The 54,864-nt window shown below is 63.3% G+C and carries 57 protein-coding genes; 34 read left to right on the top strand and 23 right to left on the bottom strand.

Translation table 11 applies throughout. The features are described from left to right. Nucleotides 1–88: 88 nt before the first annotated feature. Both ugpQ and ACP7BV_RS00515 read right to left on the bottom strand, forming a co-directional pair. Nucleotides 89–841 carry a glycerophosphodiester phosphodiesterase gene (ugpQ, locus tag ACP7BV_RS00520; RefSeq protein WP_426100404.1) on the bottom strand — a complete coding sequence of 251 codons (753 nt, stop codon included), beginning with the start codon at nt 839–841 and terminating at the stop codon, nt 89–91. Between the two features lie 15 nt (nt 842–856). Next, nucleotides 857–1,855 (bottom strand): GlxA family transcriptional regulator, encoded by a 999-nt coding sequence (locus ACP7BV_RS00515; RefSeq protein WP_426100402.1) that lies wholly within the window; start codon nt 1,853–1,855, stop codon nt 857–859. Nucleotides 1,856–1,948: 93 nt separating this feature from the next. Between ACP7BV_RS00515 and ACP7BV_RS00510 the strand changes: the two genes are divergently transcribed. Next, the gene (locus ACP7BV_RS00510; RefSeq protein WP_426100400.1) at nt 1,949–2,623 is read left to right on the top strand and encodes a DJ-1/PfpI family protein; all 675 of its coding nucleotides are present in this window, start codon (nt 1,949–1,951) and stop codon (nt 2,621–2,623) included. Then, nucleotides 2,620–3,402 carry an MBL fold metallo-hydrolase gene (locus ACP7BV_RS00505; protein ID WP_426100398.1) on the top strand — a complete coding sequence of 261 codons (783 nt, stop codon included), beginning with the start codon at nt 2,620–2,622 and terminating at the stop codon, nt 3,400–3,402. The genes ACP7BV_RS00510 and ACP7BV_RS00505 overlap by 4 nt, the downstream gene beginning before the upstream one ends. On the opposite strand, the gene ACP7BV_RS00500 is transcribed toward ACP7BV_RS00505, so the two are convergent. Then, the gene (locus tag ACP7BV_RS00500) at nt 3,403–3,753 is read right to left on the bottom strand and encodes a DUF1294 domain-containing protein (protein ID WP_426100396.1); all 351 of its coding nucleotides are present in this window, start codon (nt 3,751–3,753) and stop codon (nt 3,403–3,405) included. Nucleotides 3,754–3,993: 240 nt separating this feature from the next. Between ACP7BV_RS00500 and ACP7BV_RS00495 the strand changes: the two genes are divergently transcribed. Further along, nucleotides 3,994–4,512 (top strand): hypothetical protein, encoded by a 519-nt coding sequence (locus ACP7BV_RS00495; RefSeq protein WP_426100394.1) that lies wholly within the window; start codon nt 3,994–3,996, stop codon nt 4,510–4,512. Between the two features lie 80 nt (nt 4,513–4,592). Beyond that, nucleotides 4,593–4,982 (top strand): DUF3597 domain-containing protein, encoded by a 390-nt coding sequence (locus ACP7BV_RS00490; protein ID WP_426100392.1) that lies wholly within the window; start codon nt 4,593–4,595, stop codon nt 4,980–4,982. A gap of 3 nt (nt 4,983–4,985) precedes the next feature. On the opposite strand, the gene ACP7BV_RS00485 is transcribed toward ACP7BV_RS00490, so the two are convergent. Continuing rightward, nucleotides 4,986–6,035, bottom strand: coding sequence for a serine endopeptidase (locus tag ACP7BV_RS00485; RefSeq protein ID WP_426100390.1), 1,050 nt, complete (start codon nt 6,033–6,035; stop codon nt 4,986–4,988). 265 nt (nt 6,036–6,300) lie between these two features. Further along, nucleotides 6,301–8,007: a 30S ribosomal protein S12 methylthiotransferase accessory factor YcaO gene (ycaO, locus tag ACP7BV_RS00480; protein ID WP_426100388.1), complete on the bottom strand. Its 1,707-nt coding sequence runs from the start codon at nt 8,005–8,007 to the stop codon at nt 6,301–6,303. A 208-nt stretch (nt 8,008–8,215) separates the two neighbouring features. Here ycaO and ACP7BV_RS00475 point away from each other — a divergent pair, with 208 nt between their 5' ends. The 4 genes from ACP7BV_RS00475 (at nt 8,216) to ACP7BV_RS00460 (ending at nt 14,344) form a co-directional block, all read left to right on the top strand. Next, on the top strand, nt 8,216–10,498 hold the full coding sequence (locus tag ACP7BV_RS00475; protein WP_426100386.1) for a family 1 glycosylhydrolase: 2,283 nt from the start codon (nt 8,216–8,218) through the stop codon (nt 10,496–10,498). Between the two features lie 264 nt (nt 10,499–10,762). After that, entirely contained in the window at nt 10,763–11,728 is a 966-nt protein-coding gene (locus tag ACP7BV_RS00470; protein WP_426100384.1) for a hypothetical protein, read from the top strand. A 63-nt stretch (nt 11,729–11,791) separates the two neighbouring features. Beyond that, complete coding sequence (locus ACP7BV_RS00465) at nt 11,792–13,549, top strand: cation:proton antiporter (protein ID WP_426100382.1); 1,758 nt, start codon at nt 11,792–11,794, stop codon at nt 13,547–13,549. A 12-nt stretch (nt 13,550–13,561) separates the two neighbouring features. Beyond that, the gene (locus ACP7BV_RS00460) at nt 13,562–14,344 is read left to right on the top strand and encodes a substrate-binding periplasmic protein (protein ID WP_426100380.1); all 783 of its coding nucleotides are present in this window, start codon (nt 13,562–13,564) and stop codon (nt 14,342–14,344) included. 66 nt (nt 14,345–14,410) lie between these two features. On the opposite strand, the gene ACP7BV_RS00455 is transcribed toward ACP7BV_RS00460, so the two are convergent. After that, entirely contained in the window at nt 14,411–16,018 is a 1,608-nt protein-coding gene (locus ACP7BV_RS00455; RefSeq protein ID WP_426100378.1) for an NAD(P)-binding protein, read from the bottom strand. After that, nucleotides 16,018–17,529, bottom strand: a complete 1,512-nt coding sequence (locus ACP7BV_RS00450) for a polyamine aminopropyltransferase (protein WP_426100376.1) — start codon at nt 17,527–17,529, stop codon at nt 16,018–16,020. The genes ACP7BV_RS00455 and ACP7BV_RS00450 overlap by 1 nt, the downstream gene beginning before the upstream one ends. 66 nt (nt 17,530–17,595) lie before the next feature. On the opposite strand from ACP7BV_RS00450, the gene ACP7BV_RS00445 reads away from it, so the two are divergent. The 7 genes from ACP7BV_RS00445 (at nt 17,596) to ACP7BV_RS00415 (ending at nt 22,853) form a co-directional block, all read left to right on the top strand. Next, entirely contained in the window at nt 17,596–17,982 is a 387-nt protein-coding gene (locus ACP7BV_RS00445; RefSeq protein WP_426100374.1) for a DUF350 domain-containing protein, read from the top strand. A gap of 53 nt (nt 17,983–18,035) precedes the next feature. After that, nucleotides 18,036–19,064 carry an SPFH domain-containing protein gene (locus tag ACP7BV_RS00440; protein WP_426100372.1) on the top strand — a complete coding sequence of 343 codons (1,029 nt, stop codon included), beginning with the start codon at nt 18,036–18,038 and terminating at the stop codon, nt 19,062–19,064. 10 nt (nt 19,065–19,074) lie between these two features. Further along, nucleotides 19,075–20,535 (top strand): DUF4178 domain-containing protein, encoded by a 1,461-nt coding sequence (locus ACP7BV_RS00435; RefSeq protein ID WP_426100370.1) that lies wholly within the window; start codon nt 19,075–19,077, stop codon nt 20,533–20,535. Then, complete coding sequence (locus ACP7BV_RS00430; RefSeq protein WP_426100368.1) at nt 20,532–20,705, top strand: hypothetical protein; 174 nt, start codon at nt 20,532–20,534, stop codon at nt 20,703–20,705. The genes ACP7BV_RS00435 and ACP7BV_RS00430 overlap by 4 nt, the downstream gene beginning before the upstream one ends. Continuing rightward, entirely contained in the window at nt 20,702–21,073 is a 372-nt protein-coding gene (speD, locus tag ACP7BV_RS00425; protein WP_426100366.1) for an adenosylmethionine decarboxylase, read from the top strand. The genes ACP7BV_RS00430 and speD overlap by 4 nt, the downstream gene beginning before the upstream one ends. Before the next feature lie 34 nt (nt 21,074–21,107). Beyond that, nucleotides 21,108–22,352, top strand: coding sequence for a CaiB/BaiF CoA transferase family protein (locus ACP7BV_RS00420; RefSeq protein WP_426100364.1), 1,245 nt, complete (start codon nt 21,108–21,110; stop codon nt 22,350–22,352). A gap of 66 nt (nt 22,353–22,418) precedes the next feature. Further along, nucleotides 22,419–22,853, top strand: a complete 435-nt coding sequence (locus ACP7BV_RS00415) for a DoxX family protein (protein ID WP_426100362.1) — start codon at nt 22,419–22,421, stop codon at nt 22,851–22,853. Here ACP7BV_RS00415 and ACP7BV_RS00410 read toward each other — a convergent pair. Further along, nucleotides 22,850–25,720 carry an ATP-binding protein gene (locus tag ACP7BV_RS00410; protein WP_426100360.1) on the bottom strand — a complete coding sequence of 957 codons (2,871 nt, stop codon included), beginning with the start codon at nt 25,718–25,720 and terminating at the stop codon, nt 22,850–22,852. The genes ACP7BV_RS00415 and ACP7BV_RS00410 overlap by 4 nt on opposite strands. Before the next feature lie 65 nt (nt 25,721–25,785). Continuing rightward, nucleotides 25,786–26,976: an MFS transporter gene (locus tag ACP7BV_RS00405; protein ID WP_426100358.1), complete on the bottom strand. Its 1,191-nt coding sequence runs from the start codon at nt 26,974–26,976 to the stop codon at nt 25,786–25,788. Between the two features lie 101 nt (nt 26,977–27,077). On the opposite strand from ACP7BV_RS00405, the gene ACP7BV_RS00400 reads away from it, so the two are divergent. Next, entirely contained in the window at nt 27,078–27,971 is an 894-nt protein-coding gene (locus tag ACP7BV_RS00400) for a LysR substrate-binding domain-containing protein (protein ID WP_426100356.1), read from the top strand. 168 nt (nt 27,972–28,139) lie between these two features. Here ACP7BV_RS00400 and ACP7BV_RS00395 read toward each other — a convergent pair whose 3' ends face one another. The 4 genes from ACP7BV_RS00395 to ACP7BV_RS00380 are packed head-to-tail and all read right to left on the bottom strand — an operon-like array spanning nt 28,140 to nt 30,698. Then, complete coding sequence (locus ACP7BV_RS00395; RefSeq protein WP_426100354.1) at nt 28,140–29,039, bottom strand: hypothetical protein; 900 nt, start codon at nt 29,037–29,039, stop codon at nt 28,140–28,142. Further along, nucleotides 29,039–29,842: a hypothetical protein gene (locus ACP7BV_RS00390; RefSeq protein WP_426100352.1), complete on the bottom strand. Its 804-nt coding sequence runs from the start codon at nt 29,840–29,842 to the stop codon at nt 29,039–29,041. The genes ACP7BV_RS00395 and ACP7BV_RS00390 overlap by 1 nt, the downstream gene beginning before the upstream one ends. Beyond that, on the bottom strand, nt 29,843–30,349 hold the full coding sequence (locus ACP7BV_RS00385) for a hypothetical protein (protein ID WP_426100350.1): 507 nt from the start codon (nt 30,347–30,349) through the stop codon (nt 29,843–29,845). Between the two features lie 58 nt (nt 30,350–30,407). Beyond that, the gene (locus ACP7BV_RS00380) at nt 30,408–30,698 is read right to left on the bottom strand and encodes a DnaJ domain-containing protein (RefSeq protein ID WP_426100348.1); all 291 of its coding nucleotides are present in this window, start codon (nt 30,696–30,698) and stop codon (nt 30,408–30,410) included. 181 nt (nt 30,699–30,879) lie between these two features. Here ACP7BV_RS00380 and ACP7BV_RS00375 point away from each other — a divergent pair, with 181 nt between their 5' ends. The 3 genes from ACP7BV_RS00375 to ACP7BV_RS00365 all read left to right on the top strand — a co-directional run bounded on the left by ACP7BV_RS00375 (nt 30,880) and on the right by ACP7BV_RS00365 (nt 35,611). Then, nucleotides 30,880–32,640: a glutamine--tRNA ligase/YqeY domain fusion protein gene (locus ACP7BV_RS00375; RefSeq protein WP_426100346.1), complete on the top strand. Its 1,761-nt coding sequence runs from the start codon at nt 30,880–30,882 to the stop codon at nt 32,638–32,640. Nucleotides 32,641–32,897: 257 nt separating this feature from the next. After that, nucleotides 32,898–34,736 (top strand): CHASE domain-containing protein, encoded by a 1,839-nt coding sequence (locus tag ACP7BV_RS00370; protein ID WP_426100344.1) that lies wholly within the window; start codon nt 32,898–32,900, stop codon nt 34,734–34,736. A gap of 278 nt (nt 34,737–35,014) precedes the next feature. Further along, entirely contained in the window at nt 35,015–35,611 is a 597-nt protein-coding gene (locus ACP7BV_RS00365) for a glycine-rich domain-containing protein (protein WP_426100342.1), read from the top strand. A 131-nt stretch (nt 35,612–35,742) separates the two neighbouring features. Here ACP7BV_RS00365 and ACP7BV_RS00360 read toward each other — a convergent pair whose 3' ends face one another. From ACP7BV_RS00360 to ACP7BV_RS00345, 4 genes are all read right to left on the bottom strand, one after another. Further along, nucleotides 35,743–36,012: a hypothetical protein gene (locus ACP7BV_RS00360; protein ID WP_426100340.1), complete on the bottom strand. Its 270-nt coding sequence runs from the start codon at nt 36,010–36,012 to the stop codon at nt 35,743–35,745. Nucleotides 36,013–36,194: 182 nt separating this feature from the next. Then, complete coding sequence (locus ACP7BV_RS00355) at nt 36,195–36,464, bottom strand: hypothetical protein (protein ID WP_426100338.1); 270 nt, start codon at nt 36,462–36,464, stop codon at nt 36,195–36,197. A 152-nt stretch (nt 36,465–36,616) separates the two neighbouring features. Then, nucleotides 36,617–36,820, bottom strand: coding sequence for a hypothetical protein (locus tag ACP7BV_RS00350; protein WP_426100336.1), 204 nt, complete (start codon nt 36,818–36,820; stop codon nt 36,617–36,619). Nucleotides 36,821–36,848: 28 nt separating this feature from the next. Next, on the bottom strand, nt 36,849–37,751 hold the full coding sequence (locus ACP7BV_RS00345) for an SDR family oxidoreductase (protein WP_426100334.1): 903 nt from the start codon (nt 37,749–37,751) through the stop codon (nt 36,849–36,851). 201 nt (nt 37,752–37,952) lie between these two features. On the opposite strand from ACP7BV_RS00345, the gene ACP7BV_RS00340 reads away from it, so the two are divergent. Next, the gene (locus ACP7BV_RS00340; RefSeq protein WP_426100332.1) at nt 37,953–38,978 is read left to right on the top strand and encodes a CDP-6-deoxy-delta-3,4-glucoseen reductase; all 1,026 of its coding nucleotides are present in this window, start codon (nt 37,953–37,955) and stop codon (nt 38,976–38,978) included. 14 nt (nt 38,979–38,992) lie between these two features. On the opposite strand, the gene ACP7BV_RS00335 is transcribed toward ACP7BV_RS00340, so the two are convergent. Further along, nucleotides 38,993–39,604: a lysophospholipid acyltransferase family protein gene (locus tag ACP7BV_RS00335; protein ID WP_426100330.1), complete on the bottom strand. Its 612-nt coding sequence runs from the start codon at nt 39,602–39,604 to the stop codon at nt 38,993–38,995. A 118-nt stretch (nt 39,605–39,722) separates the two neighbouring features. Here ACP7BV_RS00335 and ACP7BV_RS00330 point away from each other — a divergent pair, with 118 nt between their 5' ends. Together ACP7BV_RS00330 and ACP7BV_RS00325 are read left to right on the top strand one after the other, a co-directional pair. Next, nucleotides 39,723–40,982, top strand: a complete 1,260-nt coding sequence (locus ACP7BV_RS00330) for an MFS transporter (protein ID WP_426100328.1) — start codon at nt 39,723–39,725, stop codon at nt 40,980–40,982. A gap of 142 nt (nt 40,983–41,124) precedes the next feature. Continuing rightward, nucleotides 41,125–41,490 carry an HPF/RaiA family ribosome-associated protein gene (locus ACP7BV_RS00325; protein ID WP_426100326.1) on the top strand — a complete coding sequence of 122 codons (366 nt, stop codon included), beginning with the start codon at nt 41,125–41,127 and terminating at the stop codon, nt 41,488–41,490. Nucleotides 41,491–41,636: 146 nt separating this feature from the next. On the opposite strand, the gene ACP7BV_RS00320 is transcribed toward ACP7BV_RS00325, so the two are convergent. Next, a complete protein-coding gene (locus ACP7BV_RS00320) occupies nt 41,637–42,425 on the bottom strand; it encodes a helical backbone metal receptor (RefSeq protein ID WP_426100324.1) in 789 nt (262 codons plus the stop codon). Between the two features lie 103 nt (nt 42,426–42,528). Here ACP7BV_RS00320 and ACP7BV_RS00315 point away from each other — a divergent pair, with 103 nt between their 5' ends. Both ACP7BV_RS00315 and ACP7BV_RS00310 read left to right on the top strand, forming a co-directional pair. Further along, nucleotides 42,529–43,494, top strand: coding sequence for a GGDEF domain-containing protein (locus ACP7BV_RS00315; protein WP_426100322.1), 966 nt, complete (start codon nt 42,529–42,531; stop codon nt 43,492–43,494). 30 nt (nt 43,495–43,524) lie between these two features. Further along, entirely contained in the window at nt 43,525–44,211 is a 687-nt protein-coding gene (locus ACP7BV_RS00310) for a DUF1345 domain-containing protein (protein WP_426100320.1), read from the top strand. Between the two features lie 35 nt (nt 44,212–44,246). On the opposite strand, the gene ACP7BV_RS00305 is transcribed toward ACP7BV_RS00310, so the two are convergent. Further along, a complete protein-coding gene (locus tag ACP7BV_RS00305; RefSeq protein WP_426100318.1) occupies nt 44,247–44,720 on the bottom strand; it encodes a cache domain-containing protein in 474 nt (157 codons plus the stop codon). 2 nt (nt 44,721–44,722) lie between these two features. Then, complete coding sequence (locus tag ACP7BV_RS00300) at nt 44,723–44,920, bottom strand: hypothetical protein (RefSeq protein ID WP_426100316.1); 198 nt, start codon at nt 44,918–44,920, stop codon at nt 44,723–44,725. Nucleotides 44,921–44,978: 58 nt separating this feature from the next. On the opposite strand from ACP7BV_RS00300, the gene sbcB reads away from it, so the two are divergent. Continuing rightward, on the top strand, nt 44,979–46,427 hold the full coding sequence (gene sbcB, locus ACP7BV_RS00295; RefSeq protein WP_426100955.1) for an exodeoxyribonuclease I: 1,449 nt from the start codon (nt 44,979–44,981) through the stop codon (nt 46,425–46,427). Nucleotides 46,428–46,569: 142 nt separating this feature from the next. Here sbcB and pyrF read toward each other — a convergent pair whose 3' ends face one another. Beyond that, nucleotides 46,570–47,388 carry an orotidine-5'-phosphate decarboxylase gene (gene pyrF, locus ACP7BV_RS00290; RefSeq protein WP_426100314.1) on the bottom strand — a complete coding sequence of 273 codons (819 nt, stop codon included), beginning with the start codon at nt 47,386–47,388 and terminating at the stop codon, nt 46,570–46,572. A gap of 175 nt (nt 47,389–47,563) precedes the next feature. On the opposite strand from pyrF, the gene ACP7BV_RS00285 reads away from it, so the two are divergent. The 9 genes from ACP7BV_RS00285 (at nt 47,564) to ACP7BV_RS00245 (ending at nt 53,921) form a co-directional block, all read left to right on the top strand. After that, on the top strand, nt 47,564–48,127 hold the full coding sequence (locus tag ACP7BV_RS00285; protein ID WP_426100953.1) for a LemA family protein: 564 nt from the start codon (nt 47,564–47,566) through the stop codon (nt 48,125–48,127). Nucleotide 48,128: 1 nt separating this feature from the next. Continuing rightward, nucleotides 48,129–48,944, top strand: coding sequence for a TPM domain-containing protein (locus ACP7BV_RS00280; protein WP_426100312.1), 816 nt, complete (start codon nt 48,129–48,131; stop codon nt 48,942–48,944). Beyond that, nucleotides 48,944–49,459 carry a TPM domain-containing protein gene (locus ACP7BV_RS00275; RefSeq protein ID WP_426100310.1) on the top strand — a complete coding sequence of 172 codons (516 nt, stop codon included), beginning with the start codon at nt 48,944–48,946 and terminating at the stop codon, nt 49,457–49,459. The genes ACP7BV_RS00280 and ACP7BV_RS00275 overlap by 1 nt, the downstream gene beginning before the upstream one ends. Before the next feature lie 65 nt (nt 49,460–49,524). Further along, nucleotides 49,525–50,289: an SDR family NAD(P)-dependent oxidoreductase gene (locus tag ACP7BV_RS00270; RefSeq protein ID WP_426100308.1), complete on the top strand. Its 765-nt coding sequence runs from the start codon at nt 49,525–49,527 to the stop codon at nt 50,287–50,289. After that, the gene (locus ACP7BV_RS00265) at nt 50,286–50,765 is read left to right on the top strand and encodes a MarR family winged helix-turn-helix transcriptional regulator (RefSeq protein WP_426100306.1); all 480 of its coding nucleotides are present in this window, start codon (nt 50,286–50,288) and stop codon (nt 50,763–50,765) included. Before ACP7BV_RS00270 ends, ACP7BV_RS00265 begins: the two co-directional genes overlap by 4 nt. 112 nt (nt 50,766–50,877) lie before the next feature. Then, nucleotides 50,878–51,300 (top strand): organic hydroperoxide resistance protein, encoded by a 423-nt coding sequence (locus tag ACP7BV_RS00260; protein ID WP_426100304.1) that lies wholly within the window; start codon nt 50,878–50,880, stop codon nt 51,298–51,300. Nucleotides 51,301–51,973: 673 nt separating this feature from the next. After that, the gene (locus ACP7BV_RS00255; RefSeq protein ID WP_426100302.1) at nt 51,974–52,297 is read left to right on the top strand and encodes a hypothetical protein; all 324 of its coding nucleotides are present in this window, start codon (nt 51,974–51,976) and stop codon (nt 52,295–52,297) included. A gap of 83 nt (nt 52,298–52,380) precedes the next feature. Then, the gene (locus tag ACP7BV_RS00250; RefSeq protein WP_426100300.1) at nt 52,381–52,782 is read left to right on the top strand and encodes a VanZ family protein; all 402 of its coding nucleotides are present in this window, start codon (nt 52,381–52,383) and stop codon (nt 52,780–52,782) included. A 386-nt stretch (nt 52,783–53,168) separates the two neighbouring features. Beyond that, entirely contained in the window at nt 53,169–53,921 is a 753-nt protein-coding gene (locus tag ACP7BV_RS00245; RefSeq protein WP_426100298.1) for a hypothetical protein, read from the top strand. Between the two features lie 49 nt (nt 53,922–53,970). On the opposite strand, the gene ACP7BV_RS00240 is transcribed toward ACP7BV_RS00245, so the two are convergent. Next, a complete protein-coding gene (locus ACP7BV_RS00240; RefSeq protein ID WP_426100951.1) occupies nt 53,971–54,828 on the bottom strand; it encodes a TraB/GumN family protein in 858 nt (285 codons plus the stop codon). Nucleotides 54,829–54,864: the final 36 nt, after the last annotated feature.

Below are 54,864 nucleotides of genomic sequence, written 5' to 3'. Positions count from 1 at the left end.
GGGCGAGTGAGAGCAGCATGCTATAAAAAGACGATTATAGCGCAGTCCCCTGGCCGGCCAGCGGCCACCCCGCAGTGCGGCCGGGCGTTCAGCGCGGTCCGGCGGGTCCGATCAGGTCGATCCTGTCAGTACACATCGCGTCGACTCCCCACTCGACTAGCTCGCGCGCACGCCCCGGATCGTTCACGGTATAACAAAACAGCCCCAGGCCGGCCGCCTTGATCTGGCGTGCCAGGGAAGGCGTCAGGTTTTTTTGATTCGTATGGATCGCAACCGCGTCCAGCGCTATCGCCTGCTCGCGCCAATCGGCAGGCACCACGTCGAGCAGCAGCGCACGCGGCACATCGGGCGCGGCTTGCCGGGCCGCCGCCAGCGCCACCACACTGAACGACGACAGCAGCGGCACCACGGGATCGTCGCGGGCGATCTCGAGCCCGAACATGGCGCGCGTGAGGGCGGCCACCACCCGGCCTGTTTCAGCCTCGAACCCCGGCGCCGGCTTGATCTCGATATTCATCCAGATCCCATGCGCCTGGCAAAACGCCACGAACTGCGTAAACAGCGGCACCGGCTCGCCCTTGAACTGCGCGCCAAACCAGCTGCCCGCATCCATCGCCACCAGCTCGGCGGCGTCATAGTCGAACACATTGCCCGACCCGGCAATCGTGCGCCCCAGATAAGGATCGTGCATCACCACGGGCACGCCATCGCGCGCCAGCATGACGTCAAACTCCACGGCGTGAAAGCCATGGTCGAGCCCGCACTGCAGGGCTGCGATGGTGTTTTCAGGCGCCAGCTTGCCGCCGCCCCGATGGGCAAGAAATGTTGGGTAGGTCCACATGCCGCCACATTAGCATCATTGGCGCGCCGCCGTCTTGAAGCGGCGCCGGTATTCGGCCGGCGAGTGCCCCACCAGGCGCTTGAACAGCGTGCCGAAGGTGGCCACGTCGCCGTAGCCCACCTTTGCCGTCACTTGCGCCACGCTCTGGCTGGTCGACTCCAGCAGCAGCTTGGCCTTGCCGATGCGCGCCTGCTGCAGATGGGCCAGCGGCGAGATGCCGGCATCGTCCTTGAAGCGGCGCAGCAGCGTGCGCGCGCTGACATGGAAGACTTGTGCGAGCGCCTTCAGGTCGTAGGGTTCGGCCACGCGCTCTTCGAGCCACCCGGCGACCTGCGCACCAAAAGTGCCGGACGGACGGGCCAGCATGCGGCTGTCGATGTACGGCGCCTGGCTGGCGCGCCGGTCGTCGAGCAAGGCCATCCTGGCCACCGCGCGCCGCACTTTGGGACTGGCGGCCTTGCCGATCAGGTGCATGGCCAGATCGAAGGTGGCGCTGAACGAACCGGTGGTGGTCACGCCGCCGTCCTCGACCAGCAAGGCGCCGGCGTCGACGTCGGCTTCGGGAAAACGCTGCGCCAGGTCCGCGGCGAACAGCCACGAGGTGGTGGCGCGGCGCGCGTTAAGCAAACCGGCCTCGCCGAGCAGGAAGGCGCCCACGCACACGGCGGCCACCGGCGTGCCCTTGGCAAAAGCGCGCCTGACATAGGCCGTTTCCGGCGCCAGGCGGCGCAACGGCTGCAGGCAGCTGGCGCGGTCGCTCAGTTCCATGCCGGGGATAACCAGCAGGTCGGGACGCGCGCGCGGCGCGCGCCGGGTACCGATGCGCAGGCCGCCGGCGGCCGTGGCGTCGGCGCCCGTCAGGCTGATCACCGTCACCTCGAACAGCGGGGCCGAGGCCGCGCCCTCCAGCGCCTGCGCCACCCGGTTGGCCACCAGCAGCGTGTCGCACAGGCCGAAGATCTCCATGCCCATGCAGCCGTCGTAGGCAAGTACTGCTATGCGCGTCGTTTTCATGCTGGCGATAATGCCATATTTTTTAGCGATATCGCCACTTTTTTATTTGGCGCCTCGAGCCCAGAATGAACTTCTGATCAACCAAGGAGAACCATGATGCGCCTCTCAATCATTCTGTTTGACGGTTTTACCGCCCTCGACGTCGTCGGCGGCTACGACGTGCTGGCCAACCTGCCCGGCATGGAAGTCGAATTCGTCGCGGCCAAGTGCGGCCTAGTGGCCGTCGATACCGGCTGGCTGGGCATGCAGGCGTGCAAAACGTTCGACCAACTGGAAGCGACCGACATCCTGTATGTTCCGGGCGGCCCGGGCGTGGAGGCGGCACTGGCCGATGATGCCCTGCTCGCGTGCGTGCGGCGCATATCGGCATCCTGCGCCTGGACCGTGAGCGTTTGCAACGGCGCCGAAATCCTCGGCGCGGCCGGCCTGCTGGAAGGCAAACAGGTGACTACCAACTGGTTTGCGCGCGACAAGGTGGCGGCGTACGGCGCGCGCGTAGTCAAGCAGCGCTATGTACGCGACGGCCAGTTGGTGACCGGTGCGGGCGTCTCGAGCAGCATCGACACCGGCCTGTTCCTGGCAGGCTTGCTGGCCGGCGAAGAAGTGGCCAAAACCATCCAGCTTGGCATTGAATACTATCCGGATCCGCCCTTTGGCAACGGCACGCCGGACGAACAGCCGGCCGCGCGCCAGCAAATGATCGCTGCGGCCGAACGCGGCGGCGTCAAACGCCTGGCGGCGCGCCGGATTCCCTTTCAAGGAGCGTGACCTTGCAGATCACCCAACTGCGCAACGCCACCATCATCATCCACAGCGGCGCCCACCACATCCTGGTCGATCCGATGCTTGGCGCAAAATACAGCTTGCCGCCACTGCGCGTCTTCGACGGCAAGCGCGAGCGCAATCCGATCCTCGACTTGCCCCCTGGCGCCGCCGGCGCGCTCGAGCAGGTGACGCACTGCCTGATCACCCACTGCCAGAAGGGACACTTCGACCATCTCGACTACGAAGGAAGGCGCTTTTTGCGCGAGCGCCGCATCCCGGTGACCTGTACCGCGCACGATGCCGGCTACCTTGCCAGGCGCGGCCTCGATGCGCAGCCGCTGGCGCCGGACAGCAGCACGCCCCAACCCTTCCTGAACGGGACCATTCAGACGGTCCGCTGCACCCACGGGCGCGGCTGGATTGGAGCGCTGATGGAACACGGGGTCGGTTACCTGATTGCGCTGCCCGGCGAGGGCACGCTGTACCTGGCCGGCGACACGATCCTCTCAAGCGCCGTGTGCCAAGCCGTCGAGCGCTACCAGCCGGACATCTGCGTGGTGCCGGCGGGCGGGGCGCGCATGGACCTGGGCGGCGAGATCATCATGGGTCCGGACGAGGTGATTGCATTTGCGAAAATGGCGCGCGGCACGGTAGTGGCCAACCACCTGGAAGCGCTCAGCCATTGCCCGCCCACGCGCGCGGCCCTGGCTGCGGCGGCGCAGGCGGTCGGCGTGGGCGCGCGCCTGCGCATTCCGGCCGACGGCGAGCGGCTCTCGTTCTGATCAAGCGCGCTGCAGGATCGACAGCGGCGAAGCCAGGTAAACGAACAGCGCGCTATTGAGCAGCACGGTGAACCAGAAGCGGCTTTTGAAGGATTGCTTGTTCGACTTGTGGCGCAGCAGCTTCTGGGCCACGACCGCGCCTGGCCAGCCACAGGCCAGGCCCAGCAACAACAGCGTATTTTCCGACGTGCGCCAGCGCCCCGCTTTGGCCGCCGACTTGTCGAGCGCGTACATCGCAAAGCACACCAGGCTCGCCACGAGGTACAGCGCGCCCACCAGCGGCGGCAACGCCCACAGGTGCACTGCGGCGGCGAAGATCACTGCAAAGATGACGAGGGCGAGAAGTCGCATAACGAATATTGATTATCGGAAACTTCGAGTTTCGGTGTTTAAGGAAATTAAGTCCAAGTATTTCCCGATGGAAAAATCCGAACAGCTTCCCCGGCGCAACGGTTTGAACCCGGGCGGCGAATATCCCGGGTATGTGCGTTTGCGAACGGATAACGTTGTCTTTCCAGCCTACTCTGCCGCATCGACGACGCGCTCATCACAGCAAGACGCGGATTTTTATTGCACACGGGGGAGCTCCACATGGCATTCGATTTAGGTAATTTACTGCAACAATATCTGGGCGGCGCTCACACCACCAACGCTGGCCGCGCATACGACGATTTCGACCAAGTCGCACAAAATGCACCGCGCGAGGCGATGGCCCAAGGCGTGACCGAGGCACTGCGATCGGACCAGACGCCGCCGTTCCCGCAAATGGTCAGCCAGCTGTTCGACAAGAGCGACTCCACGCAGCGCGCGGGCATGCTCAATCAACTGCTGCGCGGCATGGGTCCCGGCATCCTCAGTTCCATCGCCGGTGGTGCGCTGGGCAACCTGTTTCACGGTAACGAGGCGCCAGCGGCAATTACGCCGGCCCAGGCTGATGCAATGACGCCCGAGCAAGTCAAGGAATTGGCGGAACACGCCGAAAAAGCCAACCCCAGCATTGTTGACCGCATGGGCGCTTTTTACGCAGAAAATCCGACGCTGGTGAAAACCATCGGCGGCGCGGCACTTGCCATCGTTCTCGGCCGTATCGCCGAAGGCATGAAGAACTAAACTGCTTTTTCATCAAGCCAGTTTTACATCAAATCAGTTTTACACCAAGCCACTCTTACAACAACACACAAAGGCATATCATGGGCATCCTCAGCAATATCTTCCACAAAATCTTCCCTTCGTCGCATCCTGCCGTGCAGGCGCCAGCGCCAACGGCCACAGTCGGTCAGGCAGCACCGTCAGCCCCGTCGGCACCGCCGCCGGTAGCGGCAATTGACCAGGTAGATGTCGAGCAGATTCTGAACGGCATGCCGCAAGCATCGTCGCTGAACTGGAAGTCGTCAATCGTCGACCTGCTCAAGCTGCTCGACCTCGACAGCAGCCTGCAGTCGCGCAAGGAATTGGCCGCCGAACTGCACTACACCGGCGACACCAGTGACTCGGCTTCGATGAATATCTGGCTGCACCGCCAGGTCATGAACAAGCTGGCGGCCAACGGCGGCAAAGTGCCGGCCGACCTGAAGGACTAATTTCTAGTCAGGCATCCCGGCTTTGCCGGGCGTGCCGCATGAGAAACAGAAACGCGCAAAGGCTCCTTTGCGCGTTTTGCATTGGGGGCAGCGCTCGAACAGGCCAATGCCGCAATGGGGACAAAAGTCGAGCGCAGGGTCCTTCAGGTCAACCGGGCGTTCACACCCAGGGCACACCGACTTGGCCAGGCGGGTGTAGACCATGTCGTAATTGAGCGTTTCGCGGCGCTGCACTTCCGGCATCGCTTCGGCCGCCTTTTGGCGCGCCAGGTAGCGCTGCAGCGACAAGATGGCATAGCGCCCCGCCACCACCGTGAGCACGATGCCGGCAATATAGCGCACATAGCCGCCGTAGCTTGGCAGGTAGGGCACCAGCTCAACAAAAAACGCAAACAGCGCAAAGAAAATGAAACCCCAGACGAAAGGCCAGTAGGTGCTGCCGCGCTTTTTGGCGAACAGCCAGCCGGCACCCAACAGCAGGGGCAGCGTGAGCACCAGGCGATACAGGAAAACGCGCAGTTCCTTGAGCTGGTAGGCGCGCGCCAGCGCTTGCTGCGCGGGTTTGAGCGCTTCATCCATTTGAGCACTGGCGCGCTCGCCTGCCTGACGCGTGTCAAGCAATGCCTGGTCTTGCGTTTCGACCTCGGCCAGCGCGCTGCGTTCCACTGTCTTGACGGCCTCCAGGCCGCGCGTGCGGGCAATCAGGTCAGGATCTTGATCGGGGCGCATGGTGGCCTGGCGCGTGGCAATCCAGTTGCTGAAAGTTTCCTGTGCCAGGCGCGAGTTGGACTTGGCAACTTCCAGTTTCTGGGCAGCCTGTTCGCGCCGGGCGGTGACGGTTTCAGTACGTTTTTGTGCCAGCTCCATCGCTGCCGTGAGTTGCCGGTGCGTGGCCGGATCGAGAAATTGCTCAACTGTCAGCGGCTGTTCCACGTCCCACAGGTTTTCGACTACCTTGCCGCCCAGGCCGATGAGGAAGGCGGCGAAAGCGAATGCAACCAGCCACAGGCCGCGCTGCATCCATTTTTGGGTCAGTCGTAATCCTTTGCTCATGATGAACTCCTTGTAGTGAAGGCTGTATCATGGGCTTGCGCACGCGGGAACGCCAGTGGCGCGGCAAAAGCAGCACGGCGGTGTACAAGGAGGGGAGGATGGTGATACTGCGCCCCCGGTTGCGAGGGTGTTGCAGAAGGGGCGACAGTGCGGCGGAGCCACATCGTCTTCGCGCAGGCGGCGCAGCGACGTAACTCTGCTGCGCTTTCGCCCTTGTTTGCGACGGCCTCATGCCAGAGGCCGCGCAATGCATTGCAAGATCAGATTACACGAACAGCTTGTCGTAAGCCGCCAACAAGGTCTGGTGCATGGCGCTGCCCTGCATGTCGGGTCCCAGCGTCTCGAGCCCGAAGAAGCGCTCGCTGCGGTCGAGCAACGCCTCGGCCTGGCGTACCGTGTCGGCGCCGTACAGCATGACCATCGAGCGGCGGTAGTTATCCACATCGTCCACGTTCAGGATGCTCTCGATGCAGCGGTACACCAGGCGCCGCGCCGGGGCCAGGTCCTTGAAGTGGTGAATCCAGTCGCAGCCTTCCAGGATCCCGTCCTGGTCGCCCACCGCCAGCGACAGCAAAGTCTTCAGTTCGCCAACGCGCAACTGCTTCCACGGGGTGCCGAGGGGAATGGCCAAGCCCAGGATTTCCCACAGCGGCCGCTCATCGTTGACATTCATCGTCTGCAGCAATTCCAGCAGCTCGGCGCAGTCGTCTTCGGTGAGCTCGTTCAGGCGCACCAGCTTGGGACGGATGGCATTGCCGATGCTATTGTTTTCCCACTCCAGGTCTTCCACTGGATAAATTTCCGAGAACCCTGGCACCAGGATGCGGCAGCTGTAGGCGCCCTGCTCGCTGAAGTCGGCCACATAAATATCCTTGTCTTCGCCATGCAGGCAATCGACCAGCCAGTGGTAGTCTTCTTCCGTCGTGTTGCTAAAATTCCAGTCCACGAAGGGGAAATCAGGCTTGTCGCCCATGAAATTCCAGCTGATCACGCCGCTTGAATCGACGAAGTGAATCTCGAGGTTGGCGACGGCGTTGATTTCATTCATGTCGAAGCCAGGCTCGGGGAAGCCTTCCAGCGAGTCGAGGGCGCGGCCCTGCAACAGTTCGGTCATGGCGCGTTCCAGCGCGATCTCAAAACGGGGGTGCGCGCCGTAGCTCGAAAATACGCCCTGGTCTTTGGGGTGCACCAGCGTCACGTTCATCACCGGATACTTGCCGCCCAGCGAGGCATCCTTGACCAGGATGCCGAAACCGGCCTTGCGCAAGCCGGCGACACCGGCTTGGATATTCGGAAAGCGCGCAATCACGTCGTCCGGCACTTCGGGCAGGCACAAGCCTTCGCTGATGATGCGGTATTTGATCTGGCGCTCGAAAATTTCGGAAATCGCCTGGCTGCGCGCTTCCATCATCGTATTGCCCGCCGCCATGCCGTTGCTGACATACAGGTTGCCGATGATATTTACGGGGAACAGGGTTTCGGCGCCATCTCGCAAGCGTATGTATGGCAAGGCGCAAATACCCCGCTCGACGTTGCCGGAATTTAAGTCAACCAGCACTTCGGCATCGATCTCGCCGTCGGGATTGTAAAAAGCGTGCAATTCGGGATTGAGGATTTCCGCCGGCCACGCGCCGTCTTCGGCGCGCGGAAACCAGCGCTCTTGCGGATAGTGCACGAACGGACGGTTGGCGCGCGTTTCGCCCAGGTTGAAGTGGGTCCAGAAATAATGCGTGCCCAGGCGCTCGAAAAATTCGCCGTAGGCGCTGGCGCGCGCCGCCAGTTCGGTTGCGCCCTTGCCGTTTGAAAACAACATCGGACAATCGTTGTCCTTCATGTGGGTTGACCAGATGGCGTCCACTTCATGCAGCAGCGACGACTCGTTAAGCTTGAAACCGCGCGCGGCCAGCTTGGCCTGCATGATCTCGATGGTGGATTCAAGGGCGGCGTCTTTGCCTGGAATGAAGGTTTGCATGCGAATTTCTCGGTGAGATAGGACAGAGGGAAAGCGGACAAAAGGCGTACCGCATCATACAGCAAGGCCAAGGGCTGCTTGCGCTTTCGCTGCGCTGCGTCAGCAAAACGGCCATCCGGACGCGATCTCTCGACAGTGAGCCGAACTTTCCCGTTTTAATGCATCTCTAATTTTTAAGGTTTCCATTCAATTACTGTGGGTGAGTTCCATGCATGCAAAACCATCCCTTCTGCATACTGCGCCGCTGCAACTTTGGGGCGGTCTCGAGTGCACTGTCAACCGCGTGCAAGACGAGTACTTCAGCCAGATCGACCGCAACGGCCATGCGCAGCGCAGCTGCGACATCGAGCGTTTCGCCTCGCTCGGCATCCAGGCCATTCGTTATCCCGTGCTGTGGGAACGCACGGCGCCCAATGGCCTTGCCGCGGCCGACTGGAGCTGGCCGGACCAGCGCCTGCCGGCACTGCGCGCAGCCGGCATCGCCCCCATCGTCGGACTGGTGCACCACGGCAGCGGCCCGGCGCACACCAGCCTGGTGGACCCCGCATTCGCCAGCGGCCTGGCCGACTACGCCGGCGCCGTCGCGCAGCGCTATCCCTGGGTCACGCATTACACTCCCGTCAACGAACCGCTGACCACCGCCCGCTTTAGCGGCCTGTATGGGCTGTGGTATCCGCACGGGCGCAGCAACGCGCTGTTCCTGCGCGCCCTGCTGGTCCAGTGCAAGGCGATCGTGCTCTCCATGCAGGCCATCCGCAAGGTCAATCCGCACGCCATGCTGGTCCAGACCGACGACCTGGGCAAAACCTACAGCACGCACGAGCTGCGCGACGTAGCCGAGTTCTACAACGAGCGGCGCTGGCTGGCCTGGGATCTTCTATGCGGCATGGTCGGCCCCGACTATGGCCTGTGGCCGTATCTTACCGCCAGCGGCATCGCCCCGACCGAGATCCTCTGGTTCCGCGACAACCCGTGTCCGCCGGACATTATTGGCGTCAACTATTACGTGACTAGTGAGCGCTGGCTCGACCACCGCGCCGAGCGCTACCCCGAGCATTTTCGTGGCAGCGCCGACGGGCGCGCCTGCGCCGATATCGAAACCTCGCGCGCGCTGGCCACGCCGACGGCCGGCATCGGTCCCCTGCTCGACGAAATCTGGGACCGTTACCGCATCCCGCTGGCCGTCACTGAAGCGCATATCGACGCCAACCGCGAAGACCAGTTGCGCTGGCTGCTTGAAATCTGGGAAGCGGGCCAGCAGGCCAGGCGCAACGGCGTCGACGTGCTTGCCGTCACCGTATGGGCGCTGCTTGGTTCCTTCGACTGGAACAGCTTGGTGACCGCCGCCAAAGGCTATTACGAGCCGGGGCCGTTCGACGTGCGCTCCCCGCTGCCGCGCCCCACGGCACTGGCCGGGATGATGCGCGAACTGGCTTGCGGCCAGGCGCCGTCCCACCCTGTCTTGCGCGGCCAGGGCTGGTGGCGCCGCGCGGGCCGCTTCCTGTGCCCGCCGGTCGCCACCGCCGAAGCGCTGACCTCGATCTCGGCCGACGGCCACCTGACCGTCGGCACTGCCGTTGCGCCCATCCTGATCACCGGCGCCACAGGTACGCTGGGGCGCGCGTTCGCGCGTATCTGCCACAAGCGCAATCTGGCTTACCGTTTGCTCAGCCGTAAGGACATGGACATTGCCGACCAGGACTCGGTGGAGCAGGCGCTCGCCAAGTACCAGCCGTGGGCCATCATCAACGCCAGCGGCTACGTACGGGTGGACGACGCCGAACGCGACATCGAGCGCTGCTTCCGCGAAAACGTGCAGGGCCCGGCCGTGCTGGCGAGCGCCTGCGCCCGCCACGGGGTGCACCTGACCACGTTTTCCAGCGACCTGGTGTTTGACGGCCAACAACTGTCGCCCTATCACGAGGACGATACCGTCTCGCCGCTCAATATTTATGGGCACAGCAAGGCGGCGGCCGAACAGATCGTGCTGGACCAGCACGCGGGCGCGCTGGTCGTGCGCACCAGTTCCTTTTTCGGCCCCTGGGACAATTACAATTTCCTCACGCAAGTGCTCAACACCCTGGCGCGAGGCGCGCCTTACACGGCCGCGAGCGACCTGACGGTGTCGCCCACCTACGTCCCCGATCTCGTGCACGCCTGCCTCGATTTGATTATCGACCGCGAGGCTGGCGTCTGGCACCTGACCAACGGCACCGCGCTGACCTGGGTCGAGCTGGCCGGCAAGGCTGCGTTGCTGGCGGACATAGACACCAGCCGGCTTGAAGAACGGCGCGCCGCCGACTTTCACTTTCAGGCGCGGCGGCCGTACTACAGCGCGCTGGGCAGCAAACGCGGCATCCTGCTGCCCCCGCTCGACAACGCCATCGCGCGCTTCATCGACCTGCGTGCCGCACCCGAGGAAGTCGCGGAGTTGCTACATACTGCCGAGACGCGGCAGGGGGCCGGGACTGCGCAGCGGCAAGTGGGATAGCAGCGCGCCGGGCTGTCGCAAAAGGTGTAACGCTCAAGAATACGACGGCGCTGCCTGGTGTGAGCGTGCTGCAGCGAGGAACGTAGGTCGGATAAGCGTTAGGCCTGGCTGCGCCTTGCACTTCCACCCATCTCGAAGCGCATGCATTCCCTGCGGACTGCGCCTTTTCCTGCTCCACTACCGACGTGTTACAGGTGCGATCAAGATGTTATTTTATACAACATTACGGGCTATACTACGTTTTCACTACGCCCAAGGAAACCCATGCGCCGCGCTCTCGCGTTTGTCCTCGCCATCCTGTTCTGCCTTCCCGCATCGGCAACCGGGCCTGGCGAGCGCGTCCAGTTCGCCTTCCACAGCCACTTTCTGCTCAACCTGCATCACTTTTTATTCGATAACGCCACCCTCGGCAAATTTGGTCCCCGGGCCGAATGGCAAGCCGTCACCGATCCATTCGAGCGCGCCGGTCTCGAACAAGCAGCCGCCTACTACCGCAACACCTACGCGCGCAGCGATGTTTTCGATCCTGACATGGACCGGGTCAAGCTGGCCTTGAGCCGCGCTCCCGACGCGCAGCGCAGCGTGGCCGGCCTGGCCCTGCCGCCGGCCCTGGCAGGCGCCCTCGAGCGCGCCGCCCCGCTCTACGCACGCACCATCTGGCCCATCCACGACAGCGCCAACCGGCGCTGGATCCGGCAAGCACGCGCCCTCGACGCCGTTTTCGGGCAACAGTTAAAAACTGGCATCGAAGGCCACCTCCATCGCACATTTCCCGCCAGTCCCGCGCGGGTGGACGTCGTCTTCCACACGGGCGAGCACAGCGGCGCCTACACATCCGACGACGACCCCATGCAAACTATCATGCCCAGCGCGCGCACCGACTACCAGGGCCTGGCGGCGCTCGAAATGCTGTACCACGAGGGGGCGCACATGCGCGTGAACGGGGCCGTGATCGACGCCATCAACGCCAGCCTGGCGGCGGCCGGGCGAGCGCCAAACCGAGCTCTCTGGCACGCCGTGCACTGCTACACGGTGGGCGAAACGGTCAAGTCCGTCCTCAAGGCGCGCGGGGTCGACTACACTCCTTACGCCGACCAGGCCGGCATCTACCAACGCGGCTCATTCAAGACCAGCGCGCCTTTGCTGGCCATCTGGCGACGGCACATGACGCGCGAGATCAGCTTTCAGGACGCGATCGACGGCATGACGGCCGCCCTGCCCCCGCCGTAACGGACAGTACTATAGCCCGTGCTATAAAATGCCGGCGACACCAACCGCAGACCAGGACCGTCCGTGCAAGAGCAACATGCCTTCCCCTTTTTAAGGGAAATCCTCCTGTTTCTGACGCTGGCAGGCATCCTGATTCCCACGCTGGCGCGCCTGCGCATCAACCAGGTGCTGGGATTTTTGGCGGTGGGCGCCGCGTTCGGGCCCTTTGGCCTGGGCTTGTTCGCGGCCGACATCAGCTGGCTCGGCTACCTGACGTTCCCGCGCGCCGAAGGCGTGGTCGCCCTGGCAGAACTGGGCGTCATGTTCTTGATGTTCATGATCGGCCTCGAACTGTCGGCTGCGCGCCTGTGGTCCTTGCGGCGTTGGGTGTTCGGCGCCGGCACCGCGCAGGTGCTGGTCAGCGCCCTGCTGCTGGGCGCGATCACCTGGTTCATGGTCGGGCGCGTGGACACCGCCGTCATCGTCGGCCTGGTGCTCTCGCTTTCTTCCACCGCCGTCGTCATGCAACTGATGACGGCGCAGCACAGCACCAGTACCCCACTCGGCCAGGCCAGCTTTTCCGTGCTGATGCTGCAAGACCTGGCCGTGGTCCCGCTCCTGATCCTGATCGGCGCGTTGGGCGGCGGCGGCGGCGCCAGCCTGGGCACGCTCATTGCCATCGCCATGGGCAAGGCGGCGCTGGCCATCGCCCTGATCTACCTGGTGGGCGCTCGCGTGGTCCATCCGCTGTTTCGCGCCTTTGCCCGCCACCGCCAGCCCGACGTCTTCATGGCGCTGATCCTCCTGACCACGCTGGGCATCGCGGGCCTGTCGGCCGCCGCCGGCCTGTCGATGGCGCTGGGCGCACTGATCGCCGGCGTGCTGCTGGCCGAAACGGAGTTCAAGCACGAAGTCGAGCTGATGGTCGAGCCTTTCAAGGGGCTGTTGATGGGCCTTTTCTTCATGACCGTCGGGATGGGCATGGACGTGCGCCAGATCGCCGCCGCACCGCTGTGGCTCGCCGCCACCGTGTTTGGCCTGATCGGCATCAAGGCGTGCGTGGTCGCACTGCTGTTCAAGCTGGGCGGCCTGCCCTGGGGCCGCGCGATCGAAGGCGGCCTGCTGCTTGGCCAAGGTGGCGAGTTCGCCTTTATCGTGATCGGCTACGCCACCGCCGGCAAATTGATCGACCCGGCACTGGGACAGATGATCATGCTGGCCGTGGGCCTGTCCCTGTTCGTCACGCCGCCGCTGGCGCGGCTCGGACGCGCGCTCGCCGAGCGCTGGGAGACCAGCGAACAGCACGCGGCCGCGCTGCTCGACCATGCGCAGCTCGACTCGGCCCGCGGCCACATCATCATCGCCGGTTTTGGACGGGTCGGCCGCCAGCTGGCCAAGCTGCTGACCGAACAGGGCATCGCCTTTGTCGCTTTTGAAAACGATGCGCGCCTGGTGGCCCGGCTGCGCGCCGAAGGCCTGCCCGTCTTTTTCGGCGACGCCTCGCGCGCCGAACTGCTGCGCCGGGTGGACGCCGGCAGTGCCACCGCCATCGTGCTGACGATGGATCACGCCGCGTCGGCCTTGCACGCGGTGCGCGGCATCCGGCGCGAGTTTCCCGAAGTGCGCCTGTACGCGCGCTCGCGCGACGAGAAGCACGCCTGCGCGCTCAAGCAGGCCGGCGCCACCATCGTGGTGCCCGAAACGCTGGAAGCGAGCCTGCAGCTGTCAGCCTTCGTGCTCGAGGCAACGGGTCTGAACGCGGCGCGCGTGGACGTCATCGTCGATGCCGAGCGCGACCTATTTCTGGCGCGCCTGGCGCGCGAAAGTCACCGCCCCCAGTGATATTATGAAGCCATGAGATCGATCGCGACAACCATGTTGCTGGCGTGTGGCCTGCTCTTCGGATCAGCGGCGCGCGCGGAAGTCGTCAACGTCTACACCAGCGCCAATTTTGCGCCCCTGATGCTGGGCGACGGGCGCGGCATCTATCCTGACCTGGTCAGTCACATGAACAGCCTTCACCTGGAGGGCTACACCTTCAGCTTGCGCTACCTGCCGCGTCGGCGGCTGCAGGTCAAGCTCGAGGAAGGCTCGCTCGACGGCATTGTGATTGGCATGATGCCCGAATGGCTGGCCGACCCCGCGCAGGAAAAATACCTGTGGACGGCGCCCTTTGCAACCGACCGCTTCGTCCTGGTGTCGCTTGATTCCCGGCCGCCTGCTTCCCGGCCGCTAGCCCCGCTGGTGCCGCGGACGGCCCCGACGCAGTGCAAGCCAGGCGCGTTCGCCGGCGCCAGCGTGGGCGTCACCACCGGCTACGTCTACCCTGGCCTGGACGACTGGTTCGCCTCCGCGCACCTGCAGCGCAGGGACGGCGCCAGCGACGAGAAGAACATTGAAAAACTGCTGCTCGAGCGGGTCGACTGCGTCATCGTCGCCGAATCGATGGCGCGCTACTTCATGCGCACCCATAAGCTGAACGCGCGCCTGCGCATCGTCCCGATGCCCGGCCCCGGCACCGAGCGCCGCTTCCTGGTGCAGCACCGCGACGAGCGCCTGTATGAAGTGTTGGCGCCCGCCGTGCGGCGCCTCAGGGGAGACGCCGCGTGGCGCCGCGCCAGCGTGGCCTACGAATAGAACTGCGCGCAGGTGCAAGTACGGTCCCAGTACGTTGCAAGTACGCTGCAAGTAACTGCAAACAAGCTAGTCAAGCACGCGCCGAGCTGCCTCGCAGCCCCACCACGCCGCTTCCTCGAAAACAGAAAACCCGGTCAGATCGGCATGCGCGAAAACAATCGCGCCGTCCGCCTCGCGCAAAGCCTTCAGCCCCGCATTACTGCGAAAATGCGGCAACGGCGCCGCCATCGCGTGGCCGCGCAGGGTAATGTCGACCCGCTCCACGCACGGCGCGAACTTGATGCCGTACGCGGCCTTCAGGTCGGCGCTGGCCAGCGCCACCAGGTCGCGCGCGCTCGCTTCCTGCATCCACTTGCGCGCTTCCAGCGCGCTGCGGTCCGACAGCGCGACGTAGGCGCTGAACACGGTTTTTGAAGGCGGCGCGGCGCGAATGTCCTGATGCGTCGAGACCACGTAGCCCAGCCCCGGCTCCTGGTAGACGACGTTGTCCCATGACAGCGGGGCCGCCGGCAGTTCGGCCGGAAAAGCCTTCATCAAGAAATTCGCCACCAGCCACGGCGCGTAGGTCGGCATGTGCCGCTTGGCGTCAAAGCCCAGGGCGCCGATGTTCTCGACCACGCGCGCGGCCACGTGCAGCGGCATTGCGCAAATCGCCTTGCGCGCGCGGACCAGATACGACTTCGCCACGCCGCCGTCCAGCGTAAAGCACAGCGCCTCCACGCCGCTTGCGGTGCGCTTGAGCGAAGCTGCGGTGCCGGCGCGGCGCGCAATGCTTGACGCGGCGGCCAGTTGCTCGGCCAGCGGCTGCATCCCGCCCGGCCAGGTCAGCCACGCGCCGCTGCCCGCGTTGGCGGCCTGCCCGCGCCGGCTGCAAAAATAATGCAGGCCGGCCCACGCCGAGACCTTGTCGTAGCGGGTGCCGTAGTCGTCGCGGCAGCAGTAATTGAGGTACCAGTGCAGCGTGGGCGAGCGGTAGCCATTTTGCTCCAGCCAGGCGCGCAGCGTGATCCGGTCCAGTGCATCGATCGCCGGATGGCTGGCTGAACGCACCGCAGGGAAGGCAAACACATGGCCGCCACCGGCGCCGCGCAACTGGCGCAGCCGTTCCAGTTCCGCGAAAAAACGCGCGTGCTCGGCCAGTTCGTGCGGCGCCACGCCCGCGCTGGGAATGATCCCTTCCTGCCACGCGCCCTTGTACAGCAGCCGCTCCTCGGGGCCGTGCAGCAGCAGGCGTTCGTCGTAGTGGGGCTTTTCAGCCAGGGCGTCGCCGGTGATGATGCCAAGGTCGGACAGCATCTCGCGCACGTACGCCATCTCGGGCGAAGGCAGCGGCAGGTAATGCGCGCCGGTGGGGTACGCCAGGTCGCCAAAGCGGGCGCCGGCGGCGTTCCCGAACGGTTGCGGGCCGTCGATCATCAGCGCGCCTGCGTGGCCCAGTTTGTTCAGCTGCCAGGCGGCGGCCAGGCCCGCCATGCCGGAGCCAAGGATGACGACGTCAAGGTCGACCACCTCGGTTGGTGCCGGCAGCGCGCAGCGCTCGCGCAGGAAGTGGCCCTCGGCGCGGCCCGGATAGTGCAGCGTGGGCGTGATCTCCTGCCAGCGGTAAAAGCCGGCGCCGGTCACGGCAGCCGCGCCCGCGCCGCCCGCCAGCGCGATAAACGAACGCCGGTCCATCAGCGGATCACCTGGCGCCAGTCGTTCTCGAACTGGTGCACCAGGGACTGCGTGTTCAGGCGGTTGGGCTCGAGCGCGCGCGGCTGCATGTCGGGCGGGAAGGCAAACATTTCGCGCGTAGTCGCTTGGTTCAAAAAGCGCATCGGCAGCCGGTAGCTTGTAGGCGGCGCGTATTGCCGCTGGGGCGAGGCCAGGATGAAGCCCCACTCGCCAAACGACGGCACGTAGGCGTGGTAAGGCCAGGTATGCATGCCCACTTCGCGCAGCGTGGCGTCGATGGTCCAGTAAGCGTTGGGCGCGAAAAACGGCGACGTCGACTGCACCACCACCAGGCCGTTGGCGGCCACGTGCTTTTTAAGGATGCCATAGAACGGCACCGAATACAGCTTGCCGAGCGCGAAACTGGACGGGTCGGGAAAGTCGACGATGGCCGCGTCGAACATCTGGTCCGTGTTCTGCAGCCAGATCGCCGCGTCCGCATTGATCACCGTCACGCGCTTGTCGGCGAACGAACCCGCGTTCAGCTTGACCAGTTCGGCCCGCGTGGTAAAGGCGGCGGTCATGGCCGGGTCCAGGTCGACCAGGGTGACGTGCGTGATGTTCGGGTAGCGCAAAATCTCGCGCAAGGCCAGGCCGTCGCCGCCGCCCAGCACCAGCACCCGGCGCGCCCACGGCAGCGCTTCAAGCGCGGGATGCACCAGCGCCTCGTGGTAGCGGTATTCGTCGCGCGAGGAAAACTGCAGGTTGCCATTGATGAAAAGGCGCGTGTCGTCCTTCCATTTGGTGATCACCAGGCGCTGGTACGGGGTCGTGGTGGAATACACTACCTGGTCGCCGTACAGGCCATGCTCGCCCCACTGCACCATGCGATCCGAGGCCACAAAGCCGGCCACCAGCGCGGCCATCACGGCGCATGCGCGCAGCACGCGCGCGCCGGTGTCGGCCAGTTCATGGCGAAAGGCGTACAGCGTCCACATGGCCACGCCCACGTTGAGCATCCCGAACAGGAAACCGGTACGCACCAGTCCGAGCTGGGGCGCGAGCACCAGCGGGAACAGCAGCGACACCGCCAGCGCGCCCAGATAGTCGAACGTCAGCACGCGGCTGACCAGGTCATTAAAGGCAGTGTCGCGCGCGTTCAGGGCGCGCATCACGAGCGGCACTTCCATGCCCACCAAAGCGCCGATCATGAACACCAGTACGTAGAGCAGCGTGCGAAACGGCGCCGTGGCCCAGGCAAAGGTCATGAACAACAGCGCCGCCGACACGCCGCCCACCAGGCCGACCGCCAGTTCAATGTCGATGAAGCGCGCCAGTACGTCTTGCTCGCGCACGTATTTGGAGAAATGCGCGCCGACGCCCATGGCGAACAGGTAGCAGCCGATGATGGTGGAAAATTGCAGGATCGAGTCGCCCAGCAGATAGCTCGACAGCGCCCCGGCGATCAGCTCGTACGCCAGCCCGCACGAGGCGACCACGAACACGGAAAGAATGAGAATTCGTTTGGTCATCGATGGTCTTTTGCTCTAAGATTCCGTGGTGCTATCATTTTGTCTATTCTACTTGGGGAGTGCCGCGTGCCCGCCATCCTAAACTATCTGCTCCACCTCGCAACGGCAGTCGCCATGGTGATGGTGTTTTTTGTCATCTACACGCGCTTAACGCCCTACGACGAAGTCATGCTGATCCGCGGCGGCAACCACGCGGCGGCCCTGTCGCTGGGCGGCACGCTGATCGGCTTTGCCTTGCCGATTTCGTCGGCCCTGCTGCACACGCCTGACTACTACAATTTTCTTGGCTGGGCCGGCGGCGCCATGCTGATCCAGGTGCTGGTGTTCCATGTCACCACGCGCCTGCTCAAGATGTCGAAAGACCAGATCGAGGCCGACAACGCGGCCTTCGGCGGCCTGCTCGGCGCCATCTCGGTGTCGATCGGCTTGATCAACGCCGGCTCCATTTCCTGACGCAGTTTTCACATCCCCCCCCCAGATATTCGCATCTCTTACAGGAGACTCTCATGTCACTTGGCTCATTCATCAAAAAGCAGTTTATCGACGTCTTGCAGTGGAACGAGGAGAGCGAGGGCGTACTCGCCTGGCGCTTTCCGATGCAGGACTTTGAAATTCAGAACGGCGCCATCCTCAACGTGCGCGAGTCGCAGGTCGCCGTGTTCGTCAACGAAGGCACGATCGCCGACGTGTTCGGTCCGGGCACCCACAAGTTGACCACGCAAACGCTGCCGGTGATGACCAACCTGCGCAACTGGGACAAGTTCTTCGATTCGCCGTTCAAGTCAGACGTGTATTACTTCAGCACGCGCGTGCAGACCGGGCGCAAATGGGGCACGCCGCAGCCAATCACGATCCGCGACAAGGACTTCGACATGATCCGGGTGCGCGCCTTTGGCATGTTCTCGTACCGGGTGGCCGACGCGCGCAAGTTTTTCACCGAGATCAGCGGCACGCGCGAAGTCTACTCGCGCGACGACGTCGAAGAGCAGCTGCGCGGCATCCTGATGTCGAGCATGGCCTCGTCGCTGGGCGGGGCAAATGTCGCCTTCCTCGACATGGCGGCCAACCAGGCCTTGATGGCGCAGCAGGTCAAGGGCGACCTGGCCACCGCCTTTGCCCGCTACGGCATTGGTCTGGATGAATTCAACGTCGCCAGCGTCAGCCTGCCCGAAGAGCTGCAAGCCGCGCTTGACGAGCGCATTTCGGCCGGCATGAAGGGCGGCCTGTCGGCCGACAAGATGGGCGGCTTCACCAAGTTCCAGGTTGCCAGCAGCATTCCGCTGGCCGCGCAGAACGAAGGCGGGCTGGCCGGCATCGGCGCCGGGCTGGGCGCAGGCGCCATGCTTGGGCAAGCCATGGCGCAGGGCATGAGCGGCGCGGCGCAGCCGGCAGTTCCGTCGGCCCCGGCAGCGCCGGCCGAAGTGTCGATCGAAGACCGCCTCACCAAGCTCAAGGGCATGCTCGACAAGGGGCTGATCTCGGCTGCCGATTACGACAGCACCAAGGCGGAGCTGCTCAAGAAACTGATCGGCTGACCGGCGCCCCATGCAGACAGTTTCCTGCCCGAGCTGCGGCGCGCCCGTTCAATTCAAGTCGCACGCCGCCGTCATGGCGGTGTGCGAATTCTGCCGCGCATCCATCCTCAAGGATGGCGATGCAGTCAAGGATGTGGGCAAGCTGTCGGCCGTGCTGGAAGACTACTCGCCGATCCAGATCGGCACCGCCGGCAGCTACGCGGGCCGCGGTTTTACCGTGGTCGGGCGCATCCAGCTGCGCTATGCCCAGGGCATGTGGAACGAATGGTACCTGCTGTACGACGACGCTAGCGCAGCCTGGCTGGGCGACGCCTCCGGCCAGTACACCATCACCACGGCGCGCCCAGCGAGCGGTCCCTTGCCCAGCTTCGACGAGATCGTGCCGGGTAATCTGTATCCGATCGGCAGCGAGCATTTCACCGCCGCCGACAAGCGCGAAGGCGAATGCATCGGCGGCCAGGGCGAGCTGCCGTTCCGGGTGGGCGACGGCTGGCGCATTCGCGCCGCCGATCTGCGCTGCGGCGCGGCGTTCATCACGCTCGACTACACGGACGGCGCGGTCCCGGTCGTCTACAACGGCAAGGCCGTCACGCTGCCTGAACTCACATGCCAGCTGCTGCGCAGCGATGAAGAAATCAAGGCCAGCGCCGGGCGCTATCGCGGCAAGCTTGATGCGCTTGACTGCCCATCGTGCGGCAGCGCGATCAGCTACCTGCCGGGCGTGACCACCAGTTTGGTGTGCCCGGCCTGTTCGGCGCAGCTCGACGCCGCCGGACCCGAAGCGCGCGTGCTGGCCGCCGGGGCCCAGGTCGAGGCCGTGATTTCATCGCTGGAACTGGGCGCCACGGCCAGCATCTCCGGCGAGCAGTACACCGTGATCGGGGCCATGGTGCGCGCCGACGACGAAGGCGCCACATGGACCGAGTACCTGCTGTACGGGACCAAGGGTGGCTTTTTCTGGCTGGTGGAAACCGACGAAGGCTGGTCGCGCGCGCAGGTGCTGGGCGACTGGCCGGCCTGGAATACACCGGCCGCAAGCAGCGCCACGCTCGGACAGGATCGCTACGAAAAACTGGTTGACTACGAAGCGACGGTGCGCTACGCCGCGGGCGCCTTTAACTGGCGCGTGACGGCCGGCGACAAGACGCGCGTGTATGAATTCAAGAAGAGCCAGGCTACGCTGTCGGCCGAACTGAGCGCCGAGGAGCTGACCTGGTCGCGCTCGACGCCGGTGGCCAACGACCAGGTGCTGGCGTGGTTCGGCAAGTCGGCCAAGGGCGTGTCCGCCGCGCCAAAGCAGCAGGCGGCATCGAATTACAGCACCCAGATGAAATTCGTCTGGTGGATCCTGGGCTTGAACGCGATTCCGCTGCTGGCCAATTTTGGCGGGACCTTCACCGTGCTGCTGCTTGCCTTGTTTGCCCTGTTTATCCCGGCCCCATTTTTCAAGAACGACGGTGACGATACATGAACAAAAAGTACTTTGTCTATTCAATCCTGGTCACCATCGTTACTACCTTGATCAACTGGAGCAGCATGAGCAACTCCTTTTCCTCGTCCAGCCGCGGCGGCAGCAGCTGGAGCTCGGGCAGCAGCGGTAGCAGCGGCGGCAGCTGGGGCGGCGGGGGCAGGCACAAATGACGCATCCGGCGCACCGGCCCGCCGGCACCCACCTGCTGGCCGATTTCTACGGCGTGGCCCGGGACCGCCTGACCGACTGCGCCCATATCGACGCCCTGCTGCGCGCGGGCGCCGATGCCGCCGGCGCGCGCATCCTGCACAGCCACTTCCACAGCTTTGGCGAAGCGATGGGCGTGACGGGCGTGCTGCTGCTGGCCGAATCGCACATTTCGATCCACACCTGGCCCGAATTCGGTTTCGCGGCCGCCGACATATTCATGTGCGGCTCGGCCCAGCCAAAGCTGGCGCTCGACGTGATGGAAGCGGCCTTCACACCGGCTTCAATCATCGTCCAGACGATCGCCCGCGGCGGAGCACTCCCGCTATAATTGCTGCCTGTTCAACTACCCAGACACGCTCACCATGACACCAGCTTTGCAAGCCATGCCCAAGGCGCTCGGCCACATCCGCGTACTCGATTTGTCGCGCGTGCTGGCGGGCCCCTGGTGTTCCCAGAACCTGGCCGACCTGGGCGCGGACGTCATCAAGATCGAGCGGCCCGGCGTGGGCGACGACACGCGCGCCTGGGGCCCGCCGTACGCCAAAGACGCCGACGGCAACGACACCACGGAAGCGGCCTATTATCTCGCAGCCAATCGCGGCAAGCGCTCCGTCACGGTCGACATTGCGAGCGCTGAAGGCCAGGCGCTGATCCGCGAGCTGGCGCTGCATGCGGACGTGGTCCTGGAAAACTACAAGGTCGGGCAGCTCAAGCGCTATGGCCTGGATTACGACTCGCTCAGGGCCATCAAGCCGGACCTGGTCTATTGCTCCGTGACCGGCTTTGGGCAGGACGGCCCGTACGCGCACCGCGCCGGTTACGACTTTCTGATCCAGGGCATGGGCGGGCTGATGTCGGTGACCGGCGAACGCGATGATTTGCCCGGCGGCGGACCGCAAAAAGCGGGCGTGGCGCTGACCGACCTGATGACCGGCATGTACGCCACCGTGGCCGTGCTGGCCGCCCTCACCCATCGCGACCGCACCGGCGAAGGCCAGCAGATCGACATGGCGCTGCTCGACACCCAGGTTGCGATGCTGGCCAACATGGGCAGCAACTACCTTAACAGCGGCAAGGCGCCCAAGCGCTGGGGCAATGCGCACGCCAACATCGTGCCCTACCAGACCTTTGCCTGCGCCGACGGCCATCTTATTGTCGCCACCGGCAACGACGGCCAATACCAGAAGTTCGTCGAGGCAGGTGGCCGGGCCGACCTGGGCGCGGACGCGCGCTTTGCCACCAACCCGCTGCGCGTGCAGCACCGCGACGTGCTGGTGCCGCTGCTGGCCCAGATGGTCAAGACGCGCACGCGCGCGCAGTGGATCGCGGACCTGGAAGTGGTGGGCGTGCCGTGCGGCCCGATCAACGACATCGGCGAAGTGTTCGACAACCCGCAAGTCAAGGCGCGCGGCGTGGCCTTCGAGATGGACCATCCGGCGGCCGGCAAGGTCAAGCTGGTGCGCAGTCCCATGCGCATGTCGGCCACGCCGGCCGAGGCGACGCTGCCGCCGCCGATGCTGGGTCAGCACACCGATGAAGTGCTGCGCGAGGTCCTGGGACGCAGCGTGGAACAAATTGCCGCGCTGCGCGCCAACGGCGTGCTGTAAGCAGACCCGACTGCCATGAAGATCGTGCTGCAATGAAGATCGTGCTCCCATGAAGATCAAGCTGCCATGAAGATCGCGCTGCAAAGCCTGCAACAGGCATGGACCACGCGTGCAGTTTCCAGCGGCCAGTTGGCAGGCCTGACCTTTGTATTCCTGTGGTTTTTTATCGGGGGCATCATGCATTTTGTGGCGAGCGCTACCGAGGCCCGCATCGTCCCGCCTTATATTCCCTGGCCGCAGGCGGCGGTCTTGATCAGCGGCGTCTTCGAGTTGCTGGGCGCGGCCGGCATTGTGCTGCGCCGCACGCGCAGATCGGCAGGCGTTGGCCTTTTCCTGCTGACCCTGGCCGTCACGCCAGCGCACATCTACATGTTGCAGCGGCCAGAGCTGTTCAACGTCCCACTCTGGGCGCTGTGGCTGCGCTTGCCAATACAGGTCGTGCTGCTGGCGCTCATCGTGTGGAGCACCTGGCGTGATCGGCGCCCGACGCTGGCCGCCTAGTGGGTCCGGGCCCGCAGATGGGCGATGTGCATCAGCGTGGTATTGAGCGCGGCCAGATCCACCGGTTTGGCGAACAGATCGTCGAAACCAGCAGCGAGCGCCTCCTGCCGATCACGTTCTTGCGCGTAGCCAGTGACAGCGATCAGCACAGTTCCCGCCGTCGTCAAAGCGCTTCGGAGCGCGCGCGCCAGGTCAAATCCATTCATTTCGGGCAAACCGATGTCGAGCAGGCAGACGTCCGGCCTGAACGAGGGAAAGCGCGCGATCGCATCGGTGGCGCTGAGGACCGTACATACTTCATGGCCGAACGATTGCAAAAACAAGGCCAGGGTCGTGGCGGCGTCTTCGTTATCGTCAACGATGGCGATGCGTAGCGCCGGCATAGGCCGCGCTTCATCGTAGCGTGCAGTATCCAAAGCCGGCATCGCCAGATTCGACCTTGGCAGTTTTACTTCCAGCACGCTGCCTTTGTCGGCGCCATCGCTGCGCGCGCTCACTGTGCCGTTGTGCAGATGGACAAGGCTTTTTACGAGTGCCAGACCGATGCCCAGCCCGCCCTGGCTGCGATCGAGACCGCGCGTACCTTGCGAAAAAAGTTCGAAGGCGCTGCCAATCAGTTCGGCCGTCATCCCGATGCCGTCGTCGCGCACCGTGATCGTCAGCGTGTCGGCCCCGCACTCGAGCGCAATGTCGATGTTGCCACCATTGGGTGTGTACTTGGCAGCATTGCTGAGCAAGTTGGTCATGACCTGGACCAGCCGCTTGCGGTCTCCCACCAGGATCGACGGGTCTGGCGACAGGTGGACGCCGAGTCGATGATGATGCTTTTCAATCAGCGGCCTGACCTGCTCGATGGCGTCGGCAATGACATCTTTGGCGTCGAGCTGGGCGTGCTCCAGTTCGACTTTTCCGCGCGTGACGCGTGAGACGTCGAGCAAATCGTCGATCAGGCTGGTCATGTGCTTCGCCTGGCGCGCAATGATCGTACTGGCGCGGCGGACGGTAATCGCATCAATATTACGGGCAGCCAGGATTGCGGCGGCCGACGTGATCGGCGCCAGGGGATTGCGCAATTCATGGGCGAGCATGGCGAGAAACTCATCTTTTTTCTGGTCCGCTTGGCGCAGCGCTTCCTCGGCCCGGATGCGATCGGTGACATCCATCTGGGCCACGATGGCGCCCACAATCTCGCCATCGTCGCCGCGGATAGGCGCACCGGAATTGAGCACCACCCGGCGCTGCCCCGGCTGGTCGAAAGGCTCAATTTCAATAATCTGGCGCGGCGCGGCCTCGCCGGCGAGCGCGCGCGTCATCGCCCAGTCGCTCGGCTGCAGCGCTTGGCCGTGCCGATGCGAACCATCGGCCCACCAGCCTTTCCATTCCACGTAAGCATCGATGTCGGCCGACATGGGATGATTGCCCCACAAGCGGCGGTTTTCCGCATTGACCTGCACCAGCGAGCCTGCGGCGTTGGCGACAATGATTCCGACCGGCACGGCCTCGAGCAGCGCATCGAGGCGGCGGCGCTCGTTTTCGGCACTGCGCGCCACTATCAGGGCCAGCCGCTGGCTCTCGCGTAACGTTTCTTCAGCGTGCTTGCGGCTCGTGATTTCAAACACGATGCCGCTCATCCGTGTGGGAGTGGCATCGCGCCCGTAAACGCTGCCGTGAGCAGCGATCCAGTGGCTTGTCTGATCGGGCCAGGTGACGCGGCACTCGAAATTCCAATCCTTCAGTTCGCGCAGGGCGTTGGCGAACTGTTCCGACACAAACGTGCGGTCGTCCGGGTGCACATGCTCAATGAACGTGGCGAAACCCCAGTGCGCAATCGGCGCAGTGTAGCCGAAGCACTGGTCATGGCGCAGCGATCGGTACGCCGTGTCATCGGCCAGATTCAAGTCCCAGTCGCCGATCTGGGCCGCTTGCAGCGAAAATTCCAGCCTGTCAGCCGTTTCGCGTAGCGCGATCTCGGCCATTTTTCTGGCTGTGACGTCGCGGTAAAACACGGCAAGGCCATCGTTGGCGGGAAACGCGCGCACTTCGACCCAGAAGTTGCGCCCGTCGGGATATACATAATGATTTTCAAAGGCGACTTTTTGCCGCTCACGCATGGCCTTTTTGTAATGCTGCGCCAACGGCAGGTCTTCCGACCCGGGCCATATGTCCCAGTGCGAGCGTCCCAGTATCTGGTCGGCAGTGCGCGTTTCGAAACGCAAACCGCCCGGATTGATCTGGCGCACCCGGAACGCTTGGTCGAGAAAAATGAAGCCTTCGTCCATTCCCTCCAACAATTGCTGACTTTGATCACGCTCAAGCTTTAACTCGTCCAGAATGATTTGCTGCCGAGCCAACAGCTGCTGTTGCTCGGCCAGCGCCTTCTTCAGTTCCATCCTGGCCATGATCTGCTCGGCGAACGTCTCAAGAATAAAGCATTCGCGCGCGCTCAATCCGGACGGCCTTGGATTGACGTCGAGTACGCACAAGGTACCCAGGGGCACCCCCGCTGCCGTCTTGAGCACAGCGCCGGCATAAAAGCGCAGGCCCGGCGCCCCGGTGACGAGTACGTTGCCGCACATGCGTGCGTCTTGCGCCAGGTCTGGAATGATCATCCGATCTTCTTGTAGCAGGGCAAACCTGCAGATCGAGTTTTCAAGCGGCATTTCGCGGGTATGCAGTCCCACTTCGGCCTTGAACCATTGGCGCCCTTCGGCGATCAAATTGACTGCGGCAATCGGGGCGTTGAGCAATTCACTGAGCAACTTGACGATATCATCAAACGCTTTCTCTGCCGGCGTGTCGAGTATGCTATATCCGTCCAACACCGCGAGGCGCTTTGCCTCGTCAATTGTGTATGTGCTAGAGGTCATTTCTTTTCGCCGTCAAAAGATTGAATAATAGCAAAGTTATCAATGACCGAGCGTTCACCTCCCCTCTATACACACACCGGGGCGATACCCAACGGCACCAGCGAGCGCAGGCGCAGTCCGATTGCCAGCGCGCCGGACAAGGCCAGCGCCAGCAGGGCGACCACGCCGTTCCATCCGTGCGCGCTCCACATGGCGCCGGACAGCGAACCGATGAGGGCGGCGCCCACGTAATAGAAAAACAGGTACAGCGCCGACGCCATGGCCCGCGCGCCGCGCGCGCGCCGCGCCACCCAGCTGCTGGCCACCGAGTGGACCGCAAAAAAACTGGCCGTCAACAGTGCCATGCCGATCACGATGATGCTCAAGGTGTTTGACAACGTGAGCAGCAACCCTGCCAGCATGGCCGCCGTCACCGCCCACAGCACATTGCGCCTGCCGATGCGGTCGGCCAGGCGGCCCGCCCAGACCGCGCTGAACATGCCGGAGAGGTACAGCAGCGAACACATGCCCACGACCGTCTGCCCCAGCGAGAAGGGTGCGCCGAGCAGGCGAAAGCTGACATAGTTGTACAGGCTGACAAACACGCCCATCACCAAAAAGGCGAGCAGGTACAGTGCGCGCAGGCCGCCGTCCTGCAGGTGAGTGGCGGCGCCGCGCGCAACGGCGCGCACACCCGGCCGGGCGGCGACGAAGCGGCACTGGTCCGGCAGGCTGCGCCGGAACTCCCAGGCAGCGTACAGCCCCATCACACCCATCAACCCCAGCGCCCAGCGCCACGAAGCCAGGTCGGTAACGATGGCGGCCAGGACGCGGCCCACGGTACCGCCAAGGGCCGTGCCGGCGATATACATGCCCATCGCATGCCCCAGTTTGGCGGGCGCGATTTCGTCGTTCAGGTAGGCCATGGCCACGGCCGGCACGCCGCCAAGGGCAATGCCCAGCAAGGCCCGCAACGCCAGCAGCTGGACAAAGCTGTGCGCCCAAGCGCACAACAGCGCCAGCACGGCGGCAGCGGCCAGGGCGCACGTCATCAAGCGCTTGCGCCCGATCCGGTCCGACAGCGCGCCGCTGGCCAGCAGTGACAGCGCCATCGCGATGGTGGTGACCGACAGCGGCCAGCTGCTCTGCGCGGGCGTCACGGTGAACTGGCGCGCCATTTCAGGCATCAGCGGCTGCACGCAATAGAGCAGCGCAAAGGCGGAAAAACCGCAGCACAGCATGGCGTAGTTGATGCGATTGAAGGCGGGACTGGACATGGTCGATCCTGGTGGGCTGCTTGAAAGACCATCTTAGGATTGCGCATTCATACTGTCCAATATATATTTAAGCCACTTTTCATACATTTAAAAGATAAACAATGGAACTGCGTCACCTGCGGTACTTCATCGCGGTCGCCGAAGAGCTGCATTTCACGCGTGCGGCCAAGCGCCTGCACATCGGCCAGCCGCCCCTTAGCCATGCGATCCAGATGCTCGAGGCCGACGTGGGCGCGCTGCTGTTCGAGCGCACCAAGCGCTCGGTGCGCATGACCGAGGCGGGCAGGCTGTTTCTGGATGACGCGCGCCGCATCCTGGAGCTGTCCGAGCAGGCAGCGCAGACGGCGCGCCGCGCCCAGCGTGGCGAAGCGGGCGAACTGCGCATCGGGTTCACGTTTTCGACCCCGCTCACGCCCCTGTTCGCCACCGTGATCAACCGCTACCGCCAGCAGTTCCCGGCCGTGAGCCTGACGCTGCACGAGATGGCCACCCAGGGCCAGCTTGAGGCGCTGCGCCAGCGCCGGCTCGACCTCTCCTTCGTGCGTCCGCCCGAGGATGCCGACGCTGAAGGCATTGCGCTGTCGGCCCTGCGCGACGACCGGCTGGTGGTGGTGCTGCCCAGGGCCATGGCGCTGGCCCGTCAAAAGTCGATTCACATGGCGCAGCTGAAGGAACAAAGCTTTGTGATGTATCCAGCCAACGCGGGCACCGGCATCTATCCGCAGATTTTCAGGCTGTGCCGCGAGGCCGGCTTCGTGCCGCGCATCGGGCAGGTGGCGGGCGAAGCGTCGACCATCATCGGGCTGGTAGCGGCGGGCTGCGGGGTATCGGTGCTGCCGGCGTCTTTCGACCGGATCCGGATGGACGGCGTGTGCTACCGCCAGATTGCCGACGAGGGCGCCAGCACGCAGCTGTTGCTGGCGCGACGCGACGATGAGCGCTCGCCGCTGGTGGACGCGTTCGTGGCGCTGGCACAGGCTGCGGCGGCGCAGTAAGCAGCACATCGTTGCTGCAGTAAGGAGCGTAGGCCGGGCAAGCGCCAGGCCTTGGCGGGCCCCTTCCGGCATCCTTCGCGTTGACGCATGCCGGATTACGCGACGCTTATTCGACCTACCGCGCTCGCCCCTTTGCGCGCGAGCGGCGTGCGCGAGGCCGATGCCGGGTCAGCCGTAATCGGCTTCGAGTTCCGAGCCCGCGTAGTTCTCGAATTCGGCGAACAGCGTCTTCATCGCCGTGCGTGTGCGTACCTTCTGGATCACGGTGCAATGGGTGCGGTAGTTTTCGATCCGCTCAGCGAGCACTGCCTGGTGCTGCGCCGGCACCTGCACCATCAGGGCCGCCCAGCCCTCGTCGAAATCGGGCTTGTTCTTGCGCACCGACTTGACCATGCGCTCGAACTCCTTCTGGCTCGAACGCGCCATGATGCGCCCGCCGCCTTCGATCGCCGATATGATGGCCACGGCGATCACGCCCTCGGCATTCAAATCCGGATCGTTGATCGGCCCGGCCCAGTGATGGCGGCGCAGCCAGCCGGCCGCGCGCACGATCGCCTGCACGCTCTTGCGCTGCCCATGCAGCAACTCATATTTTTCGTAGCCCGACCAGTTCTGGCTCGGGTCGGCGCTGCACACGTCGACGAACAGTTCCTTCAGGCGCCGCTGCAGGTAGACCGGGTCCTGGTCGTACTCGCCGACCAACGCGTCCTCGGGCAAGGCCGACAGCTCGCGCACCAGGCGAAAGCCGGCCTGGAACGCATGCTCGGCGCCGTGCTCGATCAGGAACGCGAGCGCGGCCTCATCGCCTTCGTGCGCCAGCTCGTGATCAAGACCGAGCGAGACGCAGCCCACGGTCAGAAAAAAAGCGCGCTGTATGCCTTCTGCCGTTTTATCGTTGGTGAACTTTTCGGCCACCATTGCGGTGATGCCGGCCAGTTCGTCGGCCAGGATCACGCGATCGTCCTCGTCGTCGTGCCCGGCCAGGCAGCGAATCGCCCGCACCAGGCGCGGCAGATTTTCGGCGACCAGCGCGGGCAGTGCCGACTGTGGTGTTTGCGCATCCATCATCACGAAAAGATACCCGTTCCGATGCTCTTGCGCGCGCCGCGCTTGGGCACATTGCTGCGCGAGGACGGCACCTGCTTGCGCAAGCGGTACAGCAGTTCCTTGGTCGAGCGCTGCAGGAATGCCGGCTCTTCGTCCGGGTCGTCCGAAAATTCGGCGTCGGCCAGGTCGCCGCTGTGGCGAAAGTCGGGGAACAGCTCGAACAGCGCGCGGTCCCAGCCGTCTTCGCTGGCCTTGGCCAGTTCGATTGCCAGCGGCACGATGTCGCTGTCGGACGAAGTCTGGCCAGTGATGTAGGGGCCCTTGGCCAGGATTTCGCCGGCCACCTCGAGGATCTCTTTCGGGGCCATCGAGAACAGGATCGCGAACACGGTCGCGCCATGGTCGGACGCGGACGCCTCGGCCAGCAGCTCGTGGCGCCGCTCCGGTTCATCGGTTGAAAACACGATCCCATGCACGTGCGAGAACAGCGTTTCGGCCACGCGCTCCGGGTCGTCCTCGATCATGTCGTCCGACCAGGTGGCGGCGAAAAAGGCCAGGCTGTCGGCCCAGGCCCTGGGCGGCACCAGCAGCGTGGCGAGCGAGGTCTTGCCGCCGTCAAAGCCGGACAGGTGCAGCGCGGTGACCTGCGGGGCGAGCGAGGCGATCACTTCGGCCACGACCAGGTCGCCGTGCTGCTCGACGGCGTCGGAAAACGCTTGTTCAGCATGGTGCAGGGAACCGGCCAATACCAGTTCGCTCACCTGCTTGCGCAAGGCGGGCAGATTGGCGCTGTTGTCAACAGCTTCGCTCACAGGGTCGCTCATTTAGTCCTCCTGGTCGAACATCTGCGCGAAGTCGTCGGAGACGCTGCCGTCGCCGCCGTCGTTGTCGCGGTCGTCGTCGCCGTCATCGTTATCCGACAGCTGGTCGAGCGACTGGTCGTCGTCGTCCCACAGGCGGGGATTCTTGAACAGGAAAGCGGTGATGATCGCCTGGCGCGCGAGATCGGGATGGCTTTCCTGGATCGCCGCGTACATCGCCTCGGCCTCGCCTTCGCAGGCGGCCATGGCAAACACCTTGGACGGCTCGCCGCCGTCGTATTCGACCGCTTCCTTGAGCAAGCCCTTGGAATCGCTGAAAGTGATGTGATCGACCAGCGCAAAGCTCATCATGTTGACGTCTTCAATGCCGCCCCCGCCTGCGTACTCGCCCACCAGCGCGGCGAGCATCATGGCGTAGTTCTTGCGGTTTGGCGGGTCGCCCAAAATGCCGTCGATCTGGCCGCCAAGCTCGCGCGACTGGTAGGCGAATTCGGGATGTACTTTTCTCATATTATTGGTCCTGTTGGTAGAGCATGGTACGCATTCGGCGCCGCTGACGCCGGCAAAGTCACGCCGGCAAGGTCACGCCGTTCAGATGAAACAGCGAGCGCCACAGCTCGAAGGCTTCGGCCTCGGCATCGAGAATGATGCGGTGGTTGACGCTCTGGTTGTATTCATCGCGCCGGGCGCGGTCGGACAGGATTTCGTAGGCCTTGGTGATGCTCTTGAAGCGCACCTCGGCGCCCGGCGCGTCGTTGCGGTCGGGATGGTAGCGCATCGCCAGCGACCGGTAGACCTTCTTAATCTCGTCATCGCTTGCATTGGGCGCCACGCCGAGGACATTGTATAAATTTTCCACGTAGAAACTCCCTGTGACTACTGCTAAAGCAGGATTATCCTATAGAAAGCGACTTGCCGGGCAGGTGCTTCACCAGCCGCGCGCTCCCCGGGGGAGATGTGGGGTGCTGGCAGATTCGCAAAGTGGGGGACGCCCGGGTACGGTAAAATGCTGCGACCTGAACATTTCGAAGCAATCTCCCATGAGCAACGACAAAAATAAAGCTGCAGCGGCGACGGCAAGTGCGCCGACCTCGAATTTCTTGCGCGCCATCGTCGAGCACGATCTAGCGGACGGCACCCATGCCCGCGCCGGTTTGCCAAGCGTCATTACGCGCTTTCCGCCCGAGCCCAACGGCTACCTGCACATCGGCCACGCCAAGTCGATCTGCGTAAATTTCGGCCTCGCGCGCGATTTCAACGGCCGCTGCCACCTGCGCTTTGACGATACCAATCCCGAAAAGGAAGACACCGAGTACGTCGACACCATCATCGAAAGCGTCAAGTGGCTCGGCTTCAGCTATGAACACGGCGGCCAGGAACACTTGCATTACGCCAGCGATTATTTTGAGCAACTGTACCTGATGGCCGAATACCTGATTTCTTCGGGTCACGCCTATGTCGACAGCCAGAGCGCCGACGACATGGCCAAAAACCGCGGCAACTTCGGCACGCCCGGCACCAACTCGCCGTTTCGCAACCGCCCGGCCGACGAATCGCTGGCCCTGTTTCGCGACATGAAGGCCGGCAAGTACAAGGATGGCGAACACATCGTGCGCGCCAAGGTCAGCGAAGATGCCATGACCGCGCCCAACATGAACCTGCGCGACCCGGCCATTTACCGCATCCGCCATGCGCACCACCACCGCACGGGCGACACCTGGTGCATCTACCCGATGTACGACTTTACCCACCCGATTTCCGATGCGCTCGAGCACATCACCCATTCGGTGTGCACGCTCGAATTTGCCGACCATCGCCCGTTTTACGACTGGCTGCTGGCCACCTTGGCCGAAGGCGGCTTTTTCGCCCAGCCGGTGCCGCGCCAGTATGAGTTTTCGCGCCTGAACCTGACCTATGTCGTGATGAGCAAGCGCAAGCTGCGCCAACTGGTCGAGGAAGGCATCGTTGCCGGCTGGGACGACCCGCGCATGCCCACCCTGGTCGGCCTGCGCCGGCGCGGCTACACGCCCGAATCGATCCAGCTGTTTTGCGAGCGCATTGGCGTATCGAAGGCGGACGGCTGGATCGACATGAGCACGCTCGAAGGCAGCCTGCGCGACGACCTCGATCCGAAGGCGCCGCGCGCCACCGCCGTGCTGCGTCCGCTCAAGCTGATCATCGACAATTTCCCCGAAGGCAAGTCGGTCGCGTGTACGTCGCCCGTGCACCCGCACTTTCCCGAGCGCGGCCTGCGCACCTTTCCGATCACGCGTGAATTGTGGATCGAGCAGGATGACTTCATGCAAGTGCCGTCCAAGGGCTATTTCCGCTTCTTTCCGCCGATTGGCGAGGCGCCGGGCAGCCGGGTGCGCCTGCGCCACGGTTACGTTGTCGAGTGCACCGGTGTCGACCTGGCCGCCGACGGCAGTGTCGCGGCGGTGCACGTCAATTATTTTGAAGACAGCAAGTCGGGCACCGAAGGCTCGAACAGCTACAAGGTCAAGGGCAACATCCACTGGGTCAGCGCTGCTACCGCGCTGGAAGCCGAGGTGCGCCTGTACGACCGTTTGTTTACGGAAGCGAACCCGGATGCCGGCGGCAAGGACTTCAAGACGCTGCTCAATCCCAACGCGCTGGAAGTGGTCAGCGCCTGGCTCGAGCCGGGCATGAGCGCCGCCCTGCCCGGCGAGCGTTTCCAGTTCGAGCGCCACGGCTACTTCGTGGCCGACATGGTCGACTCGGCACCGGGCAAGCCCGTGTTCAACCGGGTCACCACGCTGAAAGACAGCTGGGCAAAATAAGAATATTCCTAGGCGAAACGGACGTAAGAATACTCCTGCTCGCCCGTCGAAAATCCTGCTGCCCCGTCGCCTTAGTGCGACATTTCGCCCTCACAATCGCGCCGCGGCGCACGCAGCGGCGCAGCGCATTGATCCGAATCAATCCATTTTTTCAAAAACCTATTAAAACCGATAGGTACGCCATGGCATGACTATCGGTTAACTTAGATCAAACCATGCATCGCCGTTTGCGGCTATCGGAAGGATTGCAACAAACAATGCGAACCCTACAGACATCTGCCAAAGCACTGTCGAGCAAGCGCCCTGCGCTGTGGATCGGGCTGCCGCTGTCGATCGGGGTGGGACTGGCGATGTATGTACTGACCGCCAGTTCAATCGAGGCGGATTCGCGCATGCGCTTTTCGGCGCACGCGCAAAACGCCCGCAACATCATCGTGGCGCGCATCAAATCCTATACCGACGTGTTGCGCGGCACGGCAAGCATCTTCCAGACCAGCTATCCCTTGTCGCGCCGCCAGTTTCGCGGTTACGTCAGCGGCCTGGATTTGCCGCACAACTTTCCCGCCGTCGAGGTGATCAGTTTCGCCGAGTCCGTCAAGGACGAGAATCGCGCGGTCTTCGAAAAACGGCTGAACGCTGAGTTGGCGCTGGAACAGGAAGGCAACACGCTGCTCGAGATCCATCCGCCGGGCAGGCGCCCCGAATACAGCGTGATTACCGTCTTCGAACCTGTCAAGCCGGGCATCAAGGTGCTGGGCTTCGATTTGCTGGCCAACCCCCTGCAGGCGGAAAACCAGACCCGCTTGCGCGAAGGCGGCCACTTGATCGCCTCGGGAATGCCGATTCCCATTCCGTCCGGACCGCAACGCACCGTCCTGGCGATGCGCTTGCCGATCTACATGCCTAACGCGCCGACCGACACCGTGCACGCGCGGCGCGTGGCCTTCGTGGGCGCCGTTGGCATCGCTTTTTCGGTCGATACGCTGGTCTCGGGCGTCATCGATGAAATGCCGGTCAGGCATGTGCGCATGACGCTGGTGGACAACGACCCTGGCCTCGATAAAAAGCGCGGGCGCGTGTTGCTCGATACGCTGCGCGGCACGAGCACCTCGCATGGATTTTTTTCCGACCGCTTCAGCAATACCTTGCCGATCAACTTTCACGGGCGCCGGTGGGATGCCACGTTCAGCGTTGATGCGCGCGATTTGCACACGGGGTTCGAGGAATTCCTGCCGTGGCTGGCGATGCTGGCCGGTTTTGTCAGCTCGATGCTGCTGTACGCGCTGTTTCATGCACTGACGTCGTCGCGCCGGCGCGCCATCAAGATGGCCAAGGGCATGACGCGCGAACTGCGCGAAAGCCAGACCAAGCTGGAACAGTCGCACCACAACCTGCGCCGGCTGGCGGCCCATGCCGACCAGATCAAGGAAGGCGAGCGCAAACGCATCGCCCGCGAAATTCACGATGACCTGGGACAGAACCTGCTGGCGCTGCGCATCGAGGCCGACATGCTGGCCACGCGCACGCGCGACCGCCACCCGCGCCTGCATGCGCGCGCCCGCTCGACCCTGTCGCAGATTGACACGACCATCAAGAGCGTGCGCCAGATCATCAACGACCTGCGCCCGAATGTGCTCGACCTTGGTCTGTCGGCCGCCGTCGAGTGGCAGATCGCCGAGTTCCGACGCCGCACGGGCATCGCGTGCGAACTGGTTGCCGAACCGAAGGAAATCACGCTGGGCGACCATGCCGCCACCGCGTTTTTCCGCATCTTGCAAGAATCGCTGAGCAATATCGTGCGCCACGCGCACGCCACCAGCGTGCGGGTCGAACTGACCTCGACAGGTCAGGAACTGACCATGACGGTGATCGACAACGGCATCGGGCTGGGCGAGCGCGAGCGCGGCAAGGCAGGCTCGTTCGGCCTGGTGGGCATCGAAGAGCGCATCAGCATCCTGGGCGGGGCATTTTTGATCAGCAGCACCGACGGCGAAGGCACCACAGTGTGCGTCTCGGTGCCGCTTCATGGTGACGGCGCGCCTGATGCAACGCACAGCGGCGCCGACGCCGCCGGGCAGCAAGCGGAACTTGTCTGACACGCTGCAGCCCTGTCCTAAACAGACGCAGCGCGATGGGTCGGGAAACGTGTCAGCGGCTGCTTGAAGGGCTCGGATTTAACCCAAATAATTGTTGACGAAACTCAAGTTAGCAACGGCGCACCGGAGCAACATCTTCATCAAGTAACGAAAATCAATGTAAATAGGAAAGTGATTTTCGACTGGGACAAGAAAGGAGGATCGACGGGAACGCCGCTTCATCGGTAAAACTAGGGATGTCATCAAACCAAAACCACACTCTATAAAGAGGAACGATCATGAAAACGAATAACGTAATGAACGCTATTGCCGCCTTGAATCTGGAGCCAATCAAGAACAAGCTGATGGACGCCGAGCATGGCGAAGGATGGAGCAGGGCCAAGGTCGAGGCCATGGATGTTGAATATCGGCGTTTTCTTCACCTGATGCATGCTTTCCCCAATGAAGCAGCCTCGCCGACGAAAGCCGTCGATACCTTCTGGCACTACCACATTCTCGATACGCAAAAGTACGCAGCCGATTGCGATGATGTTTTCGGCTGCTTCATGCACCACAACCCGTACGGCGATGAAGGGAGCGCAGCCGATGTGGTGTCGCCCGGCGAGCGCATGCAGCAATTGTATGAAGCGACCTTCGGCGAAGCTTATATCCGGCCTGAAGCCTATTGCCTCGACCAGAGCGCCGGCGCAACGGCCGATGGCGCCCCCTCCCGGGGGGCCGCGAAAAATGCGAGCGCACAAGCAGGCGTGTGCATCGCCCGTTGCCACCCCTTTTGCATGATGCACGCCAAGCCGGCGAACGCTAAAACGGCGATCGGCGACACGCCCCGGATGCGGCGGCCAGTACCGGCCGTCGCCGCTCGGACCTTTGCCTGACGCGGGAAGCGCCTGAACAAGGACGGCGACTATGGGCGCCTTGCCCATACGCCGCAGGCGCGCCCCGCCAGCCCTGGCGGGGCACGGAGCAACTAAGGCGCAGGCCCTTTGCGGACCTGCGCAGCGCGTCATCAGGCCGCGATATGCATGGGGGTCACTTCGACCCCCATCAGCGACTTGAGTTCGCGAATGCTAAATTCGCTCACTTCATGCATGCGCAGCAAGATCGTGGCGCCGATCGGCAACGTATGGTGCCGAATCTTGCTGATCACCGGTGGCGCCACTTCCAATGCGCGCGACAGTGCCGCGTCATTTTTCAGGTTTAATTTCTCCATGATGGCATCGAGGACCTTGTTCGGGTCATAGGTCACTTCTTCGGGCATGTGTCGTTTCGTCATCATCAATTCTCTCAAAAATTCACATTCCGTGGCTTATTCGCCTCCGGCTCGTCTTTACCAGCCATAAGCAAGTCAAACAAGTCAATACTCGCAGAACGTACGGGGCTTACCAGTCATTCGGTAATAACCGGATATTTATTGGTATTTGCTCAAGCTGCGACATTTTCACACAAAAACGCGTTGTACTAAAGTAAATTTTCGCGAGTGTGTGCGGCAACTAACGCTGGACGCATGACGGCGAGCATCCATTCCAGCGTGAGCCTGGTCGCCATCTGGGTATAAGTTGTGGGAATTAGATAGAATTGAAACAACAGGCGGTCGTCATCACGCTGCAGGCGCCAGCCGAGCTGGCGACGGATTTCCTCGGGCGGCGGCGGCGGACGGCGCGCCGTCTCGCGCGCGAACATGTAGGCGCGGACTTGCTCCTTGGTGGGCTGTGTGACGCGATGCGGCATAGCGGGCTCTAGCACAAGTGAATGACCGTGGGTCGACATTGCTCACGATACGTGCGCGCGCCGCAGCGCGCTTGACGAAGCTCAAGTGCGCGCCTGCTTACTTTTTGCTTACTTTTTGCTTACTTTTTGCTTACTTTCTGCTTGGTTCCTGCTCACTTCTTCTGGCTGGCCAGGTACAAGGTCTTGGCGTCCTGATGCGCGCGATCAACCGTGCGCAAGGCTTCCTTGTCATCGTGTTCGATGAAAAAATCCAGATCCTGGGCCTTGACCACGAGCTTGATGGCGGCCGCGTCGCTCAGCTGGTACTTTTCGGTGATCAGCGTGGTTACTTCGTCGAGATATTCTTCGTAGGTCATGGGAGGCTCATCTAATCTGGGAAGGGCGTCATTCTACCAGCACCCCCGCGCGCCCCATCGCCGCCACGGCGCTCGCCAGCTCGGGAAACCGCAGGCGCACGCCCAGTTCACCCTTGATGCGCGCATTGCTCATGCGGCGCGACTCGGACATGAACGAGAGCAGCATGGGCGAGACGCGCTCTGCCAGCGGCGCGCGCGCCAGCCGTGGCGGACGCGGCATACCGAATGCATCAGCAACGGTGTCGAAATAATCGGCCATCAGCATGTGGGTGTCATCGACGGCATGATAAATCCGTCCAGGCAAACCCCTGAACAAGGCCAGTGCAACGATGTTGGCCAGGTCATCCGCATGAATATGATTGGTATAGACATCGTCTTGCGCCAGCAGCGCCGGCGTGCCCTGCTCCAGGCGCTTGAGCGGCAAGCGTTCGCGTGCATAGATGCCCGGCACGCGCAACAAGGCCACGCTTGAACCGCTGCGCCGGGCCCAGGCGCGCAGCACCCGTTCGGCATCGACCCGGCGCTGCGCGCGCGCATTGTGCGGCGCCACGGTGCGCGTCTCATCGATCAGCACCCCGCCGCAGTCGCCGTACACGCCGCTGGTGCTCACGTACACCATGCGCGCATTGGCCGGCAGCACCGCGCACAGGTTGCGCGTGCGGCGGTCGAGCACGCCGTCAGGCTGGGGCGGGGCCAAGTGCAGCACATGGCGCGCCAGGCCCGTCAGGCGGCGCAGGGACGCCGGGTAATCCAGGTCGGCAACAATGGGCACGGCGCCCGCCGCGCGCAGTTCAGCGCAGCGCTGCGGCGCGCTGGTGACGGCAAACACCCGAAAGCGCGCGCGCAGCAACGGCAGCACGCGCATGCCGACGTCGCCGCAGCCAAGGATCAACAGGCGCGGACGGCGCAGCTTCGGTGTGCTGGAATTCATGGTGGACGGTGCTCGGGTCGTGGTGCAGCCCAACAATATACTGGAAATCGCGTCGCCCCGCTGCGGGGCGCCAGGTGCGCGGCGGGCGCGGCAATGCAGGGGGCGGTGTAAAATGATGGAAACTATCAAGCGCAAAAAAACGCAAAGCGGACGGCGCCGGCAAAATCGCAACCTACTGTTTACTGTTCACCACTCGACGACATGACTTTCCAGATTACTGTTCAGCCTAGCGGCCACCAATTTTCGTGCGACGCCGATGAAACCATCCTCGGCGCGGCCATTCGCGCCGGCATCGGCTTGCCGTACGGCTGCAAGAACGGGGCCTGCGGTTCGTGCAAGGGCAAGGTCGTGGCCGGTGCCGTTACCCACCGCGCGCACCAGCAGCGCGCGCTGACGGACGAAGAAAAAGCGCAGGGCTATTCGCTGTTTTGCTGCGCCACCACTGAAGCGGACCTGGTCATTGAAGCGCGCGAAGTAAGCGGCAGCACCGATTACCCGGTGCGCAAGATGCCCTCGCGCGTGGCCAGCATCGACAAGGTCGCGCCCGACGTTGCCGTCATCACCCTGCAATTGCCCGCCAACGAAGCGCTTGCCTACCGGCCCGGCCAGTACATCGAATTGCTGCTGCGCGACGGCAAGCGGCGCAGCTACAGCATGGCCAGCGCCCCCGGCCTGGACGCACCGCTCACGCTGCACATCCGCTACATGGCGGGCGGGCTGTTCACCGAGCAAGTATTCAATACAATGAAGGAGCGCGACATTCTGCGCTTCGAAGGCCCTCACGGCAGCTTTTTCCTGCGTGAAGAATCGGACAAGCCGATCGTGCTGCTGGCCTCGGGCACCGGCTTTGCGCCGATCAAGGCATTGATGGAACACATGATCCACCTGCAGTCGAGCCGGCCCGTCAGCCTGTACTGGGGTGCTCGCCGCCCGCTCGACTTGTACATGAACACGCTGTGCGAACAATGGGCCGCCACGCTGCCGCATTTCCGCTACGTGCCGGTGGTGTCGCATGCCTTGCCGGATGACCACTGGAGCGGGCGCACCGGCTTCGTCCATGCGGCCGTCATGCAAGATTTGCCCGACCTGTCCGGCTACCAGGTGTATGCCTGCGGCGCGCCGGTCGTGGTCGACTCGGCCCGGCGCGACTACGTCGCCCAGTGCGGCTTGCCGGCAGAAGAATTTTACGCGGACGCCTTTACCAGCGAAGCGGACCTGCACAGTTGAATTGAGGCGGCTTGTCAGCCGCGCTTGACGCTGGCGGGGTCGAACTGCTGGACATTCTTGCCGGAAATGCCGCTGTAGAAAGCCTGGATCTCGGCCATGTCGGCCCCGATGTCGCCGCTGGTGACGAACATGCGCCCGATGCCGCCCGCCTTGCGCGCAAAATCGAGGTAGGCCAGCGCGATCGGCACGCCCGCCCCGTGCGCGATATAGTAAAACCCGGTTTTCCAGTGCGTGACCTTGCCGCGCGTGCCTTCGGGCGCAACAATGACGGCCAGGCGCTCGCGCGCGGCGAATGCGGCAATCGTGTTTTGGACGGTGTTGTTGGCGGCGCTGCGGTCGATCGGGATGCCGCCCAGCCAGCGCGCCAGATAGCGGATCGGCCACGCAAACAGACTCGCCTTGGCCATCCAGTACACCTTCAGGCGCAGCTGAAAACACACCATCAGCGTGATCGGAGCATCCCAGTTGCTGGTGTGCGGCGCGGCAATGAGCACGTACTTGGGGAAAGCGGCGATCTGCTCGGCCGTCATGCCTTCCGTGCGCCAGCCGAGCGCGCGCAAGATCACGCGCGAGACGGCGCGCATCAGGGTGTTGACAAGCGGGGTTTCAAAGATGGTGTGGTGCATGGCCTGGCTGCGCCTGCCGTCGCGCCGCTCAGCGCGGGCGCGCAACATCGGGCACAATAACGGGATAGATTCCCTAAAGCATCATTCTACTCCAGCCCGTCCGCAGCCGAAAGGATTCATGTCCGTGATGTCGCCGTCCAGCGGGTTCCGCATCCTGCGCAACCGCAATTTTTCCTTCTATCTGTCGGCCCGTGTGCTCGGTACGCTGGCGGTCCAAATGCAAAGCGTGGCCATCGGCTGGCAGGTGTACCAGATGACGGGCAGCCTGTTTGACCTGGGCCTGATCGGGCTGGCCCAGTTCGCCCCCTTCCTGGTGCTTATCTTGCTGGCCGGCCACGTTGCGGACCGCTACAACCGCCGCAACATCATCATCGCCTGCCTGGCCGTGCAATTGCTGTGCGGCGCGCTGCTGCTCGGTTTTACGTGGAGCGGCGCGCGCGTCGTATGGCCTGTGTTCGCGGTGCTGGTGCTGTTTGGCAGTGCGCGCGCCTTCATGATGCCGGCCACCCAGGCGGTGCTGAAAAACATGGTGCCGCACGAGCACTTCGGCGAGGCGGTCGCGCTCAGTTCGTCGGCTTTCCACGTGGCCGTCATTCTCGGGCCGGTGCTGGGCGGGCTGCTGTATGTGTTCGGGCCGGACACGGTGTACCTGGCCGCGGGCGCGCTGCTGGCCGCTTCGGTGGTGCTGATGGGCTTGACGCGCGCCGCGCCGCAAGCGATCAGCAGCGCGCCCGCAACCTGGCATACGGTGCTTGAAGGCTTGCGCTTCGTCTGGTCGCGCCCGATCATGCTGGGCGCCATCTCGCTCGACCTGTTCGCCGTGCTCTTTGGCGGCGCCACCGCCCTGCTCCCGGCCTATGCGCATGACGTGCTGCAGGCCGGCCCCGCCGGCCTGGGTTTGCTGCGTACCGCGCCCGGCGTGGGCGCTGCGCTATGCTCGGTTGCGCTGGCGTTTCATCCGATCCGGCGCCACGTGGGCGCGTGGATGTTCGGCGGCGTGGCCGTGTTCGGCCTGGCCACGCTGGCGTTGGGCCTGACCAGCAGCTTCGCCCTGGCGCTCGCGGCGCTGTTCGTGCTGGGCGCCGGCGACATGGTCAGCGTGTACGTGCGCCATTTGCTGGTGCAGTTTGAAACCCCCGATGAAATTCGGGGACGCGTGAGCGCGGTCAACGCCGTCTTTATCGGCGCCTCGAACGAATTGGGCGAATTTGAGTCCGGCATCACGGCCGGCTGGTTCGGCCTGGTGCGCGCCATTCTGTTCGGCGGCGCGGCCACGCTGGCGGTGACGGCACTGTGGATCGTCAAGTTCCCGGTGCTCGCGCGCATGGACCGTTTTCCGCATCACGACAGCGAAGAGCGCTCGCGCAAGGCCGGTTAGGAGCTGCGCCCGTTTGAAGCTGAACAAGATGGGCGAAAGGTGTAAGATAAAGTGTGCGTGCAAGGGTAACGCCAGCTCGAGCAGCATGCATGCGCGAGAAGAGCTTGGCACAGTAACTTTATGAATAACCGGGAGTGAGCTTATGCAAATCAACATCAATACCGACAAGACGATCGAACGCCATCAAGGCCTGGACGATCATGTGCAATCCGTGGTCTCCGCTGCGGTGCAACGTTTTGCCGACCACATCACTCGCGTCGAAGTCCACCTCAGTGACGAGAACAGCCAAAAATCTTCCGACGGCGGCAATCGTTGCCTGCTTGAAGCGCGGGTCACCGGCTACCAGCCGATCGCCGTCAGCGACCATGCCGTCCACCTGCACCAGGCCATTTCCGGCGCGGCTGACAAGCTCAAGCGCGCGATCGAGAGCGCACTGGGCCGCCTGCACGACAAGCAACTGCACGCCACGCCAACTTTGGTTGATGAGCCGGACGAAGTGATCGAGTAAGTCGTCTTTCCTGGCGGCTGTTTAAGCCGCCAGGTGCAGTGCCGCAGTCCAGCCCCGCCGTATCAGCCCCGCCGTATCAGCCCCGCCGTATCAGCCCCGCCATATCAGCCGACCGCTTGCCAGCCGTCCGTGTGCAAGACCAGCCGCTATACCCAGCCATTGCCTGCCAGCGCACGCAAGTACCCCAGCGCTTCGAGCGAACGGCTTCCGTACCACGACATCATTTCCCCATCGATTACATACACCGGCTTGCCGATCTGCTTTTCCAGCGCGTCGGCGTGTGCCTGCGTGAACCGGTACGGCTCGCTCGACAACAGCACGCAATCGATCTGCGCGAGCAAGGCCTCGTTCCAGGTGAACACGGGATAGCGCTGGGCACCGAGCACCGGCGTGCGCCAGCCGATTTCGGCCAGCATGCGCGCGATATAGGTGTCGCTTGCAATGCTCATCCACGGATCTTGCCAGATGCAATACAGTACCGTGGCGGGCCGCCCTTTTGGCGCCGCCTGCAAACGCGCGTACTCGGCCTCGAACGCGGCGCACCACGCTTCGGCCCGCTCCGCCACGCAAAACAGTGCACCCAGCAAACGCGCCAGCGCCAGGTTGTCGCGCGGCCCCATCGGATGGGTAACGACCAGGTGCGGCACGAAGGCGGCCAGCGCGTCGGCGGTGCTTTTTTCGTTCTCGTCAATGTTGACGATCACGTGCGTGGGCGCCAGCTTGCGGATCTTGTCGAGATTGACGTCCTTGGTCCCGCCGACCTTGGCGATGGCGCCCACGACAGAATGCGGATGAATGCAAAAGCCGGTGCGCCCGACCAGTTGCGGCGCCAGTCCCAGCGCGCACAGCATTTCGGTAATCGATGGCACCAGCGACACGATGCGCGCCTCTGGAGCGGGAACGTGTTCGGTGCCGAGGGCGTCAGTCAGGTGCATGGCAAGGATCTATGGCGGGCGAAGGTGCTATTGGAACACTGATATGATGCCACTGCCAAGTGTGGCGCGATTGATTGACAAGATAAACAGCGAGAGGATGGCTTTGGAACAGACAGGCAGCTTTGGTGCGTCCACCTACAGTATCCGGGATCTTCAATTGTTTCACGATTCCGACCACGACAATCTGGCGCCGCTGCTGGCCGGCTGCGCCATCGTGCGCCTGGTCGCCGGCGCGCGGCTCGCGGACAGCAGCCGCGCCCGCCTGTACATTGTGCTCTCGGGCATGCTGTCGGTGGCGGCGGACGCGGAAAGCGGCATGCCTGACGGCGCCGTCAGCCGCATTCTGCCTGGCGAGAGCGTGGGCGAGCAGTCGGTGCTCGACGACAGCGCCAACCTGGCGGCAATTGCCGCCGTCGTCGAGACCGAGCTGCTGGTCATCGATGCCGAGCTGGTCTGGAAGCTGATCGAGCGCTCGGGCGGCCTGGCCAAAAACTTGCTGCGCCTGCTGTCATTTCGGATCCGCGCCGCCAGCGCGCTGGTGCGGCGCGGCCACAAGCTTGGCGAGTTTTACCGCAAGATGTCGATGAACGATGGCTTGACGGGCTTGTACAACCGCACCTGGCTGGCCGACATGCTGCCCAAGATGGTGGCCACCGCGCACCGGGCGGGCACGCCGTTGGCGCTGGTGATGATCGACCTCGACCATTTCAAGGTATTTAACGATACCTATGGCCACCTGACGGGCGACGATGCGCTGCGCGCGGCGGCCGGGGTGATCGCCGTGGCGCTGCGCCCATCCGATTTTGCGGTGCGCTACGGCGGCGAAGAAATGATGGTGATTTTGCCCGAGACCAGCGAAGCGCTGGCCGTCATGGTTGCCGAGCGGCTGTGCGCACGCATGCGCGATGCCAGCATTTTTCCCGACATGCGCCAGCCGCTGCCGCACGTGACGGCCTCGGTCGGCGTGGCGGTGCTCAGCGCCGGCATGGACGACCTGGGCCTGATCGCCGCCGCCGACGCTGCGCTGTACCGCGCCAAAGATGGCGGGCGCAACCGCGTCGCCGTCTAGCCAGCAGTTCGGTTGGGTTAAGATGCGTGCATGAACCCAACAACACTTCAGCGCAAGCATCCCAAGCTTGCGCGCATCGTCCTGGCGCGACCGCGCCTGTTCGCGTGCATGCTGCTTGGCGTCGTCGCCGCGTTCGCCATTCCCGCCACGCTGGTGACGCAGCCGATCACGCGCGGCATCCTCGGCTGGAACGCCGGCGCGCTCGCTTATCTGGTGCTGACGTTGCAAATGATGTTCTTCTCATCGCGCGAACGCATGCGCAAACGCGCTGTCCTGCATGACGACGGACGCCTGCTGATCCTGGCGATGGTGGTGCTGGTGGCGATCGGCTCGCTCGCGGCCATCGTCTGCGAACTGAGCGTGGCCAAAGGCTTGCATGACGGCGAGCGCTACTGGCATGTGGGGCTGGTGGTGGGCACGCTGCTGTCGTCGTGGGCGTTCACCCAGGTCATGTTCGCCACCCACTATGCGCATGACTTTTACGCAGCCGAACGGCACGGCGCGCCTGGCGGCCTGAATTTCCCGGACGAAGCGGCGCCCGATTACGCCGACTTCCTCTACTTTGCCTGCATCATCGGCACCTCCGGGCAAACTGCCGACGTCAGCTTTACCAGCCGCGCGATGCGCCGCACGGGCCTGCTTCACTGCGTGCTCGCCTTTTTCTTCAATGCCACGCTGTTGTCATTGACGATCAATATCGCGTCGGGCATGTTTTGAGCTGATGGCGATGCCGGGCGAGCGAGACGTTCGCCTTACTTCAGGTAAACGCCGCCGCAGACCACCATGTCGGGCAAGCCCTCGCAGTACATGGCCTTCGGCTCGATGTTGCCGCTGACGGGATTCGTGAATTTGTATTCCTGCCAGAACGAGGCTTTGGTCTTGGCCATCTCGACCCGCTCCTTGACGAAGGCCTTGCCATCGACATCCTTGATTTCCATGAGATTTTTACCGAGCATTTTGGGATTGGCACCATGCGCCAGCACCACGCCGTCTTTCCCGTAAGCGACCATGTACAGGTCACGGTCGGTGAACGGACCACCCTTGCGGTTGATCTCGGCAAAACTCTTTTCACGACCGTTGGCCTTCATATAAGCGACGGTCTTCTTGACCATGGCCTCGGCTTCCGGCTTGGTGACTTTGGTGTCGGCGGCGGCGGCGGCGGCGCCAGCACACAGCAGCAGGCCGGCGAGGCCGCTGATACACGGGTTAAGCAACAATGGGCGCATGATCATTCCTTTGACATTACAACGGTTGGCGACCCGTCGATGCTAGCACCGGACGCGCGCGCGCATTCATTTTTTTGGAAAGGAATATTGTTTTCAGGCAGCGAGCAAATGACCGGATCGGCCACCGGCGTTGGCAGAACGGGGATTGACAGCGCCACGGTTTTTGGTCCAGCATAAGCGCCGCACTGCGGCACCAGCATCACCCTTCATTATCGGAAATACCGGAACCTGCAGCCCGTCTGCAGTAACATGACCACTATGACCACCCATACCTTTCTCTGGCACGACTACGAAACGTTTGGCGCCCAGCCGCGCCGCGACCGCCCGGCCCAGTTCGCCGCCATCCGCACCGACGCCAACCTCAATGAAATCGGCGAACCCATCATGCTGTATTGCCAGCCGGCGCCGGATTTCCTGCCCGACCCGCAATCGTGCCTGATCACTGGCATCACGCCCCAGCAATGCCTGGAATGGGGCGTACCCGAGCACAAGTTCGCCGCCACGATCGAAGCGGCGTTCAGCCAGCCGGGCACCATCGGCGTGGGCTACAACACGATCCGCTTTGATGATGAAATCACGCGCTTCATGTTTTGGCGTAACCTGATCGACCCGTACGCGCGCGAGTGGCAAAACAATTGCGGACGCTGGGACTTGCTCGACGTGGTGCGCATGACGTACGCGCTGCGCCCCGAAGGCACCGAATGGCCCCTGCGCGAGGACGGACGGCCCAGCTTCAAGCTCGAACTGCTGGCCAGGGCCAATGGCTTGCTGCACGAGGCGGCGCACGACGCGCTGTCGGACGTGCGCGCCACCATTGCGCTGGCAAAACTGATCCGCGAGCGCCAGCCCAAGCTGTTTGACTTTTGCCTGGCGCTGCATAAAAAAGACAAGGTCTCCACTGAAATGGGCATGCACCTGGCGCCCGCGCAGCGCCAGCCTTTCCTGCACGTGTCGGGCATGTTTCCTGTTGAATACGGTTGCATCGGCCTGGTCTATCCACTGGCCACGCATCCGAGCAACAAGAACGAAGTGCTGGTGTGGGATTGCCGGCACGATCCGGCCGAGCTGTTCGACCTGGACGCCGATACGATCCGTTTGCGCATGTTCAGCAAAACGGCCGATTTGCCGGAAGGGATGACGCGCTTGCCGATCAAGAGCATCCATATGAACAAATCGCCGATGCTGGTGTCGAATCTGAAGACCCTGACGGCAGCGCAAGCGCTGCGCTGGGAAATCAACCTGGACCAGGCCCGTCTGCACGCCATGGCGGCGCAGGCCGGTCCCGATATGGGAGCGATATGGGATCAGGTCTACCACCGCCCTGCCCCGGTGGGCGAAACGGACGTGGATGAAGACCTGTACGGCGGCTTTATCAACAACAATGACAAGCGCAAGCTGGAGTCCTTGCGCGGCGAAAAGCCGGAGCGGCTGGCGACAGCCAATCCCTCGTTTGACGACGAACGCCTGGCCGAACTGTTTTTCCGTTACAGGGCGCGCAACTTTCCGCACACGCTCAGCGTGGACGAAGCGGCGCACTGGGAGCAGCACCGGGCCGACCGCCTGTTCGATGGCGCGGCCGGCGCGCGGACCATCGAGCAATTGTTTGCGGAAATTGATACGCTGTCAGAAGACGCCGACGAGCGCGCTGAGGATATTTTGGGCGCCTTGTACGATTATGCCGAGGCGATTGCGCCAAGCCGCCGCTAGCGCTCTGTTGGATTCCCTCGGTTAAGTCCCGACGGACTGCTGGGTTCGCTGCGCAGGCGGCAATCCGGGGTATTTTTCAATCACGCAGCCGGGTGCAACAAACCGACACGGCGTCGGCACGGCGTGCACTGAACGCCGCGTTTCAGCGGTACTGGTTGATCGCGTCGCGCGTTTCCAGCGCCACGCGGCGCGCGGCCGCCACAAAATCCTCGCCGTCCCGCGGCGCGGCATACAGGATCGCGCGCGACGAATTGATCATCATCCCCGCGCCGGCCGCGCTCTTGCCCGACTGGACGGTGGCTTCGACGTCGCCGCCCTGGGCGCCCACACCGGGCACCAGCAGCGGCATGTCGCCGACGATGGCCCGCACTTCGGCCAGCTCATGGGGAAAGGTCGCGCCCACCACCAGCGCGCACTGGCCGTTGAGGTTCCATTTCTCCGCAACCATACGGGCAACATGCTGGTAAAGGGGCTTGCCGTCGACATCGAGAAACTGCAAGTCCGACCCGCCCGGGTTCGAGGTGCGACACAGCACGATCACGCCGCGCTCGCTCCACGCCATATAGGGTTCCACGGAATCGAAACCCATGTAGGGATTGACGGTGACGGCGTCGGCGCCGTAACGGTCAAACGCTTCGCGCGCATACTGTTTGGCGGTGGCGCCGATATCGCCGCGCTTGGCGTCGAGAATCAGGGGAATGTGCGGATAGGCTTCGCGCGCGTAGGCGCAGAGCCGCTCAAGCTGGCGTTCGGCGCCGAGCGCCGCAAAATAAGCGATTTGCGGCTTGAAGGCGCAGGCCAGGTCGGCGGTGGCGTCGATGATCGCACTGCAAAAGGTGAAAATGCCGTCCGGTTCATGTTGCAGCGCTGCCGGCAGGCGCGCCACATCGGGATCGAGGCCGACGCACAGCAGCGAATTGTTGGTGGTCCAGGCGGCGGACAGTTTGTTGATGAAATTCACGGCAGGCCTCGGTTCCATTTGCTAAGGCCATTATTGTACCGCGTCCGCCTGCACGCTTGAAATGGACGCAGTTCATGCATTTAAGGTATATTTTTGACCATTCGACAACTGTTACGGACTCAAGCTCATGACCTCTACCGCTCACTTCACCCGCTGGACACAGCTTTTTTTCGCGATGCTCATCGCCACCATGCTGTCCGGCTGCGGCTACAACACCTTTCAGACCAAGGACGAAGCAACCAAGGCGGCTTGGGGCGAAGTGGTCAACCAGTACCAGCGCCGCGCCGACCTGATTCCCAATTTGGTCAACACCGTCAAGGGCTATGCCTCGCACGAAAAAGACACCCTGGAAGCGGTGACGAAGGCGCGCGCCGCCGCCACCAGTTTCCAGATTACGCCCGAAGTGCTCAATGACCCGGCCGCGTTCGCCAAGTTCCAGGCGGTCCAGGGCGAGCTGTCGAGCGCGCTGTCGCGCCTGATGATGGTCACCGAAGCCTATCCCAACCTGAAGGCCGACGCCAGTTTCCGCGACTTGCAGTCGCAGCTCGAAGGCACCGAAAACCGCATCACCGTGGCCCGCAAGCGCTACATCGATGCGGTGCAGGAATTTAACGTCCAGGTGCGCCAGTTCCCGACCAACTTGACAGCGATGATGTTCGGCTACAAGGTCAAGCCATCGTTCACGGTTGAAAACGAGAAAGCCATTTCGACTGCGCCGGCCGTCAATTTCGGTAAATAAGATGGCACTGTTGCGCGCATTCTGGCTGGCATTGGCACTCGGGCTCGCTCTAGCCTTTCCGGCGCAGGCACAGGACTTCGTCCCGGTGCCGGCGCTGACCGGCCACCTGACCGACCAGGCCGGCATGCTGACGGCCGAACAGCGCGGCCAGCTCGAAGCCGTGCTGACCGACTATGAAACCAAGACCGGCAGCCAGATTGCCGTGCTGCTGGTCAAGACCACCGCGCCCGAACAGATTGAACAGTACAGCTTGCGCGTGGTCGAAGCCTGGAAGCTAGGTCGCAAGGGCGTCGACGACGGCGTGCTGCTGCTCGTCGCACCGGGCAACACGGGGGCCATGCGGCGCCTGCGCATTGAAGCGGGCCGCGGCGTGCAGGGCGTGCTGACCGACGCCCAGTCCAAACGCATCGTGCAAGACGTGATTGCGCCCTACTTCCAGAAGGAACGGTATTACGACGGCTTGGTGGCGGGCGTGGGTGCGATTTCCACGCTGCTGAACAAGGAGCAATTTCCGGCGGCGCCAGAGGCGGCAAATCGCACCGGCCAGGGCGAGCAGCAAGGCTCGATGCTCATTCCCCTGCTGATCTTTGGCGCCATCGTCCTGTTTCGCGTCTTTCGCCCGCGCCGCTCCCGGCTGGCGCGTGGCGGCTGGGGCAGCGGCGCGACCGGTTTCATCCTGGGCAGCGCCTTGGGTGGCCTGGGACATGGTGGCGGTGGTGGTGGTGGTGGTGGTGGCGGCGGCGGCTTTTCGGGCGGCGGTGGCTTTTCCGGCGGCGGCGGCAGCTTTGACGGCGGCGGCGCCTCGGGAGACTGGTAATGACCACGACTTTTATTGAACGCATTAAACGCCAATGGCGTCATTGGCTGGCGAGCGCGGCCAAGGGACGGCGCTTGTTCCCCGCCGACGCGCTCACGCGTCTTGGCCAGGCCATCACGGCCGGCGAGCAGCGCCATCGGGGCGAACTGCGGCTGATCGTGGAAAATGCACTGCCGTCGGAACTGATCTGGGCCGACGTTGGCAACCGCCAGCGCGCGCTATCTCTGTTTGCCGAGTACGGCGTGTGGGATACGGCCGACCGTTGCGGCGTGCTGATTTATGTGAACCTGGCCGAGCAAAAGGTCGATATCGTGGCAGACCGCAACATCGGCCAACAGATTGCGCCTGACACCTGGCAACAAATTTGCCGCGGCATGACCGAGGGCTTCAAGGCGGGCCAGTTCGAGCAAAGTACGCTGGCGGCCATCGAGCAAGTCAATGTGTTACTGGCCGCGCGGTTTCCGGCGACGGGAGAGCGCGCCAACGAATTGCCGGACCAGCCAGTGATGCTGTAAATAAGCCAGCGTCGGCTGGCCGCTATCGGTAAAATTCAGGTTTTCATACTGCGTGAAGGCGAGACATGAGACTGAACCAGAAAGTGGCAATCGTGACGGGCGCGACGCAGGGCATCGGACTGGCCTGCGCGCGCCGCCTGTTGCAGGAAGGCGCACGCGTGATGCTGGTCGATATCAAAACGGAGGGCGCGGCCGTGGCCGCAGAACTGGGCGGGCAGGCGCGCTTTTTTGCCGCCGACGTCAGCCTGAAGGTCGATGTCGACGCGATGATCGCCGCCACCATTGCCGCGTTCGGCCAGATCGACATCCTGGTCAATAATGCCGGCGTTACCCATGCCGCCGACTTCCTCGACCTGTCCGAAGACGATTTTGACCGTGTGCTGCGGATCAACCTAAAATCGATGTTCCTGTGCAGCCAGGCTGCCGCGCGGCACATGGTGACCCGGCACAGCGGCTGCATCATCAATATGTCGAGCGTGAATGCCGAGCTGGCCATCCCGAACCAGGTGCCGTACGTGGTGTCCAAGGGCGGCATCAACCAGCTGACCAAGGTGATGGCGCTCAATCTGGCGCCGCACGGCATCCGCGTCAACGGCATCGGCCCGGGCACCATCCTGACTGAACTTGCCAAGAAGGCCGTGCTGGCCAGCCCCGAGGCGCGCCATACGATCCTGTCGCGCACGCCGGCCGGACGCTGCGGCGAACCGGAGGAAATCGCCTCCGTGGCCGCCTTCCTGGCCAGCGACGATGCTTCCTACATGACCGGCCAGACCATGTACGTGGACGGCGGGCGCCTTGCGCTCAACTACACGGTGCCGGTGGCCGAATGAGCGCGCCCAAGCCGCCGCCGCAGCCGCAGCCGATCAACCGGCTCGCGCTCGACCATCAATTCTGCTTTGCGCTGTATTCGGCCTCGCATGCAATGACCAAGACCTACAAGCCAATGCTGGACCGGCTGGGCCTGACGTATCCGCAGTACCTGGTCATGCTGGTGCTGTGGGAACAGGATGCCATCCTGGTCAAGGATATCGGCGCGCGCCTGTTTCTGGACTCCGGTACGCTCACGCCGCTGCTCAAGCGGCTTGAAGCACATGCCTTGGTCAGCCGCAACCGCAACGTGCTTGACGAGCGCCAGGTGCGCATTGAATTGACCGAGCAGGGACGCGCGTTGCGCCTTGATGCCGAAGCCATACCGGAGCAGGTGCTGTGCGCCAGCGGGCAGGACCTGGCGGCGCTGGGCAGCATGCGCAAGGAGTTGGCACGCGTGCGGGACGACCTGTTCAAGGCGCTCGACGCGAGCCTGTAGCGAAGTTCGCCCTGGGTAAATGAACGCAGAATAGATTGCACACAATTGAATTGTGCGATATATTCGTTCGTATCGGCACAGTCTGCCGCCCACCCATTCCAAGGAGTCATTCATGCAAGTACTTTACACAGCAAACGCAACAGCTACCGGTGGCCGCGAAGGCCGTGGCGTTTCCAGCGACCAGGCGCTCGACGTTGTGCTGTCGACCCCGAAGGAATTGGGCGGCGCCGGTGGCGCCGGCACCAATCCTGAACAATTGTTCGCGGCCGGCTATGCCGCCTGCTTTTTGTCAGCCATGAAAATGGTCGGTGGCTTGATGAAAACGCCGATCCCGGCCGATGCCAGCGTCGACGCGGCGATCGGCATAGGCAAGAATGACCAAGGTGGGTTTGGACTGAACGCCAAGCTGGCCGTCAATACGCCCGGCATGGACCAAGCCGCAGCCCAGGCAGTCATCGACAAGGCGCACCAGGTGTGCCCTTACTCGAACGCGACGCGCGGCAATATCGAGGTCGTCATCACGCTGAACACCTAAGGAAGCACTGATTAATTCTTGACGGCGGACTCGGCGCACGAAAAAAGCGCCCAGCTGCGTTGCAAATCCTCGCCATGCCCCGGCATGTCTGCGGTGTTGCGCCTTACCGGGCACTTTTTGCGTGACCGATTCCATTCGCCAGAATAAATCAGTGCCTCCCTAAGTTATTTCGTTTTTGAATATCTGATATGAGTAATGGCAATTAGACATATGATTTAAGACGCACCATAATAGTGCCTTGTCTCCACTATTCCTCCTCCAAGAAGATAGTTTTAAGCCCGCTTTCACCAGCGGGCTTTTTTTTTTGAGACGTCGGCGTCAGAAAATCGTTCGGTAAAACGTCAGCAACATTGAGCTATGTCATAGCTCAGTCATATAGCGCTCCTATACTCATTGATAGCCGCCAGTACATGCAACCGATATGCGTGACGCCCGGCCAGGTGTGCTTGCCGTAAGGCGGCACACCAATCCCAATTTCAAGCCTCTGCCCGGACCCTGGGTTTCCGCCTGCACCGCAAGCGGGCATTTTCCCCCTCCGCGCACCAAGTTGATCAGTTCGAGAAAAGCAGAAGAAAGTGGCCGTGTGCACTTGACGACCCGTAGCTTTCTACTAGGATGAATATCCCTCGTAAAATTTAGAGCCTCTTCACACAACGCCAAGCGGAGTTTTCGAATGAGTCAATACGTTCTCGAAGCAGAAACAAGGGAAAAGCCCCAACAGGCCGACGTCGGACGGCGCCATCGGCACGGAATGGACGAGCATCTGGTCTTAAGCGAGCTCGACCCTGAGCAGGTGATCGACCACCTTGAACCGGACGACAAGGTCGAACTGATCACCTTCGGCACCGTGCGTGAAACCTGCCCCAACTGCCGCACCGCGCACCTGAAGCTGGTGCTGCGCCAGCGTCGCGTGCGCGTGGCACACCTGTTTTGCGCCGGTTGCCTGTGCTGTTTCGACGCCCATTACGTCAATGGGTCTTCTGCCCTGACGATCTGAGCCGATTTTGAGGCAGGCGGGGCGGACGCGACGCGGGCGCGCGCAACATGCTATGGTTGCGTATTTCAGCGATCGCCGTTTCCATGTTCTCCTTCGTTTCCCTGCTCGTGCTTGACGAGCGCCTGCGTCGCCGGCGCTTTTACGGCGCCTTCCTGATGTTTTCCGCCATTCTCGTCATGGGGTCGATTCCCGGCGCGCGTGCCGAAATCGGCGAGTTCGGCTCCGGCGTCGTCTTGCACAGCCTCGCCTACGGCAGCCTCACCTTTCTTCTGTACACGGGTTCCACAGGCAGCCGCAGCCAGCGCGCCATCCGCGCTGTGCTGACAGTGGCGCTGATGGGAGCCCTTGACGAGTTCGTGCAATCGTTTCTTCCCTACCGCACCGCCTCGACGCGCGACTGGCTGGTTGATTGCTGCGCCGCGTCAGTGATGGCAGGGTTGCTGTGGCGCTTTATGCCCGAACCCGTCGCGTCGCGCCACCCGTAGTCCAGTACCACGCGCCTGTGCCTGCTGTTCGACCTGCGCCTGGCGCACCAGTGCGTGCAGAGCTTGGCGCAGCACGTAGCGTTCACGGATTGCAGCCGCGTCCGCTTGTATCGACTCCACCAATGCTTCGATCAGGCTGTCCAAGGGGCTTGAATACATGAGAGTCGACTCCAAAAGTTTCGGTTAGGAATTATTCCTTAACGAACCGATGAGCGGTTTGCGAATTATCAAATGTTTGTCCGACAAGTAAAGCATCACCTTGCTTGATGCACCTCATGCAACAGCCTATTTCAGTGGAACGTTGTTCAATATCGAGCCTCTTACCCCAGTGGCACGCGGCATTGTCACGCACACACACGCAAAACACCCAAACAAAGGAGTTGATCATGAAGCGTAATGAACAGAGCGTGCTCTTGGCAGGCTTGCTGGCAATGGTACTTGCGGCATGTAGTTCCACCGGCATGAGCGGAAGCGACAGCGCCAGCAGAAGCGCCGGCGGCGCCTCGTCCATGGGCACCGGTGGCAGCACCGGCAGCGACACCGCCGGCACCGGTAGCTATGGCAGCGGCACGGCCGGCAGCGGCACCACGGCCGGCAGCGGAACAACAAGCAGCGGCACAACCGCCAGCACCGACCCGGCGACAGTCGGCGGCACCAGCGGCACCAGCGGCACCAGCGGCACCGGCAGCACCGATAGCACCAGCGGCACCGGTAGCACGAGCGGCACCGCCAGCAGCGGCACCGGCAGTGCCGGGACCAGCGCCAGCATGGGCGCCAGTGGGACCGGCGGCAGCACGGCTACGGGAGGTAGCGGGCAGGCAAGCACGGCCACCGGGGCTGCAGGCCAGTCAGGCAGTGCCACTGGCGCAGCGAGCGCAGCGCCCAATAGCACCGTGACCAGCATTGAAGTCGTGCAACGTCAGGCCGGCAGTGGCGCGACCGGTGCGGGCACGGTTGCGGGCGCAGCCGTAGGCGGCGCTACCAGCACCGGCGCTGGCGGCGCAGGCACGGGCGACCGCGTCTATCGCGTCACGCTGCGCGGCGACGACGGCCGCAGCCAGGTCATCACGCAGGAGTGGGCACCTACCTTTAGCACCGGCGACCGGGTGCGCGTGAGCAGCGGCGCCATCGCCCGCTGAAAAAGCGGCCAGGACGGCACGCCGGCCAAGCCATCGGGTTGCCCGCCAATCAGAAAACGCGTTCTACGCGGTAGCCGCGCTGCGAAAGCAGTTGCGGCAAGCCATCGTCGCCGAGCAAGTGCAACAAGCCGACGCCGACGAATGCCGTTTTCCCGCCTTGTAATATGCGCTCGATGCCAGAAGCCATCTCAGGATTGCGCTGGCCCAGCAGCACGCGCCGTGTGAACTCCGACATCATGCTGTTGCCACCGACGGCGTCCGGTACCAATGCCTCCAGCGCTGCGGTGTCGCCTGACACCCATGCGTTGATCGTTGCCCGGGCCTTGCGCAGCGTGCTGCCGTCGGATAGATCGCGCAGGCTTTCGAGCAGGTAGCGTTCCGCCTGCGCCGCGCTCAAGGTGTCGAACAGCGCGAGCTGGTAGTCTGCGCTTTCGAGTTCGGTAACGCGCTTTCCCTGCGCCTGCGCCAGCACCAGCAAAACCGCTTCATTGCCTTGCGTACGCTCATAGCCGCTGCGCTGCAGCTCCAGGCCCATCAGAATGTTCGCGATAAGCCACGGCTTCAAATGCTGCACGCTGGCAACCGTGATGCCGAGCGTGTGCAAGGCCTGGGTAAGGAGCGCGAGTGTCGCCGGCGCTATAAAATTCTGAATTTGCCCGCCCGAGCTATAACTGCCGTGCGCCAGCACGGCATGTGCGTACGCCAGCTCAGCATTTGTGTCAAGTTCGAGCACCAGCGCGCTGGAAGCGCCGAGTGCGTCGCTTACTTCGGGCGCGAGAGGGTAAAAGGAAGCAGCTCCCACGTGAATGGTACCAAACAGATAGGCCGCTTGACCGTCGCGGCTGACTTTATACAAGATGCCATGACGTTTCGCTGGCGCTGGCGACAGTTGAGCCTTCGCCCGCACTGTTCCCTGGACCAAGGGGCTTGGCGACACGTCAAC

The sequence above is a fragment of the Massilia sp. TSP1-1-2 genome (genome assembly GCF_049896185.1).
Lineage (GTDB): Bacteria > Pseudomonadota > Gammaproteobacteria > Burkholderiales > Burkholderiaceae_D > Telluria_A.
This window is presented reverse-complemented; position numbering and strand designations above follow the sequence as displayed.

Coding starts and splice junctions, on each gene's coding strand:
- ACP7BV_RS00510 (WP_426100400.1), top strand. CDS start 1,949: ATGATGCGCCTCTCAATCATTCTGTTTGACGGTTTTACCGCCCTCGAC.
- ACP7BV_RS00365 (WP_426100342.1), top strand. CDS start 35,015: ATGAAAACGAATAACGTAATGAACGCTATTGCCGCCTTGAATCTGGAG.
- ACP7BV_RS00385 (WP_426100350.1), bottom strand. CDS start 30,349: ATGAGAAAAGTACATCCCGAATTCGCCTACCAGTCGCGCGAGCTTGGC.
- ACP7BV_RS00495 (WP_426100394.1), top strand. CDS start 3,994: ATGGCATTCGATTTAGGTAATTTACTGCAACAATATCTGGGCGGCGCT.
- ACP7BV_RS00405 (WP_426100358.1), bottom strand. CDS start 26,976: ATGTCCAGTCCCGCCTTCAATCGCATCAACTACGCCATGCTGTGCTGC.
- ACP7BV_RS00435 (WP_426100370.1), top strand. CDS start 19,075: ATGCAGACAGTTTCCTGCCCGAGCTGCGGCGCGCCCGTTCAATTCAAG.
- ACP7BV_RS00300 (WP_426100316.1), bottom strand. CDS start 44,920: ATGCTGGTGCCGCAGTGCGGCGCTTATGCTGGACCAAAAACCGTGGCG.
- ACP7BV_RS00335 (WP_426100330.1), bottom strand. CDS start 39,604: ATGCACCACACCATCTTTGAAACCCCGCTTGTCAACACCCTGATGCGC.
- ACP7BV_RS00330 (WP_426100328.1), top strand. CDS start 39,723: ATGTCCGTGATGTCGCCGTCCAGCGGGTTCCGCATCCTGCGCAACCGC.
- ACP7BV_RS00500 (WP_426100396.1), bottom strand. CDS start 3,753: ATGCGACTTCTCGCCCTCGTCATCTTTGCAGTGATCTTCGCCGCCGCA.
- ACP7BV_RS00265 (WP_426100306.1), top strand. CDS start 50,286: ATGAGCGCGCCCAAGCCGCCGCCGCAGCCGCAGCCGATCAACCGGCTC.
- ACP7BV_RS00475 (WP_426100386.1), top strand. CDS start 8,216: ATGCATGCAAAACCATCCCTTCTGCATACTGCGCCGCTGCAACTTTGG.
- ACP7BV_RS00455 (WP_426100378.1), bottom strand. CDS start 16,018: ATGGACCGGCGTTCGTTTATCGCGCTGGCGGGCGGCGCGGGCGCGGCT.
- ACP7BV_RS00345 (WP_426100334.1), bottom strand. CDS start 37,751: ATGAATTCCAGCACACCGAAGCTGCGCCGTCCGCGCCTGTTGATCCTT.
- ACP7BV_RS00375 (WP_426100346.1), top strand. CDS start 30,880: ATGAGCAACGACAAAAATAAAGCTGCAGCGGCGACGGCAAGTGCGCCG.
- ACP7BV_RS00430 (WP_426100368.1), top strand. CDS start 20,532: ATGAACAAAAAGTACTTTGTCTATTCAATCCTGGTCACCATCGTTACT.
- ACP7BV_RS00350 (WP_426100336.1), bottom strand. CDS start 36,820: ATGACCTACGAAGAATATCTCGACGAAGTAACCACGCTGATCACCGAA.
- ACP7BV_RS00355 (WP_426100338.1), bottom strand. CDS start 36,464: ATGCCGCATCGCGTCACACAGCCCACCAAGGAGCAAGTCCGCGCCTAC.
- ACP7BV_RS00460 (WP_426100380.1), top strand. CDS start 13,562: ATGAGATCGATCGCGACAACCATGTTGCTGGCGTGTGGCCTGCTCTTC.
- sbcB (WP_426100955.1), top strand. CDS start 44,979: ATGACCACCCATACCTTTCTCTGGCACGACTACGAAACGTTTGGCGCC.
- ACP7BV_RS00450 (WP_426100376.1), bottom strand. CDS start 17,529: ATGACCAAACGAATTCTCATTCTTTCCGTGTTCGTGGTCGCCTCGTGC.
- speD (WP_426100366.1), top strand. CDS start 20,702: ATGACGCATCCGGCGCACCGGCCCGCCGGCACCCACCTGCTGGCCGAT.
- ycaO (WP_426100388.1), bottom strand. CDS start 8,007: ATGCAAACCTTCATTCCAGGCAAAGACGCCGCCCTTGAATCCACCATC.
- ACP7BV_RS00515 (WP_426100402.1), bottom strand. CDS start 1,855: ATGAAAACGACGCGCATAGCAGTACTTGCCTACGACGGCTGCATGGGC.
- ACP7BV_RS00420 (WP_426100364.1), top strand. CDS start 21,108: ATGACACCAGCTTTGCAAGCCATGCCCAAGGCGCTCGGCCACATCCGC.
- ACP7BV_RS00485 (WP_426100390.1), bottom strand. CDS start 6,035: ATGAGCAAAGGATTACGACTGACCCAAAAATGGATGCAGCGCGGCCTG.
- ACP7BV_RS00410 (WP_426100360.1), bottom strand. CDS start 25,720: ATGACCTCTAGCACATACACAATTGACGAGGCAAAGCGCCTCGCGGTG.
- ACP7BV_RS00250 (WP_426100300.1), top strand. CDS start 52,381: ATGTTCTCCTTCGTTTCCCTGCTCGTGCTTGACGAGCGCCTGCGTCGC.
- ACP7BV_RS00320 (WP_426100324.1), bottom strand. CDS start 42,425: ATGCACCTGACTGACGCCCTCGGCACCGAACACGTTCCCGCTCCAGAG.
- ACP7BV_RS00415 (WP_426100362.1), top strand. CDS start 22,419: ATGAAGATCGCGCTGCAAAGCCTGCAACAGGCATGGACCACGCGTGCA.
- ACP7BV_RS00255 (WP_426100302.1), top strand. CDS start 51,974: ATGAGTCAATACGTTCTCGAAGCAGAAACAAGGGAAAAGCCCCAACAG.
- ACP7BV_RS00305 (WP_426100318.1), bottom strand. CDS start 44,720: ATGCGCCCATTGTTGCTTAACCCGTGTATCAGCGGCCTCGCCGGCCTG.
- ACP7BV_RS00270 (WP_426100308.1), top strand. CDS start 49,525: ATGAGACTGAACCAGAAAGTGGCAATCGTGACGGGCGCGACGCAGGGC.
- ACP7BV_RS00275 (WP_426100310.1), top strand. CDS start 48,944: ATGACCACGACTTTTATTGAACGCATTAAACGCCAATGGCGTCATTGG.
- ACP7BV_RS00490 (WP_426100392.1), top strand. CDS start 4,593: ATGGGCATCCTCAGCAATATCTTCCACAAAATCTTCCCTTCGTCGCAT.
- ACP7BV_RS00400 (WP_426100356.1), top strand. CDS start 27,078: ATGGAACTGCGTCACCTGCGGTACTTCATCGCGGTCGCCGAAGAGCTG.
- ACP7BV_RS00310 (WP_426100320.1), top strand. CDS start 43,525: ATGAACCCAACAACACTTCAGCGCAAGCATCCCAAGCTTGCGCGCATC.
- ACP7BV_RS00370 (WP_426100344.1), top strand. CDS start 32,898: ATGCGAACCCTACAGACATCTGCCAAAGCACTGTCGAGCAAGCGCCCT.
- ACP7BV_RS00390 (WP_426100352.1), bottom strand. CDS start 29,842: ATGAGCGACCCTGTGAGCGAAGCTGTTGACAACAGCGCCAATCTGCCC.
- ACP7BV_RS00260 (WP_426100304.1), top strand. CDS start 50,878: ATGCAAGTACTTTACACAGCAAACGCAACAGCTACCGGTGGCCGCGAA.
- ACP7BV_RS00395 (WP_426100354.1), bottom strand. CDS start 29,039: ATGATGGATGCGCAAACACCACAGTCGGCACTGCCCGCGCTGGTCGCC.
- ACP7BV_RS00440 (WP_426100372.1), top strand. CDS start 18,036: ATGTCACTTGGCTCATTCATCAAAAAGCAGTTTATCGACGTCTTGCAG.
- ACP7BV_RS00280 (WP_426100312.1), top strand. CDS start 48,129: ATGGCACTGTTGCGCGCATTCTGGCTGGCATTGGCACTCGGGCTCGCT.
- ACP7BV_RS00285 (WP_426100953.1), top strand. CDS start 47,564: ATGCTCATCGCCACCATGCTGTCCGGCTGCGGCTACAACACCTTTCAG.
- ACP7BV_RS00245 (WP_426100298.1), top strand. CDS start 53,169: ATGAAGCGTAATGAACAGAGCGTGCTCTTGGCAGGCTTGCTGGCAATG.
- ACP7BV_RS00325 (WP_426100326.1), top strand. CDS start 41,125: ATGCAAATCAACATCAATACCGACAAGACGATCGAACGCCATCAAGGC.
- ugpQ (WP_426100404.1), bottom strand. CDS start 841: ATGTGGACCTACCCAACATTTCTTGCCCATCGGGGCGGCGGCAAGCTG.
- ACP7BV_RS00470 (WP_426100384.1), top strand. CDS start 10,763: ATGCGCCGCGCTCTCGCGTTTGTCCTCGCCATCCTGTTCTGCCTTCCC.
- ACP7BV_RS00360 (WP_426100340.1), bottom strand. CDS start 36,012: ATGATGACGAAACGACACATGCCCGAAGAAGTGACCTATGACCCGAAC.
- ACP7BV_RS00340 (WP_426100332.1), top strand. CDS start 37,953: ATGACTTTCCAGATTACTGTTCAGCCTAGCGGCCACCAATTTTCGTGC.